At 33.6% G+C, this 57,671-nt stretch carries 46 protein-coding genes and 1 tRNA gene (2 of these 47 running past the window's edge); 30 read left to right on the forward strand and 17 right to left on the reverse strand.

All coding sequences use genetic code 11. The features are described from left to right. The 4 genes from HHX25_RS12855 to HHX25_RS12870 form a co-directional block, all read left to right on the forward strand. Nucleotides 1-1,258: the 3' portion of an NPCBM/NEW2 domain-containing protein gene (locus HHX25_RS12855; RefSeq protein WP_169674113.1), read on the forward strand. Its footprint begins 1,544 nt before the window's first position; 1,258 of the gene's 2,802 nt are visible here — the last part of the coding sequence; its start codon lies beyond the left edge, outside the window; it ends in the stop codon at nucleotides 1,256-1,258. Between the two features lie 45 nt (nucleotides 1,259-1,303). Beyond that, nucleotides 1,304-2,785, forward strand: a complete 1,482-nt coding sequence (locus HHX25_RS12860; RefSeq protein ID WP_169674116.1) for a glycoside hydrolase family 28 protein — start codon at nucleotides 1,304-1,306, stop codon at nucleotides 2,783-2,785. Between the two features lie 33 nt (nucleotides 2,786-2,818). Further along, on the forward strand, nucleotides 2,819-4,423 hold the full coding sequence (locus tag HHX25_RS12865) for a sulfatase-like hydrolase/transferase (protein WP_240964530.1): 1,605 nt from the start codon (nucleotides 2,819-2,821) through the stop codon (nucleotides 4,421-4,423). Nucleotides 4,424-4,647: 224 nt separating this feature from the next. Next, the gene (locus tag HHX25_RS12870; protein ID WP_169674119.1) at nucleotides 4,648-6,021 is read left to right on the forward strand and encodes a sulfatase; all 1,374 of its coding nucleotides are present in this window, start codon (nucleotides 4,648-4,650) and stop codon (nucleotides 6,019-6,021) included. A 22-nt stretch (nucleotides 6,022-6,043) separates the two neighbouring features. Here the strand turns inward: HHX25_RS12870 and HHX25_RS12875 are convergent, their stop codons facing one another. The 6 genes from HHX25_RS12875 to HHX25_RS12900 all read right to left on the reverse strand — a co-directional run bounded on the left by HHX25_RS12875 (nucleotide 6,044) and on the right by HHX25_RS12900 (nucleotide 13,339). Further along, entirely contained in the window at nucleotides 6,044-7,318 is a 1,275-nt protein-coding gene (locus HHX25_RS12875) for a TRAP transporter large permease (RefSeq protein WP_169674122.1), read from the reverse strand. Next, nucleotides 7,315-7,776, reverse strand: a complete 462-nt coding sequence (locus tag HHX25_RS12880; RefSeq protein ID WP_169674125.1) for a TRAP transporter small permease — start codon at nucleotides 7,774-7,776, stop codon at nucleotides 7,315-7,317. The genes HHX25_RS12875 and HHX25_RS12880 overlap by 4 nt, the downstream gene beginning before the upstream one ends. Nucleotides 7,777-7,814: 38 nt before the next feature. Beyond that, nucleotides 7,815-8,822 carry a TRAP transporter substrate-binding protein gene (locus HHX25_RS12885; RefSeq protein ID WP_169674128.1) on the reverse strand — a complete coding sequence of 336 codons (1,008 nt, stop codon included), beginning with the start codon at nucleotides 8,820-8,822 and terminating at the stop codon, nucleotides 7,815-7,817. Nucleotides 8,823-9,404: 582 nt separating this feature from the next. Beyond that, on the reverse strand, nucleotides 9,405-11,858 hold the full coding sequence (locus HHX25_RS12890) for a TonB-dependent receptor plug domain-containing protein (protein WP_169674131.1): 2,454 nt from the start codon (nucleotides 11,856-11,858) through the stop codon (nucleotides 9,405-9,407). A 3-nt stretch (nucleotides 11,859-11,861) separates the two neighbouring features. After that, nucleotides 11,862-12,773: a FecR family protein gene (locus tag HHX25_RS12895; RefSeq protein ID WP_169674133.1), complete on the reverse strand. Its 912-nt coding sequence runs from the start codon at nucleotides 12,771-12,773 to the stop codon at nucleotides 11,862-11,864. Nucleotides 12,774-12,820: 47 nt separating this feature from the next. Next, the gene (locus HHX25_RS12900; protein WP_169674136.1) at nucleotides 12,821-13,339 is read right to left on the reverse strand and encodes an RNA polymerase sigma factor; all 519 of its coding nucleotides are present in this window, start codon (nucleotides 13,337-13,339) and stop codon (nucleotides 12,821-12,823) included. A 100-nt stretch (nucleotides 13,340-13,439) separates the two neighbouring features. On the opposite strand from HHX25_RS12900, the gene HHX25_RS12905 reads away from it, so the two are divergent. From HHX25_RS12905 to HHX25_RS12930, 6 genes are all read left to right on the forward strand, one after another. Beyond that, nucleotides 13,440-13,865 (forward strand): thioredoxin family protein, encoded by a 426-nt coding sequence (locus tag HHX25_RS12905; protein WP_169674139.1) that lies wholly within the window; start codon nucleotides 13,440-13,442, stop codon nucleotides 13,863-13,865. Nucleotides 13,866-13,873: 8 nt separating this feature from the next. Further along, nucleotides 13,874-14,866 carry an FAD:protein FMN transferase gene (locus HHX25_RS12910; protein ID WP_169674751.1) on the forward strand — a complete coding sequence of 331 codons (993 nt, stop codon included), beginning with the start codon at nucleotides 13,874-13,876 and terminating at the stop codon, nucleotides 14,864-14,866. Continuing rightward, on the forward strand, nucleotides 14,867-15,076 hold the full coding sequence (locus tag HHX25_RS12915) for a DUF4266 domain-containing protein (protein WP_169674142.1): 210 nt from the start codon (nucleotides 14,867-14,869) through the stop codon (nucleotides 15,074-15,076). It abuts the gene before it with no gap. 142 nt (nucleotides 15,077-15,218) lie between these two features. Further along, nucleotides 15,219-16,697: a DUF3570 domain-containing protein gene (locus HHX25_RS12920; RefSeq protein WP_169674145.1), complete on the forward strand. Its 1,479-nt coding sequence runs from the start codon at nucleotides 15,219-15,221 to the stop codon at nucleotides 16,695-16,697. A 278-nt stretch (nucleotides 16,698-16,975) separates the two neighbouring features. Next, nucleotides 16,976-17,302, forward strand: a complete 327-nt coding sequence (locus HHX25_RS12925) for a helix-turn-helix transcriptional regulator (protein WP_169674148.1) — start codon at nucleotides 16,976-16,978, stop codon at nucleotides 17,300-17,302. A gap of 192 nt (nucleotides 17,303-17,494) precedes the next feature. Continuing rightward, the gene (locus tag HHX25_RS12930; protein ID WP_169674151.1) at nucleotides 17,495-20,533 is read left to right on the forward strand and encodes an HYR domain-containing protein; all 3,039 of its coding nucleotides are present in this window, start codon (nucleotides 17,495-17,497) and stop codon (nucleotides 20,531-20,533) included. Between the two features lie 107 nt (nucleotides 20,534-20,640). Here the strand turns inward: HHX25_RS12930 and HHX25_RS12935 are convergent. After that, a tRNA-Phe gene (locus HHX25_RS12935) sits at nucleotides 20,641-20,713 on the reverse strand. A 162-nt stretch (nucleotides 20,714-20,875) separates the two neighbouring features. On the opposite strand from HHX25_RS12935, the gene HHX25_RS12940 reads away from it, so the two are divergent. From HHX25_RS12940 to HHX25_RS12970, 7 genes are all read left to right on the forward strand, one after another. After that, on the forward strand, nucleotides 20,876-21,607 hold the full coding sequence (locus tag HHX25_RS12940; protein ID WP_169674154.1) for a type III pantothenate kinase: 732 nt from the start codon (nucleotides 20,876-20,878) through the stop codon (nucleotides 21,605-21,607). Beyond that, complete coding sequence (locus HHX25_RS12945) at nucleotides 21,604-22,917, forward strand: hypothetical protein (protein WP_169674157.1); 1,314 nt, start codon at nucleotides 21,604-21,606, stop codon at nucleotides 22,915-22,917. Before HHX25_RS12940 ends, HHX25_RS12945 begins: the two co-directional genes overlap by 4 nt. An 18-nt stretch (nucleotides 22,918-22,935) precedes the next feature. Next, complete coding sequence (locus HHX25_RS12950; protein ID WP_169674160.1) at nucleotides 22,936-24,318, forward strand: tetratricopeptide repeat protein; 1,383 nt, start codon at nucleotides 22,936-22,938, stop codon at nucleotides 24,316-24,318. Continuing rightward, nucleotides 24,318-24,872, forward strand: a complete 555-nt coding sequence (gene lptC, locus HHX25_RS12955; protein ID WP_169674163.1) for an LPS export ABC transporter periplasmic protein LptC — start codon at nucleotides 24,318-24,320, stop codon at nucleotides 24,870-24,872. Before HHX25_RS12950 ends, lptC begins: the two co-directional genes overlap by 1 nt. Before the next feature lie 65 nt (nucleotides 24,873-24,937). Beyond that, on the forward strand, nucleotides 24,938-25,132 hold the full coding sequence (locus HHX25_RS12960) for a hypothetical protein (RefSeq protein WP_169674166.1): 195 nt from the start codon (nucleotides 24,938-24,940) through the stop codon (nucleotides 25,130-25,132). Continuing rightward, nucleotides 25,133-26,422: a hemolysin family protein gene (locus HHX25_RS12965; RefSeq protein WP_169674168.1), complete on the forward strand. Its 1,290-nt coding sequence runs from the start codon at nucleotides 25,133-25,135 to the stop codon at nucleotides 26,420-26,422. Between the two features lie 222 nt (nucleotides 26,423-26,644). After that, a complete protein-coding gene (locus HHX25_RS12970) occupies nucleotides 26,645-28,768 on the forward strand; it encodes a peptidylprolyl isomerase (protein ID WP_169674170.1) in 2,124 nt (707 codons plus the stop codon). A 58-nt stretch (nucleotides 28,769-28,826) separates the two neighbouring features. On the opposite strand, the gene HHX25_RS12975 is transcribed toward HHX25_RS12970, so the two are convergent. After that, the gene (locus tag HHX25_RS12975) at nucleotides 28,827-30,107 is read right to left on the reverse strand and encodes a GYDIA family GHMP kinase (RefSeq protein ID WP_205958042.1); all 1,281 of its coding nucleotides are present in this window, start codon (nucleotides 30,105-30,107) and stop codon (nucleotides 28,827-28,829) included. Between the two features lie 30 nt (nucleotides 30,108-30,137). After that, complete coding sequence (locus HHX25_RS12985) at nucleotides 30,138-31,460, reverse strand: hydroxymethylglutaryl-CoA reductase, degradative (protein ID WP_169674173.1); 1,323 nt, start codon at nucleotides 31,458-31,460, stop codon at nucleotides 30,138-30,140. A 151-nt stretch (nucleotides 31,461-31,611) separates the two neighbouring features. Here HHX25_RS12985 and HHX25_RS12990 point away from each other — a divergent pair, with 151 nt between their 5' ends. From HHX25_RS12990 to HHX25_RS13010, 5 genes are all read left to right on the forward strand, one after another. Next, entirely contained in the window at nucleotides 31,612-33,843 is a 2,232-nt protein-coding gene (locus HHX25_RS12990) for a S9 family peptidase (protein WP_169674176.1), read from the forward strand. Between the two features lie 18 nt (nucleotides 33,844-33,861). Continuing rightward, nucleotides 33,862-35,415: a peptide MFS transporter gene (locus HHX25_RS12995; protein ID WP_169674179.1), complete on the forward strand. Its 1,554-nt coding sequence runs from the start codon at nucleotides 33,862-33,864 to the stop codon at nucleotides 35,413-35,415. 11 nt (nucleotides 35,416-35,426) lie between these two features. Then, nucleotides 35,427-37,169: a peptide MFS transporter gene (locus HHX25_RS13000; RefSeq protein WP_169674182.1), complete on the forward strand. Its 1,743-nt coding sequence runs from the start codon at nucleotides 35,427-35,429 to the stop codon at nucleotides 37,167-37,169. 89 nt (nucleotides 37,170-37,258) lie between these two features. Next, nucleotides 37,259-37,717, forward strand: a complete 459-nt coding sequence (locus HHX25_RS13005; protein WP_169674185.1) for a thioredoxin family protein — start codon at nucleotides 37,259-37,261, stop codon at nucleotides 37,715-37,717. Nucleotides 37,718-37,740: 23 nt separating this feature from the next. Further along, a complete protein-coding gene (locus tag HHX25_RS13010) occupies nucleotides 37,741-38,283 on the forward strand; it encodes a thioredoxin family protein (protein WP_169674188.1) in 543 nt (180 codons plus the stop codon). A 68-nt stretch (nucleotides 38,284-38,351) separates the two neighbouring features. On the opposite strand, the gene HHX25_RS13015 is transcribed toward HHX25_RS13010, so the two are convergent. The 5 genes from HHX25_RS13015 to surE form a co-directional block, all read right to left on the reverse strand. Then, nucleotides 38,352-40,304: a ComEC/Rec2 family competence protein gene (locus HHX25_RS13015; protein ID WP_240964531.1), complete on the reverse strand. Its 1,953-nt coding sequence runs from the start codon at nucleotides 40,302-40,304 to the stop codon at nucleotides 38,352-38,354. Between the two features lie 107 nt (nucleotides 40,305-40,411). Further along, nucleotides 40,412-40,957: a C40 family peptidase gene (locus HHX25_RS13020; RefSeq protein WP_169674194.1), complete on the reverse strand. Its 546-nt coding sequence runs from the start codon at nucleotides 40,955-40,957 to the stop codon at nucleotides 40,412-40,414. A gap of 336 nt (nucleotides 40,958-41,293) precedes the next feature. Continuing rightward, nucleotides 41,294-42,406: a lipid-A-disaccharide synthase gene (lpxB, locus tag HHX25_RS13025; protein WP_169674197.1), complete on the reverse strand. Its 1,113-nt coding sequence runs from the start codon at nucleotides 42,404-42,406 to the stop codon at nucleotides 41,294-41,296. Nucleotides 42,407-42,518: 112 nt separating this feature from the next. Continuing rightward, the gene (locus HHX25_RS13030) at nucleotides 42,519-42,803 is read right to left on the reverse strand and encodes a hypothetical protein (protein WP_169674200.1); all 285 of its coding nucleotides are present in this window, start codon (nucleotides 42,801-42,803) and stop codon (nucleotides 42,519-42,521) included. Then, on the reverse strand, nucleotides 42,796-43,572 hold the full coding sequence (gene surE / locus HHX25_RS13035; RefSeq protein ID WP_169674203.1) for a 5'/3'-nucleotidase SurE: 777 nt from the start codon (nucleotides 43,570-43,572) through the stop codon (nucleotides 42,796-42,798). The genes HHX25_RS13030 and surE overlap by 8 nt, the downstream gene beginning before the upstream one ends. A gap of 175 nt (nucleotides 43,573-43,747) precedes the next feature. Between surE and HHX25_RS13040 the strand changes: the two genes are divergently transcribed. Both HHX25_RS13040 and HHX25_RS13045 read left to right on the forward strand, forming a co-directional pair. Next, entirely contained in the window at nucleotides 43,748-45,886 is a 2,139-nt protein-coding gene (locus HHX25_RS13040) for a carboxy terminal-processing peptidase (RefSeq protein ID WP_169674206.1), read from the forward strand. Between the two features lie 9 nt (nucleotides 45,887-45,895). Then, a complete protein-coding gene (locus tag HHX25_RS13045) occupies nucleotides 45,896-46,990 on the forward strand; it encodes an ABC transporter permease (RefSeq protein WP_169674209.1) in 1,095 nt (364 codons plus the stop codon). 262 nt (nucleotides 46,991-47,252) lie between these two features. Here the strand turns inward: HHX25_RS13045 and HHX25_RS13050 are convergent, their stop codons facing one another. From HHX25_RS13050 to HHX25_RS13060, 3 genes are all read right to left on the reverse strand, one after another. Then, complete coding sequence (locus tag HHX25_RS13050) at nucleotides 47,253-49,721, reverse strand: T9SS type A sorting domain-containing protein (protein WP_169674212.1); 2,469 nt, start codon at nucleotides 49,719-49,721, stop codon at nucleotides 47,253-47,255. A 355-nt stretch (nucleotides 49,722-50,076) separates the two neighbouring features. Continuing rightward, nucleotides 50,077-50,688 carry a ribosome biogenesis GTP-binding protein YihA/YsxC gene (gene yihA / locus HHX25_RS13055; RefSeq protein ID WP_169674215.1) on the reverse strand — a complete coding sequence of 204 codons (612 nt, stop codon included), beginning with the start codon at nucleotides 50,686-50,688 and terminating at the stop codon, nucleotides 50,077-50,079. A 62-nt stretch (nucleotides 50,689-50,750) separates the two neighbouring features. Next, entirely contained in the window at nucleotides 50,751-51,515 is a 765-nt protein-coding gene (locus HHX25_RS13060; protein ID WP_169674218.1) for an alpha/beta fold hydrolase, read from the reverse strand. Between the two features lie 293 nt (nucleotides 51,516-51,808). Here HHX25_RS13060 and mraZ point away from each other — a divergent pair, with 293 nt between their 5' ends. From mraZ to mraY, 6 genes are all read left to right on the forward strand, one after another. Further along, the gene (gene mraZ / locus HHX25_RS13065) at nucleotides 51,809-52,279 is read left to right on the forward strand and encodes a division/cell wall cluster transcriptional repressor MraZ (RefSeq protein WP_169674221.1); all 471 of its coding nucleotides are present in this window, start codon (nucleotides 51,809-51,811) and stop codon (nucleotides 52,277-52,279) included. Beyond that, nucleotides 52,266-53,162: a 16S rRNA (cytosine(1402)-N(4))-methyltransferase RsmH gene (rsmH, locus tag HHX25_RS13070; RefSeq protein WP_169674224.1), complete on the forward strand. Its 897-nt coding sequence runs from the start codon at nucleotides 52,266-52,268 to the stop codon at nucleotides 53,160-53,162. The genes mraZ and rsmH overlap by 14 nt, the downstream gene beginning before the upstream one ends. Before the next feature lie 43 nt (nucleotides 53,163-53,205). After that, nucleotides 53,206-53,523, forward strand: a complete 318-nt coding sequence (locus tag HHX25_RS13075) for an FtsL-like putative cell division protein (protein ID WP_169674227.1) — start codon at nucleotides 53,206-53,208, stop codon at nucleotides 53,521-53,523. 63 nt (nucleotides 53,524-53,586) lie between these two features. Further along, complete coding sequence (locus tag HHX25_RS13080; RefSeq protein ID WP_169674755.1) at nucleotides 53,587-55,548, forward strand: penicillin-binding protein; 1,962 nt, start codon at nucleotides 53,587-53,589, stop codon at nucleotides 55,546-55,548. Then, nucleotides 55,545-57,008, forward strand: coding sequence for a UDP-N-acetylmuramoyl-L-alanyl-D-glutamate--2,6-diaminopimelate ligase (locus tag HHX25_RS13085; RefSeq protein ID WP_169674230.1), 1,464 nt, complete (start codon nucleotides 55,545-55,547; stop codon nucleotides 57,006-57,008). Before HHX25_RS13080 ends, HHX25_RS13085 begins: the two co-directional genes overlap by 4 nt. A 1-nt stretch (nucleotide 57,009) precedes the next feature. Next, nucleotides 57,010-57,671, forward strand: partial view of a phospho-N-acetylmuramoyl-pentapeptide-transferase gene (gene mraY, locus HHX25_RS13090; RefSeq protein WP_169674233.1) — the 5' portion only. It continues 580 nt past the right edge of the window; only the first 662 of its 1,242 coding nucleotides appear in the window; the start codon lies at nucleotides 57,010-57,012; the stop codon falls past the right edge of the window.

Here is a 57,671-nt window from a genome sequence, read left to right on the forward strand (position 1 = left end):
AGGCATTGCACACCCTATTATAGCTATAAGAAATGATGATGGTGGCTCTGGTACAACCTATAGAAGTAACATTTTTTATAAAACAGGTAAAGGTAGTATCGTAACTATGGGGCCTAGTTGTCATATAAAAGATAATATAGCTATTGACTGTGGTACCATTTGGAGAACAAACAAAAGACCAATTACACCTGAAGCTATTGAAAAAGAATACGAAGAAATTAGAGTGAATTTTGAGAGTGGCAAGTTCCCTAGAGGCAATAAAGAAGATAGAATTTATAATGCAGAACAAGCCATAGGAAAAGAGGCCTGGAATAAGGAACCGTTTAGAAGTGCCTTTCCCGATTTTGCAAAATACATGAAAGAAAATCCATTTGCGCAAAGTTATAGCTCTATTACAAATTCCTATAGTGACCAAGTAGATGAAAGCTATCCATATAATGTTTTTTACATCCATGGATCCTTTCAACTTACCGAAAGTGACGGAGGTATTCACCATAAAAAGAAAATGGAGGTTGCCTTTCCTAAGAGTTTTAAGTATAATGCACCGCGTAAAATATCTAAAACAGATTTTGTAGATTTTAAATCTCTTGATTTTACCTTAAAACCTGAATTTGAAACGTTTTCAGGTTTCAAAGCCTGTGACATGAGTAAAATAGGACTGTATAAAGATACATACAGAACCAATCCGCCAAACGCTAAGACATATAGAAGTGCCTTGTATGAAAAAAACAAGTTCCGCTTATCTGAAGCTACGGGGCTTAGCTATCCTAAAGATGCCTACAAGTTGTACCCAATTCAAAGCTGGATGGAAGAAGAACCAATCGAACAAACAATATATCCATATTTAAGTGGCATAGATGATATAGGCTGGGTTGCAGATAAGGGCCCTCGAAGAGATAGTAATTACAGAGGAGGTACTTTAACCATTGCAGGCAAAAAATATGATTACGGTATAACGTTGAAGCCTAATAAAGATAAAGGACAAAGTGAAATTGTTTTCGATTTATCAGATTTTCCAAAAATTAAAGGGCTAAAATCAACTATAGGTGCAGATGATAATTATGGAAAAGGAAGTTGTACGTTTATTATTATGGCTAAAAAAGGTAAGAAATGGAAAGAACTGTATAAAAGCGAAGAAATTTCTAAAGGCAAGGCAGGAAAAGATATAGAAGTAGCATTGAAGGGCTACAATTCTATAAAATTAATTGCAAAAGGGAAGGCTGTAGCAGTATGGGCAAATGCGATGTTTACAGAATAAAAACCGTATTGATTAATAGTATAATAAGTATAAAAGTATAAACAGATGAAAGTAATAAATATGCTCACAAAATTAAACACCATAATTATCTTATTGATAGCAAGTTTTTCATGTCAATCTCAGGTGTTAGAGATGTCTGTTTTAGACCACGGAGCAGTAAACGATGGTGAAACCCTAACTACAAAAGCCATACAAAATACAATTGATAAAGTAAGTGAGAAAGGTGGAGGGGTGGTAAAAGTGCCAAAAGGCGTTTATTTATGTGGTACCATTCTTTTAAAAGATAATGTAACACTTCATTTGGAAAAGGGCGCAGAAATTATAGGCAGTTACTATTTGAAAGATTATTATAATATAGACCCGTTTACAGATGCGGTTGGTCAAAAAAGAGGGAATTGCTTAGTAGGAGCGAAAGATGCCAAAAATATTGCCATCACAGGTAAAGGTGTTATAAATGGAAGGGGTGAGTATATGATTTTTGGAAAGGGTGAACGAAGTAAGAGACCCTTTCTGGTGAGAATTGTTGGCTGTACTAATGTTGAAATAAGAGATGTTGTGGTGCGCAATTCTGCTGCTTGGACCATACATTTATTTCAATCAAAAAAAGTAAACATTGATGGGATACGCCTTCTGTCGCAGTCAGAACAAAATGGAGACGGTATTGATATCGATTCTTCCCAAGATGTAGTCATTACGAATTGTGATATTAATGCGCACGATGATGCTATTTGCTTTAAAACGACCAGTCCAGTCCCAACTAAAAACTGTAAAGTCTCAAATTGTTTGTTATCCAGTAGCTGGGGAGCCATTAAATTTGGAACAGAGTCTATGGGGAATTTTGAAAATATAGAAGTATCCGATTGTTATATCTACGATACCAAAGGCGGTGGTGTAAAAATATTAAGTGCAGATGGTGCTAATATTAAAAACCTAAACATTCACGATTTAGAAATGAATGATGTAGAAATGCCAATTTTTATCCGTTTGGGGAGCAGGCTTCGTACATATCGAGACGCAGAAAAACAAGCTGTAGGCTCTATGAACGGTATCAAAATCAGTAACATTAAAATTCATGGAAAGAGATATAAGGAATGGCGCATGGCTCCTGCTTCTACAATTTTTATAACAGGCATACCAGAGGCAAAGATTAAAAATGTACGTATTGAGAACATTGATGCAAAAATGTATTTTGCAGGTACGGCAGATGTGGTTGATAAGGTTGTCCCTGAAAATGAAAGGAAATATCCAGAGTATTTAAAGTTTGGCGTGTTACCTGCATATGGTGCTTATATTCGTCATACCGAGAATATTCAAATCAAGAATTTCAAAATAAATACCGTAGAACAAGAACAGAGACATCTTATAAAAATAGATGGTGTTAAGGGATTCAAATTAGATGGTATATATACCGAAAAGGATGAAGGCGCAGTTACGCCAATAGCAATCGCTAATTCTTCAGATACCGTTATTAAAAATGTAAATATTAGTGGAAGTACCTCCGATAATCATATTCAGTATGATAAATAATTTACAGAATGGGTTAAACACTTTTAAATAATAATGAGCAAAATTAAAGAACGATTAGGAATGAAAAATTTCAAAGCCATAATCATAGGCTTGGTAACACTATGCTGTATAACCATTCCAAATAAAGGCATCGCACAGAAAAAGCGGAAAAAGAAGAATGTATTGGTAATTTATACGGATGACCATAGATATACAGGTGTGCATGTGTTAGGAAATCAGCAGATAAAAACGCCACACATAGACCGTTTAGCTAAAGAGGGTATTCGATTTAACAAAACATATTTAATGGGAGCTATCACTGGAGCCACGTGTGTTCCCAGTCGTGCCATGTTACTTACGGGTAGAAATATGTTTAGTTTAAAAGGAGAAGGAAGGCATATTCCCAAAGTCCATACAACCATGGGAGAGACTTTTCAAAAGGCAGGATACAATACGCATATCGTGGGCAAGTGGCATCAGGATATAGCGTCTTTAAGTAGGTCTTTTGATTCAGGATCTACGGTTATGAGTTTAGGTGTTTATCTTCAAGACCATTTTAGAATGCCTATGTGGGACTGGGACAAAACAGGAGAATTTCCTAAAGATAAAGCCTACCTTTTGGAGTATGATGACAAGGGAGAGGTAATAAAAAGAGATATTAATAAGCAGGATAAAAGAGGGCAAATAGGAAATGAAAAATTAGCACCACATTCTTCTGAAGTTTTTGCAAATAGTGCGAGTAAGTTTATAAGGCAGTATAGAAGTAAGAATCCATTTTTTATGTACTTAGCCTTTCATGCACCACACGATCCACGACAGGCACCACAAAAGTATAAAGATATGTATCCCGTTAAAGATGTTGAGCTGCCTCCTTCTTATATGCCTCAACATCCTTTTGATAATGGACACCTTTATATAAGAGATGAGCGTTTGGCAACTTTTCCTAGAACCAAAACGGTCGCACAAGAACAATTAGCATCCTATTATGCGATAATAACCCATTTAGATGATCAAATAGGTAAGGTTGTTCAAGCTTTGAAAGATAGTGGGCAATATGAAGATACAATAATAGTATTGGCAGGTGATAGTGGTTTGGCAGTAGGCAATCATGGATTAATGGGCAAACAAAATTTGTATGATGAAGATGGTATCCATATCCCTTTTATTATATCGGGAGGTATAAAAGAAAAAGGAAAAGAAGTGAATACCTATGCCTATATACATGATATTTTTCCAACAATTTGTGATTTGGCACAAATAAAAATGCCAGAATCGGTTTTAGGTAAAAGTTTAAAGCCAGTAATTATAGGGGAAGCGAAAGCCATTCGGGACTATACTTACCATGCTTATAGGCAACATCAACGTGCTTATAGAAAAGGAGATTTTAAATTAATTGAATTTGTAAAAGCTCCTGAATATAATTCAAAGAAAAAAACAGAACAGCTAACAGGTTCCAAAGTGACTTTACTCTTTAATATTACCGAAGACCCTTGGGAGACACAAAATCTGGCATTTTTCCCTAAATATAAGAAAGTTGTTGCAGCAATGAAAAGGGAGATGAGGGAAAAAGCCGTTCAACTAGGTGATAAAAAAGAAAATCTACAAGATTTATACATCCCTAGATTGAGTTTAAAATATGATTTCTGGGATTATTATTAGCATATAAGCATTAAGTAGAGGCACCTATTTAGAAATATTGGAATGATTATATCTTGTATAGTTGATATCTCATAATAATAAAAACTTTATTATAAGTTTTCATACCTCTCTTATTCTGTATAAACCTTTATATACAAACACATTTGAAAGATATATTAAAAAAGGTAACATTATGTAGCTTAATATCCATTTTTATTTTGACTCTTTTTAGTTGCGAGAAAGTTGTGAAGAATAATAAACCAAAACATGTTGTTTTTATCATGGTGGATGATTTACGTCCAGAATTAAACTGCTTTGGCAAAACACAAATAGTTTCTCCAAATATAGATGCATTGGCTAAGGATGGTGTTATTTTTAGTAATGCTTATTGCAATGTTCCTGTATGTGGCGCTTCGAGAGCAAGTATATTAACGGGGTTATATCCTACTAAAAAACGTTTTACCAATTATGGGTCAAGAGTAGATAAAGATGCTCCAAAAATAACCACCTTGCCCGAACATTTTAAAAATAATGGCTATCTAACTTTAGCTATTGGTAAGATTTTTCATCATCCAGATGATGCACTTCAGAGTTGGTCAAAAACACCTTACAGACCTGATTATCCTAATAGCATAAAACAGCAGGAATTATGGAGAGATTACCAATCGCTTGAAAATAGTTGGACAAAGAAAGAAAAATTACCATTAGGAGCTGCAGGGCCTGCATGGGAAGCTGCAGATGTTCCAGATTCTGTATATTATGATGGAAAAACGACCAAATTAGCATTAGAAGCATTAGAAAAGTTATCAAAATCTGAGCAACCCTTTTTTTTGGGAATAGGTTTTATTAGGCCGCATCTTCCTTTTAATTCTCCAAGGAAATATTGGGATCTCTATAATGAAGATGAGATCACTTTAGCTAAAAATCCGCATATGCCTTTTAATTCACCTAAATTTGCTTGGTTTAATTACAGAGAGCTAAGAGGGTATACAAATATTGCTAAAGACACTTTGCCTATTAAAGCTGAACAAGCAAAAAAACTTCGTCATGGATATTATGCAAGCGTTAGTTTTATTGATGCCCAAATAGGTCGGGTAATTAAAAAACTGAAAAAATTAAATCTATACGAAAACACAACAATAGTGGTATTGGGGGATCATGGTTGGAGTCTGGGAGAGCACTCTTTATGGTGTAAACACTCTTGTTTTAATAATGCTTTGCGTACCCCTCTTATTGTTAAAACGCCTAAGTCTCAAAAAGGAATAAAAACTGAATCCTTAATTAGTTTTGTGGATATATATCCAACACTTTGCGAGCTTAATAACATTGAAAAACCCTTACATATAGATGGTAAAAGTTTTGAGGAAACCCTAATAAATCCAAATATAGAAATAAACGATTATGTTTTTTCCAGATGGGGAAGGGGAGAAACCATTAAATCGCATAAATTTAGTTATACACAATATTTTGATAGGGAAGGAAACCTAAAATCGCATATGCTATATAATCATGAAATTGATCACGAGGAAAATATAAATATAGCTGATAGAACAGAGAATAGGGAACAATTAGAAGAATTATCTAAAGCATTAAATAGGCACCTTTTAAGCAGGGAATAAAGGTCAAATAAAAAGTTTTGTATTAGTCCAAAATCCACTCTGGTAATGTTAATGAGATACTTGGGAATAAAGTAACCAAAGCTAGTACTATAAAGCTAACGATTAAAAATGGGAATCCTGCCTTGCTCACCTTGGCAATGGATACTTTTCCGATACTTGAAGAAATAAACAAGCAAACCCCTACAGGAGGCGTGGTTAAACCAATAATGAGATTTAACACGGCAATCACAGCAAAATGAATAGGGTCTATATCTACAGAAATAGCTAGTTTAAGCAAAATAGGAAAGAGAATTAATAATGCGGCAATCGTTTCCATGAACGTTCCCACAAAAATGAGGAGAATGTTTATCATGAGCAATACCATATACTTGTTTGTGGAAATTCCCAGAATTTCAGAAGAGATTAATTGTGGAACCTGTTCAGTGATTAAAATCCATCCAAATAAATTGGCAAAACCAACCAATAGCATAAGAGATGCTGAGGTTTTCATGGAATCTAAAACTATAATTTGAACTTTTTTAAAGCTTAGTTTTTTATAAACAAAAGCACCAATTAACAACGCATAAATCACGGCAATGATGGAGGCCTCGGTCGGAGTAAAAACTCCTCCAATAATTCCAAAAAGAATAATGAAGGTCATTAACAAAGACCAAAACGTATCCTTAAAGCTATATAATACTTGTCTTAAACTACTTTTTGGATGCTTGGGATATTTCTTTTTCTTCGATATAAAGTAAGCAGTTGCCATTAAGCCTCCTCCTAATAATAGACCAGGAAGTGCGCCAGCAAGAAATAGTCTTCCAACCGATAATCCACTTAGCGTTGCTGCAATAATCATAGGAATACTAGGTGGGATTATTGGCCCCATAGTAGATGATGCAGCGGTTACTGCACACGAGAAATCGGCATCATAACCTTCCTTTTTCATGGCAGGAATCATAATGGAACCCATACTGGCTGTATCTGAGACAGCAGTTCCTGAAATACCTGCAAATAACATAGATGCTCCTATATTTACCAGAGATAATCCCCCTGTAATATGCCCCATTAAATGGTTGCAAAAATTAACGATCTTTTCTGTAAGTCCACCATAATTCATTAGGTTTCCCGCCATGATAAACCCAGGAATACTCAACAATACAAAGACATCGATTCCTGAATAAAGTTTCATAGGAATAACCACTATGGGAATACCATTTAAAACAATATAAACCAAGCATGATAGCCCTAATGAAAATGCAATAGGGAAACGTAGTACTAAACACACTACAAAAACAATAAATAAGACTAATATCATGATTGTGGTTTTTTAAGTTGTTTTAATAGTTTAAGGCCTATAAAATAGCACATGGCAATTCCTAAAATAAGCATGCTGGAAAATACAATGCCCATTTTAATACCCATGCTTGGTGAGTGTTCGGTGAAGCCCATAACGACAAATTCAAAAGCACCAATGGTAAGTATTAAAAAAAGTAAAAAGACAGTGATTAAAATTAATAGTTGAACTCTTTTTTGCCAGCGTTTTTTTAGCATATTAAAAAATACATCTAAATGAATGTAGTAATTTGATTTTAAAGCTAAAGCCGATGCAAAAGCTACCGAAAAGATAAAGAACAAACGGGATACTTCTTCGGTCCATGATGGAGCTTGCTCTAAAAAAAAACGAGCAAATATTTGTAATAATACCGACCCAATTAACAGAAAAACACTCCAAATAGTGCCAATTTTCAAAAACTTTTCAATGTATTTTTTCACACGTTTAAATTTTAAGTAATTTATGAATGTTCGTTTCCTTAATCTAAGTCTTTTAATTCGCGATAAACAGCTTGCATATCTTTAGATAAGCTATTATAAATGGCTTTTTCGCTTTTTTTAATAAAGGCTTCTTTATCTACATTAATAAATTCCATGCCTTTAGATTTTAATTCAGCTTTAATTTTTGATTCGTTTTCTAAAAATAATTTATGCTCATAATCTTGCATGTCTTTTGCTGCTTCCAGCAAAATAACTTTTAAATCCTCAGGTAATTTTTGAAATTGTTTTTCACCAATTACCGGGTATCCAAAACCTAAAACATGTCCCGTTAAGTTAACATATTTTTGAACCTCATAAAACCCAGCATTTTTAATAAAAGCAAAAGGATTTTCTTGTGCTTCAATAGTACCCTGTTGCAATGAAGTAAATACTTCAGAAAATGCCATAGGTGTTGGTTTGGCACCTAAAGATTCCCAAGTAGTAACAAACGAAGGGACATTAGGGACTCTCACGATTAAACCTTGTAAATCATCTGGGTGCTTAATTGGTTTATTTGAGGTAAGATGCCTTGCACCTCTTTGAAAATAACCTAAAGGTCTCAACCCAGTGATGTTTATCATTTGGTCTTCCATGCGTTTTCCAACAGGCCCTTTTATAAAATTCTGAACCTCAGTTGTGTCTTTAAAAAAGAAAGGGAGTTCACAAAAGACGGCAGTTTCAAACCAATTGTTAAGTAGAGAACTTGTTACGGTCATGTCGATGACTTCGGCTTGAATAAGCCTTATGGCTTCAATTTCTTTGGCTAATTGCTCGGAAGGGTATACCTGAAGCTTCATTCTGCCATTTGAACGTTCTTCTAAAATTTTACTGAAATAATCAAAACCTTTAAAAACCGTGTGGTCCTCATTGACCAAAAGACTGGCACGAAATAAATAAGTGTCTTGGTTTTTCTTTTTGCAATTGGTGAGTATTAAGAAACATAAAATGAAAACAAAAAGGCGTATAACATATAGTTTTCTAATTTTTCTCTTTTCGTTTATACTCATATCTCTACAAATTAATTAATGAGCTGTAGCTGCGTTTTAGCTTTTAAAAAGAAGACAAGTAATCAAGCTTCTCATTGTTTCTTTGCTCTTTAGCGGCATTGAAGATATAACATTTTTTCTATTCTTAAAATATCTAAATATTTTACTACGATTAAAATTGTGATTAATTAATATTTTTGAAGAAATACCTTAAGAGAAATATTAGAAATAAACGAAACCCTTGTAATATTATTTTTTTAATGATGGTTTAAGAGTTAAAACTAATTAAAAGAAAGCTTATGGTTTTTAGTTGTAGGACCTCTAATAGCTTATAATTTTATACTTCTATATAGCTGTAAGTATTTGTATACGTATTTTGTATATGTAGCTGTGTGCTTCTTTATGTTCTTAGGTGTTAAAGAGCATATTTAAGACTTGAGTGTTATGAATTGTAAAATAATTTATAAAAAATATCATACGCCATTTCATTATAAGCGAATATTAAGTTTACATATAAATCTGAGTCTATATTAGTGATTTGATAACCAAGAAAAGTAATTTTTATTTGCTCTAATAATTTAATTTCAGGCAATAGCTTTTTAGTTAAAAAAACAACTTAAAAGATATATTAGGAGTAAACCCTAATGAAAAACGTTGAATGACTTGCTCCAATATTACTTCTAATTCTTCTGGTGTGGTTCCTGTAGTTCCAGGAATTGCAATACCACCATCATTTAAAGGTTTGCGCTCCGCTTTATAAATTAAATCTAAAGGTTTTACTCTATTGTAAATATTTAAAAAAGACATCCCAACTTGCCCTTTTAAGGCTTTTGCTTTAGTATTGATATTAAAATCGTGTATTATGGAAGCATCTAAACGGTGAAAATCAGGTAATCTCCTACTATTTACTGAACCAAAATTAACAACTCCAGCTGGTTCTCCATCGGCATCAATTTTTACTTCGTAGCTATTAACTGGTGTAACAGGTTTACCAGATCTGTATTGCCAGCCTAATGAAAACTGCCATTTTTTTAGTTGCAACGTATTAGAAACTCTAAAGTGGTGCGTAATATCGTTGTTGCCTGGAAAACTTTCGGGTGTATCTTTTAGGTTAGGGAATTTAAATGAAATATCATTGAAAGTATAACCTGCCCATACTTTGTAGTTGTTGAACTTGTATTTTAATAATATGTCTAGTCCCTTAATGGTACTTTTTCCTTTTTCTAAATTTTCTAAAGGATTGCTAAAACCATTGGTAAAGGTTGTTAAACCATCAAGTTCTTTGTAATACGCATCAACATCAATATTTAATTTATTATGATGATATAATAGCCCCCCTGATACCTGATTACTACTTAAAAGTGGGAACTGTTCATTATCAGATAAACGCCATAATTGATTTTCTAATCGTAGTTCGGTATGATTAAATTCAACCAACTGAGAAATGGGTTGATTTCTTCTTTCTATGGCAGTTTTAAATCTTAATTGATTATTTATCTGATATTCAAAATTAACACGAGGTTCTATTAAAAATTCGTCAAGAGCATTGTAATGCACCAACCTAAGCCCTCCACTTATCAAACTTTTGTTTTTAAAGTTAAATGTGTATTCTCCAAATAAAGCATTTTTCAAGTTATTATTATCTTGATTTGAGCTTTCTAATTCTGCATCAAAAGGACTTTCTTTACTAATTAGTATATCTAAATCTGTATAGGATAATTGATAGCCAATTTTAAGTTCTTGAGATTCTTTTATTTTTCTTGTAGATAAAAAATTTAAGCCAACATCTATAATATCATTTTTACGAATATTAATTTCTGATAAATCCCCAATACCATCTCCAGTTTCATCTTTAATCTCATTATTTTGATAAAACGAATTATACTCAGAGTAATAAGCCGTTAGTTTTTCATGTTGTCTTTCATTAGAAGCATGTTTCCAGTTAAAACTTACCCCTTTATTTTGAGTTATTAGCGAATCTAAAATCAACTCATTTCCTCCTGTAAAATTAAAGTCCAAGCGATTTCTAGTGTACAAACCACTTACCGATAGGGTATTTTTATTGTTTGGCTTATAAATTAATTTTGAATTAAAATCTGCAAAAGAAAAATCGTTATCACTTGTTTCAGGACTAAAATCATCATCTGTTTCTAATACCAAAGTATTTCCATTTATATCTTTTGCAACACCAAAATTGGTAAAGATTTTATCTTCGTAGCTATTATAAGTTGGTGTTTTAACAAGATCTGAATAAGATCTTCTGGCAAAAGCATACATGGCTACTTTTTTAGAAAAAGGGGCTTTTACGTATACGTTGGTAGAAATTCCATCAATTTCAACGCCGCCTTCAGTTTTCTCTGGAATATTATCCCCACTGGTAATATCTATAATTCCCGAAATTCTATCTCCATAAACAGGACTTGTGCCAGACTTAAAAATGGTGGCTTTTTGTGTTGAAAATGGATTAAACAATGAAAACGTACCATAAAAATAGCCTGTATTATATAACTTAATATTATCATATAAAATTAAGTTTTGATCTGGAGAACCGCCTCTAATTTGAATACCTGTAGCAGACTCATCTAAACTTGTAATACCTGGTATTAGTTGGATACTTTGCGCAATATCTGTTGACACTAAACCTGGAAGGATTCCCAATCTTTTTGTATTAACCTCTATTGAGCCATCTTTATTTCTATCAATACCAGTAGTTATATATCCAGTAATTACAACTTCATCTAAAGACTGATTTTTAACAAAACCTTTATCTGGTGTAATTATAATTTGATTTTCAGATACTTTCTGAAATTTTAACCCTGTTTGTTCTTCCAGAAACGTTAAAAGTTCCTCTAATAAAACATTAGTGAGCTGCAATGTTATCTTTTTGTCTTCTGTAATAGCGTTTGCAAAAGAAAAAGTGACATTATAATTTGTTTCAATATCTTTTATAACAGAAATTAATGGTGTCTCGGCGTAGTTAAAATTTAGTTTTTGTTGCGCATTAGCTACACTTACAGTAAATAAAGACCATAATAAGAAACTATAAAAGTATTTCATGTTTTATTCAGATAGAATAATAAGATTATTTTTTGATCCTTTTTGATAAGTTATGCCCATAGGAGACAATGTTGTTTGTAGGGCATTCTTTAAATTATCATGTCTAAAACTACCTGAAAATATACGACTTGTATCTATATTATTTAACTGAAATGTAATAGGGTATATTTGCTGTAATTCTTCTAAAACATCCATTAATGGTTGGTTCTTAAATTTAGAAATACCTTGTTTCCAATCTGGTGTTTCTTCATTAAAATCAATTTTCTTCACCTTATTCTCTTCTATTAATACTTTCATTCCCTTAGTTAAAATAGAAGGTTCAGAGCTGAAATTATTATTTATAAAACTTACCTTCCCTTCATAACACTTAAGCTCAAAATAAGACCTATCTTTAATATTAAATTCGGTGCCTAAAACTTCCACTTTTCCTTTTGATGTACTTACAACAAAATCATCCCCTTTTTTAACCACAAAATAGGCTTCTCCAGTAAAGTCTACCTCTCTATTATTTTCCCAAAAGAAACGTTTATGAGATAATTTAGAATTAGCATTTAAATCTATTATAGACCCATCTGCTAAAGTAACGCTCATTGTTTCGCCGATACCAGTGGTATATGTTTTTGAAGAATTTAAAAAGACACCTAAGCCAATTAAAACAGCTGCCGCCGCGGCAACAGAGTACCACAGACGAAAAACTTTAGTTTTATTCCTCTTAGTATTAATTTTCTGTTTAACCTTTTCTAAAGCAGTATCAGTATTTATATCAGGACCTTTCAATAATTGAGATTCTCTATTAATAATACTTAATTGCTTGTAGGTATCTGTTTTTTCAAAGCCAATACGCTCTTCTTTGGTAAGCGTTCCCGCTATCCATCTTGCTAAAAAAGTATCGTCTGCATCGTAATTTTCAATCATAAACCTTTTGTCTTATTAACTAGACACTTAAAACTGTAAATACCCTATTATATTTTAATATCTTTTCCTAAAACCTCTCGTAGCTCTTTTAATGCTTTACTCATCCTACGTTCTATGGCTTTTACCGTAAGTCCTGTTATTTCTGCTATTTCTCTATATGTTTTTTGTTCAACTCTACTTAATAAAAAGACTTCTCGTTCTTTTACGGACAATTCATTGATAGCATCTTTTAGCTTTGTTCTGAATTCATTTACTTCAATTAAAAAATCAGGACTTTCGTAATCTGTATTAGCAATAACATCCTGTTGATGCCTTAAAACTACTTTTTGATGTTTTATCTCGTTTAAGAATGAATTGTTGCAGGCTCTATAGATATAAGATTTAGCTTTAGAAAATGAAATAGTAGCACATAATTGCCAAAGTTTTACAAATATATTTTGAACAATATCTTCGGCCTGTTGCAAATCACCACACTTGTAATAGATGTATTTGGTAACCTGTTCATAATACTTATGAAACAATTCATTGTAATTTTTTTCTTCACAAACAGAAGGTTCTTGGGGCATTTCTTAGGCTATTAATGGTGCAAAAGTATAAAAACTTTAAAAAAATAGGGTGTTTTGTTTTTAAGGTGTCTTAAATACACATAATATATACACTCTCTAAATGAAAAAAATAATTTTTATAGTTATCCTTCTTTTTACAAGCTTAAGTTTTTCTCAAGAGTGGGAAACTAATCTTAACAAAGCAAAATCTTTAGCCAAAGAAAAAAATCAAAATATCGTTTTGGTATTTTCTGGATCCGATTGGTGTGCACCATGTATTAAATTAGAAAGAGAAGTGTTTGATACCAATACTTTTAAAGCTTATTCAAAAGACAATTTTGTGATGCTAAAGGCAGATTTTCCTAGAAGAAAAAAGAATGCCCTACCAAAAACACAAGAAACTCATAATAAACAATTAGCAGAACGATATAATTCTAAAGGGTATTTCCCTCTAGTTGTAGTTTTAAATGAAAAAGGCAATGTCTTAAAAGAATTAGGATATGTAAAAACGACTCCTCAAGGTTTTATTGATTTAATAAATAACTAATCTGTATGATGCTAAGAAAGTTCATATTATACGTATTCTTTTTGAGTGTACAAGGGATTCACTCTCAAGAAACATGTAAGCGTACATTGCTGCTAATGGGGAGTCGGTTTGACATTACTGTAGTTGCCGCCAATCAAGAAAAAGCGAATAACTACATTGATATTGCTATAACAGAAATTACAAGAATTGAAAAGCTAATTTCTTCATGGGATCCCAATTCTCAAACCTCACTAATTAACAAAAATGCTGGTATACGAGCTATGAAGGTTGATTTAGAATTATTTCAACTTATAGAAAGAGCCATTCACATTTCTAAACTTACCGATGGCGCTTTTGATATTAGTTACGCCTCTATGGATCGTATTTGGAAATTTGATGGTAGTATGACCAAAATACCTTCTAAAACAGATATAAAGAATTCTGTTTCAAAGGTTGGATATCAAAACATCATTTTAGATAAAGACAAACAAACCATTTTTTTAAAATACAAAGGCATGAAAATTGGCTTTGGTGGCATTGGTAAAGGCTATGCTGCAGATAAAGCTAAAAGTGTTCTTAAGACTAAAGGTGTTGTTGCTGGAATTATTAATGCTTCTGGAGATTTAAACGCTTGGGGTAAACAAACCAATGGAGATTATTGGAGTGTTGCCATTAAAAACCCATTAAATAAAAATAAGGTTTTTGCTTTATTACCCATTTATGAAAACGCGGTGGTTACCTCTGGAAATTACGAAAAAAGAGTAACACTTAACGGTAAGACATTCTCTCATATTATAGACCCCAGAACGGGCTACCCTAGTAGCGGATTAGTGAGTGCAAGTGTCTTTGCTTCTAGTGCAGAATTAGCTGACGCTTTAGCGACATCCATTTTTGTAATGGGGAAAGATGTGGGTTTAGATTTTATAAATCAATTAAAGGCTATAGACTGCATTTTAGTTGATGATGAAGGTAAAGTATACTATTCCAACAATGTTAAAACAGAAGAAAATAAAACACAATAGATGAAAAAGTTAATAATTGTATTGATGACAATAGCAAGTTTAAGCGCCTGTGTAGCTGTTAAAGAATATGAAAAAGTAAATATTAATGATCCCGATATGAAACTATCGTCAATGACTATTGATCGGTTTGAAACCAATTTTCAAGTATATCGAGAAGCGGCCTCTGGAGCTAACGGTGGAAAAACCGGTGGCGGTTGCGGCTGTAATTAAGTGAAACCCATTTTTTGTGAACATAGAGAGACAAAAAATGATGGTTGAACTTATCCTGAGCACAGTCGAAGGATCTTTTAAAAACAATGTCCCTAAATACAAACCCGCTTTACAGTGAGTTTTTAAACAATAATGCATTTACATGAAATTTACCTTATCCCTAATATTATTCTTGTTTTATACTTCTTTTGTTTTTTCTCAAACTAAACAAAAAGATTCAATTAGCTCATATAAGAAAAGAGTTTTAGAAACTACAGAAATAGATTTCCTAATGAGTTATTATCAACAAGAGGGAAATCATGCTTCTGTAGCTGGCGGCATAGGAAATGAGGATCTTACCGATATTACGCCAACATTTGTAGTTGCCATCCCTTTAAATGCTGATGATGTATTAACTATAGATGCTGGTATTTCAACTTATACCTCGGCATCCTCCAGTAATCTTGACCCTTTTGATGCTAGCGGTGCTTCTAATGGTAATGGATATGATGACGATGATGATAAAACTGTCGTTAAGAAACAATCATCAGCTTCAAATGTTACAGGAAGTCCATGGGTAGCTTCTTCAGGGGCTTCAAGTCAAGATACTTGGGGAGGTATAAATGCTAGTTATAGTCATAGCTCTAATGATAGAAATACAATTTGGTCGGCAAATGCTGCCTTTGCTACAGAATATGACTATGCTTCTTTTGGTTTTGGAGCAGGGTTCACCAAACTGTTCAATGAAAAAAATACAGAAATAAGCTTAAAAGCTCAGGTATATTTAGACACCTGGAACCCCAAGTACCCTACAGAATTGGATTCTTATTTGGAAGCTGGACAAAACTTAAATAATGGTTTCTTCAATGGTATTGATATCTTAGACCAAAGCGGTAATGCTATTGATAAAAACTCAGCTACTGCTTGGTCGCCATTCAATACCACACTCATACAAGATAGATCAAGAAATTCTTTTACGTTATCACTTAGTTTTTCTCAAATTTTAAGCAAAAATGCTCAATTCTCAATATTTTTAGATTTAGTACAACAGAAAGGCTGGTTAGCCAACCCCATGCAACGTGTATATTTCCAAGATCGTGCCAATTATTACATTGGTAACGCAACTAGTATTCCAAACTATGCCTCTCCTACAAATAGAGATGTATTTCACTTAGCTGATGATATTGAGCGTTTACCCAATTCAAGGTTTAAAATTCCAATTGGAGCCAGATTCAATTACTATATTAATGAAACTGTTTCACTAAGAGCATACTATCGTTATTACTTTGATGATTGGGGCATTAATTCGCATACAGCAAGTATAGAGTTACCTGTGAAATTAGCTCAGGGTAAATTTGCTATATACCCAACGTATCGTTATTATAACCAAACTGCAGCAGATTATTTTGCGACCTATGAATCGCATTTATCAACTTCAGAATTTTATACATCAGATTACGATTTATCTGAATTTAATAGCAATCAATATGGCTTAGGACTGAGGTATACAGATATATTCACAAAGTTTAAAATTTTCAATTGTGGCCTTAAGTCATTTGATATCAAGTATAGCATCTACAATAGAAGTGATGGGCTAAAAGCAGGCATTCTATCTACAGGCTTTAAATTTATTTTAGATTAAAATAGGGTAAATGTTATCTGAGGTGTATTAATTATATAAACCAAAATCTAACATGCTTAGCTTACACATGAATATAAAACTTATTTACAGAAAAACGACCAAGAATATCTATAGGTTTTACAGCTTAATTATCCCCTTAGTTGTTCTACTATCTTTAGTACAAATTATACTAATTACATTTTATATATATAAATAGTTTCAAATTTCTAAATACTTATGCACACATAAAATAAAACGGAATTCAAACCAAAACCCTAACCTTATATCGTTAACGCCCTATGGAAACAATAACCAACACCATTAATGGCCAGATAGAGTCTCTCATAAATTCCAAAATTTTAACCCAACAGGATTGGAGAAACTTTAAAAACCAATTTACAAAGTTATACCCCAAGTTTTTCATTACACTAAAAATAAAAGGTCTACATCTTACAAACTCAGAAGAACGTTTATTAGCACTAGAGTTTCTAAACCTAAATACTTTTGAAATTGCTGATAAACTAGGAATTTCTAATAGAAGTGTCATAGTAAGCCGCCATAGATTAAGAAAAAAAACAGGCGCTCCTAAAGGTCTGCCAATATTAGAATTTTTAGATAAAAAATAGTCTAAAAGACTTCCAAATTGAACATTTAAAACTCAGATTGTATACTTTTTTGTATACCTGAATTTTATAAAAAAATCGATTAAACGTTATTTTTTTGTGACGAAATGCATTTTTGCTATTTAAAATATAATTTATAGGCTACTCCACAGCCTAGTTACCATTAACAAATAAAAACTCTTAAAACCCAAAATTATGAAACAAATCTACGTTAAAAGAACATATGCAATTTTGAAATCAATGTTTCTTCTTGCTATTATGTTATTAGTCCTTCAATTTAAAACATACGCGCAATGTGGCCCTGGTGAAGATACTGAACCTCCGGTTTTTGCAACTAATTCTGGAGATGGAACTTTGTCTAATCCTTTTGTTAACTTATTACCTAGTACAGTAGGTAGTGTACCTAGTGGCAGGTATTATTTTAAATTTAATGGTAGTACATTTCAAGGAGAACTAGATAATGATACCGATGGAGGCGGCTGGTTAATGATTTTAAATTACGTCCATATTGCTGGAAATAACTCAAATTTACAAGCTCGAAATACAGATTTACCATTGCTAGGATCATCAACTTTGGGTGATAATGAAGCAGGAACATCTAATTGGGGACATTTTGGAAATCAATTGGCTACCGATATTGATTTTGCAGAAATGCGTTTTTATTCAACAACGTCTGGTCATAATAGAATTATTGATTTTAAAACAGATTATATAAATGCTTTAAACTATGTAAAAAGTGGAACAGGATCTTTTGCTGGTTTAAATAATAATGCTACAACTTTGGCAGGACATACAGCTAATATTCCTGTAACAGCCAGTTTAAACGGTTTCTTTGCAGATCAAGGTGATTTTGCATTAACCAACTTCCCTTTTTATGTTGGAGGTCTTAATCATTGGGGAATTCGTGGACTAGGTAATCGTTGGGAAGTTGATGATTTTTCAACAAATTCTTACAATACCATCCACCGTGTTTGGGTTCGTGGAGATTTATCTCCAGTTACTTCTACAGAAATTACCGCTACACTAGATGATAATGGAAATGTTACTATTGCCCCTTCTGATTTTGGAATTATGGCAACCGATAATTGTTCTAATGTAACATTAAGTTTAAGTCAAACAGATTTTGATTGTAGTCATGTTGGAAGTAATACGATTCAATTAACAGCAACAGATGCTTCAAACAACCCTATAAGTATGAATGTTGCAGTTATAGTTGCCGAAAATCCACCAGTGATCACTGTAAACCCTCCTGTACCAGCTACATTTGAGTTAGATGCGGTTAACGGTACATTTACTTTGGCATTAGCAGACCTACAAGCTACAGCAACCGATGATTGTGGGCTACAGAGCTTAACACTTAGCCAAACAGATTTTGATTGTAGCCATATTGGTCTAAACACTGTAACATTAACAGCTACAGATGCTAATGGACATACAAGTACCACCAATGTAGATATTACAATTGCAGATAATACACTGCCAACAGTGCAATGTGTCGCTCCTTTTACAATACTATTAGATACAACTGGTAATGCAAGTATAACAGTTACAGATATTAGTGATGGCTTTTCAGATAATTGTACATCACCTATGGCATCTATAGATATATCTAATTTTGACTGTAGTAACATTGGAGACAATACAGTTACTTTAAGTGTTACAGATACAGCTGGTAATGTTTCTACTTGTTCAACCGTGGTTACTGTAGATGTTGACGCTACAACTTGCCCATCAGATATCATTATAAATAACGCCCCTGGTCAATGTGGCGCTGTGGTTAGCTATCCTGGTTGTAATAACTTAATAGAAGGTTTGCCTAGTGGCAGTTTATTCCCTATAGGTACAACGTTAAATGTTTTTGAATTAACAGACAATAGTGGTGCTACTGTACGATGCAGCTTTTCCGTAACAGTAAATGATAATGAATCACCAATGTTTTCTACAAAAAACACCACTGTAAACTTAGACTCAAATGGTTCTGCTACTATTCAGCCAGAAGATTTAATTACTAAAGCCTTTACTTATGGTATAGATACATCAGGAACATTTGATCCTGTTGATATTTCTGCCACAGGAATAGAGGTTACTTTAAGTGATGATGAAGTAAGTAGCGCGTTACCTATTGGATTCAACTTCACTTTCTATGGTAATGATTATACAGAATTTTATATATCATCTAATGGATTTATAACATTTTCAGATGAAGGAGAAGATGGTTGCTGTAATGGAGAATCGCTTCCTAATTCTGGTGCGCCAAGCAATTTAATAGCTTTTGACTGGACTGATATTAACATTGAAGATGGTGGTACAGTACGTTATGAAACAAGAGGAACAGCACCAAATAGAGTAGTTATTATAGATTTTGATAATGTAGCATATTATGACACATCGCCAGATGCAACAACAAGTCAGGTAAAACTTTTTGAAAGCACTAATATTATTGAAATTCATGGAACAAGTACAAAAGATGCAGGCAATGATAAAACACAAGGTGTAGAGAATATAGATGGTACAGCTGCGGTAGTTGTTCCTGGGCGTAATGAATCTGTATGGTCAACAACCAATGATTATGTGGCTTTTATTCCTCAAGACATTGTAGAAAACTGTTCTGTAGATACTATAACAGCTACCCAAACAACTTTTAATTGTAGTGATTTAGGGGATGTACCAGTTACTATTACTGTAACAGACATTAATGGCAATGCCACACAGCAACCTTTAACAATAACAGTTGCCGACGTTACAGCTCCAGGAATAAACTGTCCAACAAGTCCATTAATTGTTGGCGTAGATGGTAGCGGTTTCTTTACTTTGCCAGATTATGCTTCTGCAACAGACAGTTGCGACTCGAATCCTTTGGTAAGCCAAAATATAACCTCAGGAACCCAATATGTAAATGGAGATAGCATAGACTTAACAATAACGGCTACTGATGCTTCAGGAAATACAGATACTTGTATGTTCACTATTACTGTAGACGCTTCTTTAAGTCTTAATGATGTTAACCTGGATGCATTAAGAATATATCCAAATCCAGCAACTGATACAGTTACTATAGCTAATAATGGAGCTAAGCTTGATAAATTAGAAGTGCTTAATTTAAATGGACAATTATTAATTTCAGAAACGAATAATTTAAAACAAATCGATATCAGTCAGCTTAATACAGGAGTATATTTTGTTAAGTTGCATACAGAATATGGAAGTAAAGTAATGAAACTAATTAAGGAGTGAACCCCCTGAATAGAATATTACGATTTGGTTTTATAAATAGGTTAGTTTATAGCTAAATTGTAATAAAAACAAAAAATCCCGTAAACTAATGTTTCGGGATTTTTTTGTGGTACCTCCAGGAATCGAACCAGGGACACAAGGATTTTCAGTCCTTTGCTCTACCAACTGAGCTAAGGTACCTCGCTAAAGCGGATGCAAATATATATTCATTTTTATAATTACCCAAAGAAAATTATAAAAAATCGCATCCAATAATTTTAGATGTCTGATTAGACATAATATAAAGTTAAATAAAAATATTTATTATACCTCATTTTGTAAATTTACACTTTTAAAAGATTTATGAATTTAATAATAGACGTTGGTAATTCTTATGTGAAACTTGCTGTTTTTAAATTGGGGGCGCTAAAGTATAAAGAAACTATAACCTTAGATTCTGTAATGAAAAGCATAAATCTTTTAAAAGGCAAATACCCTTCAATAAAAAAAGCAATTATTTCTTCGGTAGGAAAGCTAAACAATGAAGATGTTAAAAGGATTAGTGAAGATTTTTACGTTATGATCTTGGATTCTAATGTGAAATTACCGTTTAAAAACTTTTATACTACACCAAATACCTTAGGGGTAGATAGAATAGCATTAGTCTGTGCTTCTGTTGAACAGTTTTCAAATAATAATGTACTCATAATAGATGCAGGAACTTGCATTACTTACGATTTTATAACTATGGCTAATGAATATATGGGAGGCGCCATTTCTCCAGGCCTACGAATGCGTTATAAATCATTAAATAATTTAACGGCAAATTTACCGTTATTAGAGTCAGAAATACCAAAAAGTATCATTGGAGATTCAACAAAAGCATCTATTCACTCGGGGGTTGTACACGGTATTTTAAAAGAAATAGATGGTGTTATTGAAGAATATAATCGAAAATACTCAGATTTAACAGTAATTTTAACAGGAGGTGACGCTAATTTTTTGTCAAAACAATTAAAAAGTAGCATATTTGCCAATTCTAATTTTCTTTTAGAGGGATTGAACTATATTTTACAATTTAACTCAAACGAATGATAAAAAAACTTGTATTAGTTTTTATTGCAGCTTTTGCAATTCACAGTTACGGTCAAGAAGGAACGGCTTCTCCTTATTCTTTTTATGGCATTGGAAGTCTTAAATTTAAAGGTACCGTAGAAAATAGGAGTATGGGAGGATTAAGTATTTATAGCGATAGTATCCACATTAATTTGCGAAATCCAGCCTCTTATGCTGGGAAAAATATGGCAACTTTTAATAATGAAAGTAGACCCATAAAATTTACAGTAGGAGGAAGTCACTCCAGTATCAATTTAAAAAGTGATTCTGAAACAGATAAAACATCCTCGTCTACTTTTGATTACTTAGCTTTAGCTGTGCCAGTAGGTAGGTTTGGTCTTGGCTTTGGTTTAATGCCGTACACATCGGTTGGATACAAATTGGAGTCTTTAAACAATGCTGGAAATATAGAGAATAGATTTAGAGGGCAAGGAGGCCTTAACAAAGCGTTTCTTGGTCTAGGATATCAAATTATGGATGGATTAAGTGTCGGTATTGATGCTCAATATAATTTTGGAAACATTCAGAATAGTACCGTTGAATTTTTGTACGATAGCGATGGGGTACCACTCCAATTACAGTCACGTGAAAATAACAGATCGGATTTAAGTGGTATAAACTTTAATTTTGGACTGTCATACAAAAAGATGATAACAGATAATTTAGAACTTTCTTCGGGCATAACGTATACGCCTGAGAGTAATTTAGTGTCTAAAAACCTGAGGTCGTTTTCTACAATAAGAACATCATCAACAACAGAGCAAGAAATTGTCATTAATACTATAGAAACCGATTTAGAGGCGCTTGGTTTGTTGGAAACCGATTTAATTTTACCATCAAGGTTTTCTATAGGGGCTGGAGTAGGGAAACCAAGGAAATGGTTTGTTGGAGCCGAATATGTTTCTCAAAAAACAAGTAACTTTTCTAACGAATTATATACAAGTACTAGTACTCTTACAACATTTGAGGATGCTTCAACTTTTTCTTTAGGAGGATTTTATATTCCACAATATAATTCTTATACTAGCTTTTTTAAACGAGCTGTTTATCGGGCAGGATTACGTTACGAAAAAACGGGGTTAAATATAAATAACGAATCGATTAATGAGTTTGGCATGTCTTTTGGAGTAGGGTTACCAGTAGGGAATCTTTTATCTAATGTAAATTTAGGTTTTGAAGTTGGTAAACGAGGAACAACTAACAGTGATTTGATTCAAGAGAATTTTTTTAATTTTCGAATAAGTTTATCTTTAAACGATAGATGGTTTCAAAAAAGAAAGTATGACTAATAGCATAAAATTATAATTATGAAAACAAAAATTACATTATTAACTTTATTATTTATTGGCTTAAATATAAGTTTTGCACAACAAGATGAGGAGTGTATGACTAAGCTTTCTATTTTCCATGAGTATGTGAAAGCTAAAAATTATGATGCAGCTTATGAACCATGGATGGCAGTAAGAAATAAGTGTCCAAAATTTAATAATGCAATCTATATTGATGGTGAGAAAATTTTAAATCATAAAATAAAGAAAGCAACTGTTGCTACAGATAAAGTAAATTATATCAATGACTTATTAAAGCTTTGGGAGCAGAGAGCCATGTATTTTGCAAGCAAAACCAAAAAAGGAGAATATGCAGCAAAAGCATGCCAATTGATGTATGATAACAGAAAAGTATTAAATAAAACAAAGGAAGAACTTTATGAGTGTTATGATGCTGCTTATAAACTAGATAAGGCTACTTTTACAAACCCAAAAAGCTTATACACTTATTTTTCTTTAATGGTAGATTTATACGATGCTAAAAAGAAACCAGCAAAAGATTTATTTAACAAGTATGATGATGTTGTAGAGAAAGTTGAAGAAGAGGTTAAGAACTACTCAGAAAAATTGAATAAGCTTATCGAGAAAGAAGATGCAGGCACTGCATTAACTAAAAAAGAAGGTAAATTTAAAAAGTTCTATGAGAGTTATTTAAAAGCTTATGATCAAATTTCTGGAAGTATTGACCAGAAACTAGGGGATAGAGCGAATTGCGAAAATTTAATTCCTTTATATAAGAAAGATTTTGAAGCTCATAAAAATGATGCAGTTTGGTTACAAAGAGCAGCTGGGAAAATGTCTGAGAAAGATTGTACGGATGACCCATTATTCTTCGACTTAGTCAATGCATACCATAAGTTAAGTCCATCAGCAAATTCTGCTTATTATTTAGGAATATTAAAAGACAAACAAAAGAAATCTAACGAGGCTATTAAGTTCTATGAGCAAGCAATTAGCTTAGAAACAGATAAATTTAAAAAAGCAAAACTTTATAATAGAATTGCTTTAAAGCTGAAAGCAAAACACAGATATGGTAAGGCTAGAAATTATTTCAGACAAGCATTAAAGTTAAACCCATCGAATGGGCGTCCTTACCTATCTATAGCTGCAATGTATGCTGCTAGTGCAAATAACTGTGGCGATTCTAATTTTAACAAAAGAGCTGTATATTGGTTGGCTGCAAAAGAGGCAAGAAAAGCTGCTCGTGTAGACCCTACGCAAAAGAAAAACTCAGCTAAATCGGTAGCCAATTATGAGGCCAAAGCACCACAAAAATCTGAAATATTTAGCTCAGGAAGATCTGGTGAGGTTATAAAAATTGGTTGTTGGATTGGAGCTTCAGTTACAGTGCCAAAGATTTAATGAACAAAAAAAACAAATACAATATATTCATAGTCACAGTAATAATTACTGTGACTATGTTTTTTTCATGCAGTGACAACTTTAAACAGGTTCAAAAAATTGGCGTTTCAGAAAATGAACCTATTGGAATTGCAGAGCACATAAATTTAAAATATACAGACTCAGGCCGTGTTACGGCTAATCTTTTAAGCGCTAAAATGCTCGATTATTCGAATAGGGATTTCCCCTTTAACGAGTTTACAGGAGGTATCACACTGTATGTGTATGATGAAGAAAATAGAAAAAGTACTATAGTTTCAGATTATGCTATTGTATATAATAACACAGACCTTATAGACTTACAAGGCAATGTGATTATTACAACACACGATGGTAATGTGTTAAAGACAGAACAGTTGTATTACGACCAAAAAAAGGAATGGCTGTTTACAAATGTCCCAGTTACATTTACCACCAAACAAGATGTTATTAAGGGTAATGGTTTCGACTCTAATCAGAAATTTACAAATGCTGAAGTACTTGAGGTAACAGGCATTATTTCACTTGACGAATAACCAATTCTTTCCAGATTTCTTTCCCGATTTTACTATCTTTGTTTTAATTAACGATTCATATATCTATGAAATATTCTAAGATTTTTCAATATGCCTATTTGGTTTTTGCAGCCCTATTTTTATATGATGCCATAGCAAAGTATTTAAACGCAAGCGAAATTGCTTATCCATCCATATTACTGGCTGCCTTAGCTATTTTTATGTTTTTCTTTAGGAGAAAGTTTAGCAAAAAGTTTGAAAATAAAGAGAATTCAAACTAAATGAGTATTTATGCCATTATAATAATTACATCATTAATACTTTCTGCCTTTTTCTCAGGTATGGAGATTGCATATGTGTCTTCAAATAAAATTCATATTGAAATTGAAAAAAAGCAGGAAGGTATCTTTGCCAAAGTTTTAAGAAAACTAACTGCTAAACCTTCAAAGTTTATAGCAACCATGCTAATAGGCAATAATATAGCATTGGTTGTTTACGGTTTTTTTATGGGAGACATGTTAGTGAAATGGTTTCAAACCATACTGCCAACATCGTATAGCTTTTTAAATTACATGCTTACCGAGTTAAGCTTATTCTCCCAAACTGTAATATCTACATTTATTATCTTAATAACTGCAGAATTTTTGCCCAAGGTATTTTTCCAAATCTATTCAAATACATTAATTAAAATCTTGGCAATTCCAGCCTATGCATTTTATGTCTTATTTACTTTTATTTCCGATTTTGTTATTTGGATATCCGATTTTGTGCTTAAACGCTTTTTTAAAACAAAAGGCGATCAGATACAATTAGCATTTACAAAAGTAGAACTTGGCAATTATATAAGCGAACAAATGGAATCTGTTGAAGCGCATGAAGAGGTTGATACAGAAATCCAGATTTTTCAGAATGCCCTTGAGTTTTCTGAAGTAAAAGCAAGAGAAGTTATGGTGCCCCGTACAGAAATTATAGCTGTGGAAATTAACGACTCTATTAAATCACTTAATACATTGTTTACAGAAAGTGGATGTACTAAAGTATTGGTCTATAAAGAAACTATGGACGATATTTTGGGGTATGTGCACTCTTTCGAATTATTTAAAAAACCAAAGAGCATTAAATCTATGATGCTACCTGTTGAGTTTGTGCCAGAAACCGTGCTGATAAAAGATGTATTGGGTGTGCTTACAAAAAAGCGTAGGAGTATGGCGGTTGTTTTAGACGAATATGGAGGAACCTCGGGTATTATGACCGTTGAAGATATTGTTGAAGAACTGTTTGGAGAAATTGAAGATGAACACGATACCGTAGATTTAATTGAAGAAGTTGTCAATGAGTCCACATATAAGTTTTCGGCACGTTTAGAGGTTGACTATATTAATGAAACATATAAAATAAACTTACCTGAGAGTGAGAATTATGAAACGCTAGGAGGGCTCATAGTCAATCATACCGAGGAGATTCCTGCCCAAAATGATATTGTTAAAATTGACACGTTTCAGTTTACAATTTTAGAAGTATCAAATACTAAAATTGATATGGTAGAACTTAAACATTTGGAGGAGGATTGATTTGATTAGAACTGCTCAAAGCTTTTAATAGGAGTTCCATATATATGGCATTCCTCTTAAAGCAGGAATCTTGAAACTTAATACAATTAATGCACCTTTCTACTTTTATTATTAAATAGAAAATGGTATTTTCGCGCACGATATTTTGTCAATTATTGTTAAATTGACAACCAACTTAACAAGTTAGATCCTTGAAACGGATTTTAAAAATTTAAATTACAAATGGCAGTTTTAAATAAGATTAGACAACGTTCACTATTTTTAATATTAATAATAGCAATGGCGTTATTTTCTTTTGTATTAGCAGATTTATTTAAAAACAGTGATGCACTTACTTCAAAATCACAAAATATAGTTGCTACTATAAACGGAAAAGATATTACGCGTGAAGACTTTATGCTAAAAGTGGAGGCGGCGCAAAGGCAGGCTGGTCCTAATGCGACTAATACACAGGTAATGAATAGTGTATGGGAGCAAGAGGTTAGACAAGCGGTCATGCAAACACAATACGATGAATTGGGAATTTCTGTCGAAAAAGACCAAATGCGTGATTTGCTTAAAACATCATTGGCAACAAGTCCAGAGTTTTTGAACGAAGCGGGGCTTTTTGATGAGAATAAATTAAACGAATACATTGCTAATTTAAAAGAAACTTCAAAGGAAGGATATGCTGGTTGGGTTAACTACGAAAAATCTGTTGCAGCAAGAGGTTTGCAGCAAAATTATTTCAACTTGGTTAAAGCAGGTTTAACAGGAACTTTAGCAGAAGGTGAATTAGAGCATAAATTAGAAGGCAATAAAGTAGATATTAAATTTGTTCAAGTATCTTATGCATCGATTCAAGATAGTATAGTTACGGTTTCTAAATCTGAAATATCAGACTATATCAATAAAAACAAGAAAGAATACGAAGTAGAGGCATCTAGAGATATTAAATTTGTACAGTTTAATGAAGTCGCATCTGTTGAAGATGAAAATGCGATTAAAGCAGACCTTAATGTTTTCTTGAATGGGAGGTTTGTTGATGAGACTGGGAGAAAAGATACCATTGTTGCTTTTTCAAAAGTTAAGGATAATGAAGATTATATTAATGTAAATTCAGATATTAAATTCGACAATCGTTTTGTGTTTAAATCAGGTTTGCCAACGGTAGTTGCTGATACGCTTTATAAGCTTGACGAAGGTGGTGTTTATGGTCCATATAAAGATAATGGCTATTTTAAGCTTTCTAAGGTAGTTGCTGTTAAACAAATTCCAGATTCAGTAAAAGTAAGACACATTTTAATTCCTTTTACAGGGTCTCGAAGTGCAACTCCAGAGGTGACACAAACTGAAGCCGAAGCAAAAGTGACTGCAGATAGTTTGTTAGCGGTTATTAAGTCTGACCGTTCTAAATTTCCAGAATTGGTAAAAGAGTTTTCTACAGATAAAGGAAGCTTAGAAAAAGAAGGTCGTTACGATTGGCATCCATACAATACGATGGTACCAGAGTTTAATGATTTTGAATTTGAAGGAAAAACAGGAGATTTAGGTGTTGTTAAAACAGTCTTTGGATTCCATGTCATTGAGATTGAAGGGCAGACAGATAAAGTAAAAGCAGTGCAAGTAGGTACTATAGCTAGAAAGATTGAACCATCTGAAGCGACTACAGCAAAAGTATTTAGAGATGCTTCTAACTTTGAAATTAAAGCAGGAGAAGGCGATTTTGAGGCTTTAGCAAAAGAAGGAAGTTATGCAGTACGTCCAGTCAATGGGATTAAAGTTTTAGATGAAAATATACCTGGTATTGGAAATCAAAGACCAATTGTACGTTGGGCTTTTGAAGAAGATGCAGAAGTTGGAGCTGTTAAACGCTTTAATATTCCTAATGGTTATGTGATTGCACAGTTAGTAGCGCAGCACAAAGCAGGTTTAATGTCTGTAGAAGATGCTACTGCAAAAGTATTGCCTCTAATTAGAAAAGAGAAGAAAGCTAAAATGATAAGAGACAGAGTGTCTGCTAAAACACTTGAGGATTTAGCAGCTGCCGAAAATACAACGGTAAGATCTGCATCTGCAATAAATATGAAGAGTCCAACGATTTCTGGGGCGGGAAGAGAACCTATAGTTGTGGGAGCTGCTTTTGGATTAAAAGAAGGAGAAACTTCAAAATTAATTGATGGTGAAAATGGTGTTTACATGATTCAAGTTACTAAGGCAACACCAGCAGTAAAACTTGATAATTATCAAGCCGCAGCGAATAGAGTAGAGCAGCAAAAAATAAATATTGTGAACTCTAAACTATATAACGCTTTAAAAGAAGCTGCAGAGATTGAAGATAATAGAGCTAAAACTCAGGTTCAGTAAGCAGAACTAAAAGAAATAAAATTTAAAAAGGTCTCGTTTTTACGGGGCCTTTTTCGTTTTATAATAACACCATATCGGTATAACGGATGACAGTTTTATACCCCTTTTGATTGAAATAAGGCATTGGGTTTTCTTTAGAAGCCACCAAGATAAAATCGCCTCCCCAAGCGCCTAGGCTTTTAATGCTACCCTTAAAATCATTAAATAAAAGTGTTTTAATGGTTCGCTGTTTAGTTAGTTTAGAAATAATATCTTCATGTTGTGTTATTAGCGACTCAAAGTCTTCTAAAGAATTAGAAGCTATTATTTGAGAAGAGATCGTATTGATGTCCTTAATATAGGAGTGTAAATTACCTTTATTGGCATTGTAATGTTTAATCCCGTCTCGACTATTCTGTTTTTTATTTAAGTAAACAAAATATAAATGACCTTTAAATGAAGGGTTGAAATCTATAGGTTTAACTAATGGCTGGCTGTTTTCTAATTGATACGTAATGGGCGTGTTGTGTTGCGCACAGGCAATATCATAACCACTACCTCCAAAGGTCATTTTTAGTAATTTATAAGCATCAACAGAAGCCCATTGAGCTATATTATTTATTAATGTGGAAGAAGTGCCCAATCCCCAATGTCTGGGGAAATCTAATTTGGTGTTTATTTTATAACCTCTGTCTTCATTTAGAAAATCTGAATTAAGCTGTTTTGCGGCATTCAAGATTTGAATAAGCCTTTCCGAAACAGTATTGTCATTTTTAACAGCAAGAGAAATTCCATTATTAGTGATGTTAAAAATTGTTTCAAACCAAATGGCTCCATTTTCATCTAAGCTTTTCCAAGAAATAACAGGCTTGTCAATTGGCTCTATATCTAAAGATTGCCCATATTTTGTAGGAACAGCTAATGATAGGGCACCATCAAGAACAGCATATTCTCCTGTGAGTAAAAGTTTTCCGTTACTGTAACTTCGACTACGCTCAGTTACCAATTGGCTTTGTTTGTTTTTAGTATCGTTTTCGATGGCTGAGCGTAGTCGAAGCCACTCTTTATAATGGCTGTCATTCATACACTCTGCATATTTTTTTAATTCATTAAAATTTCCTTTTATTAAAGCTAGTTTTTTCTTTCTGCTCCAACCTTGAATTTGCTTTTCTTTATAGAAAGCATCATCTATTCTTAGAAATTCTTGAACATATACTAGCTTTACTGGAAGTCTTTTTTTTGTATGATTTGCACCGCTACCATTTTGGTGTTCATCTAATCTTTTATCCAAATTTATTGTGCTACCTGTATAAAAAGTACCATCAGAACATTCTAATATATATACAAAACCCTTGGGCATAATATTTATCTTGTTATAACTGTAATTATGTTAACCTTTCACTCTTAACTTATTAATAGCCTCAACAACGGCACTATGTGTTACCGTATTTGTTTTAAAATGCTCAGTAATTACCTGTTTTTCCTCGTTACTGGCTTCAAACTGATTAAGGATATTCATTAAATGCATTTTCATATGCCCCTGTTGAATACCTGTAGTTGTAAGCGAGCGAAGTGCTGCAAAATTTTGAGCTAAGCCTGCTACCGCCACAATTTGCATAAGTTCTTTAGCAGATGGTTTGTGTAATAATTCTAAAGCTAATTTAACTAAAGGGTGTAAGCCTGTAAGTCCCCCAACAGTACCTAAAGCCAAAGGAATTTCTATCCAAAAGGAAAACAGGCCGTTTTCAACTTTGGCATGCGTTAAACTGCTGTATTTTCCATGTCTTGATGCATATGCGTGTACACCAGCTTCAACGGCTCTAAAATCGTTCCCTGTTGCTAAAACAACGGCATCAATACCATTCATAATACCTTTGTTATGCGTCACGGCACGATAAGGTTCTACTTCAGCAATATTGACAGCTTGAATAAACTTATCGGCAAAAGCTTCCCCAGAAACCGAGTCATTTTCACTTAAATCTTCTACTTTGCAACTCACCTCTGCTCGTACTAAACAATCAGGGACATAATTGGATAATATACTCATCACGATGTCTATCTGCTTTTCTTCGGTAGAAAAAGCACCAAACATTAAAGCTTCACTCTTAAAAGTTTTAGCAAACTGCTCTAAACAAGAATTTATAAAATTAGCTCCCATGGCATCTAGCGTTTCAAAAGAAGCATGGAGCTGATAATAATTGCCTATGTCGTTTGTTTTATTACGTAGCTCAATGTCTATAATGCCCCCACCGCGCTTTTCCATGTTTGCGGTAATCACTTTAGAATCCTGAATGAGTTTCGGCTTTACGTCTCTAAAAAATCGTTTTAATTTTTCAAAATCACCTTTATAAATAAAGTGAACCTGGCCAATTTTAGTCGTAGAAATGATGCGCGTTTTAAATCCGCCACGCTCTAACCAAAATTTTGCTGCTTTACTGGCAGCAGCAACTACCGAACTTTCTTCAATAGCCATAGGGATGGTGTACAACTTATCGTTGATTAAAAAATTAGGTGCAACACCAAGTGGTAAATAATAGTTGGTTATCGTATTTTCAATAAATTCGTCGTGAAGCTGTTGTAGTTTTTCGTCGGTATTCCAATATTGTTTTAAAACACGTTTGGCATCTTCTGTATTAGAGAAATAAGTTTCAACAATCCAATCAATTTTTTTAGATTTAGATAGCTTAGAAAAACCAGCAATAGATTTACTCATAAAATGTTAATTTACAATACAAAGATACTACTCTTGGTATGAATATTGAACGCTTGAATTCAAGTGAGGTCATTTAAGTGTTAATAATGACGGTTTTTTGCAGAATTTTTAGTAAACTTGACATCCTTTTATGAAATAAACACTTTTTTTAATGAAATACCTAAAATTGTCTTTTTGCATTTGTTTTTTTACAACAATTTTTATAGCAGCTCAGACAAAAGAAATTACTCTAAAATCCATTTGGAATGGTTCTTTTAGAACAGAAAGAATGGATGTGTTGCATTCTATGGCTAACGGACAACAATATTCTGTTTTAAACTTCGACAGGTACTCACGAACAACAACTATTGATATTTATGATTATAAAACTTTGACAAAAGTTAAAACCTTAGTGAATTCGAAATCACTGGAGGGCATACAATACTTTACCGATTATGCCTTTAGTGAGGATGAAAATAAAGTGATTTTGGCAACCAATGAATCCTCAATTTTTCGCCGTTCTACTTTAGGAAACTATTATGTTTACAATGTTAATGATGCATCTTTAACTTTAATTGACGAAGATAAAATTCAAGAACCAACTTTTTCGCCGGATGGAAATAAAATCGCTTTTGCTAAGCGTAATAATTTATACGTAAAAGATCTGTTGCTGGATACGACGACTCAAATAACTTTCGATGGGGAAAAGAATACTATAATCAATGGAATAACAGATTGGGTTTACGAAGAAGAATTTGCATTTGTTCGTGCTTTCGAGTGGAATACTACAAGCGATAAACTAGCATTTATACGATTTGATGAAACGAAGGTGCCAGAATTCTCAATGGATGTTTATGGTGAAGGCCTTTATCAGACACAACAAGTATTTAAGTACCCAAAAGCAGGAGAAGCTAACTCCTTAGTCTCATTGCACATCCATAATTTGAGTACTAAAGCAACAAAAGAGGTTAAAGTAGATAAAACGTATAATGATTTTTATATTCCGCGTATTGAATGGACCAACGATTCGGATATTTTGAGTGCACATTATATGAACAGGCACCAAAACGAATTGGATTTATGGATGATAAATGCTAAGAATAATACAGCAAATTTAGTATTAGCCGAAAAAGATGCTGCTTATATTGATGTTACAGATAACCTAACCTTTTTAAAGGATAACAGTTTTATCTGGACGAGTGAGAAAGATGGATTTAATCATATATATCATTATGATAAAAATGGAAAACTTATAAATCAGATAACCAAAGGAAATTGGGAGATTACCGACTATTATGGATATGATGAAAAAACGAATAGAATTTTTTATCAATCCGTTGAAAATGGTTCCATAAATAGAGACGTATACTCGATTAAACTAAATGGACGTAATAAAACAAGATTAACAAAAAGTAAGGGTACCAACAAAGCTGCTTTCAGTGCCGATTTCTCCTATTTCATCAATACTTTTTCAAGTGCTTCTACACCGCCAGAATATACTTTAAATAGTGCAGCTTCAGGAAATTTAATAAAAAGTATAAAAGATAATGATGTCTTGTCGCAAAAGCTTTTAGACTATAAAACATCAAAGAAGGAATTCAGTACCATTCAAATAAATGGAAATGATCTTAATATGTGGATGATAAAACCAGCCAATTTTGATGCCTCAAAGCAATATCCGTTATTTATGACCCAATATTCTGGACCAGGCTCGCAATCTGTTTCAAATAAATGGCATAGTGCGAACGATTATTGGTATCAGCATTTGGCACAACAAGGCTATATAGTTGCATGTGTCGATGGGCGGGGGACTGGCTTAAAAGGTGCTGCGTTTAAAAAAGTGACTCAAAACGAATTGGGAAAGTATGAAGTAGAGGATCAAATCGCAGCAGCAAAACAATTGGGTGAACGCCCGTATATTGATGCATCCAGAATAGGTATTTGGGGATGGAGTTATGGTGGGTTTATGAGTAGTAATTGCTTGTTTAAAGGAAATGATGTATTTAAAATGGCTATTGCAGTGGCTCCAGTTAGTAGTTGGCGTTTTTACGATACCATTTATACAGAACGCTATATGACAACACCTCAGGAAAATGCTGGTGGTTATGATGATAATTCACCTATAAATCATGTCGATAAATTAAAAGGAGATTTTTTACTGGTACATGGGTCTGGTGATGATAATGTACATTTACAAAACACCATGCGCCTGGCAGAAGCATTGATTCAGGCAGATAAGCAATTCGATTGGGCAGTATACCCAGATAAGAATCATGGAATTTATGGAGGAAATACCAGATTGCATCTGTATAAAAAAATGACAAATTTTATCAATGATAAGCTTGGTGATAAAATAAAAAAGCAAAAAGAAGAGGAAATAGAAAAAATAAAAATTAAAGGATAAATTAACTAATTGTAAATTATGGCGGCTACTGTAATAAAACCACATCAAAAAGAGCTATTTGGACAACCAATAGGCTTGTATATTTTATTTTTAACTGAAATGTGGGAACGTTTTTCCTATTATGGAATGCGAGCCTTATTGGTATTATATATGACCACCCAAACGATTGGAGATGATAGAGGTGCAGGTTTAGGTTGGACAGATAAAGAAGCTCTGGCTTTATATGGTTGGTATACGATGTTGGTTTACGTTATGTCAATTCCAGGAGGTATGATAGCAGATAAATTGATTGGTCAAAAAAAAGCAGTACTAATCGGAGCTATTATTTTATGCTTAGGACATGGTGTTTTAGTACTTACAGATATTTGGGCTTTCTATACAGGGTTAGGGTTAGTTATTTTGGGAGTAGGTTTGTTAAAACCAAATATTTCAACTATGGTTGGAGGATTATACAAAGAAGGTGATATAAGAAGAGATAAGGGATTTAGCATTTTTTATATTGGAATTAATCTAGGTTCCTTATTAGCTACTATGACTGTTGGTTTAGTGGTTGCACAATGGGGATGGCATGCAGGTTTTGGACTTGCTGGTATTGTTATGGTTTTAGGGTTGATAAATTATTTAATTGGACAAAAGTATCTAACAGAAGTAGGAAATTTTATTTCAACTAAAAATGATGAAAATGAAGTCTCTTATGGAAAACTATATTCTAAGTTATTCAGTTCACCAAAACAGTTATTGTTTGCAGGAATTCTTTTAGCTGCTTCTATTGTTGGATGGTACACAATGGATTGGGGATATGGTTTGTTGTTTTTATTCTTAACTGCAATAGCATCATTATTAATGATGATCTATAAGGAGTTAGATACTCAAATTTTTAAAGATCGTTTTATGGTACTACTGTTATCATTTATAATGGTAATCATATTTTGGGGAGCTTTCGAACAAGCAGGCGGATTAATGAATTTGTATACAGATACTAAGACAGATAGGATGTTGTTTGGTTGGGAAGTACCTACAGTAATGTTTCAAAGTTTGAATGCAGGTTTTATAATATTATTTGCGACATTGATAGCTAGTATATGGGCAAAACGTAAATTAAAAGGTAAAGAGGCTTCATCATTATTTAAAATGGCATTGGGTATTATAATTATGGGTTTTGGTTTTTTGTTTATGGTATTTGCGGCTATGGAATTTGATAAGTCAGGAACCTCTAGCATGATATGGTTAGTATTGGCCTATCTTTTTCACACAATTGGAGAACTTTGTATTTCTCCAGTTGCGCTCTCGTTTATCACAAAATTAGCCCCCGTAAAATACGCTTCTTTGATGATGGGAGTCTATTTTGCTGCTACTGGTTTAGGTAATAAAGTAGCGGGAATTGTTGGTGAGTCGGCTTCAGAGTTTGGAGAACTTACTATATTTTCAGGAATAGTGATTTTTACAGTGATTATAGGGCTTCTTTTTATTATGATTTTAAAACCTTTAAAAAGGCTAACGCACGGTGTTGAAGAAAGTGAAAGGATTTTAAAAAATGAAGAAGCAGAAGGTTTTGAATTAGCAGATAATTAAAATATAAGATTATGAATGAAAACTCAACCGACCAATTTTTTAAGAGTACTGTATTAGGGCATCCGTCTGGGCTATTTGTATTGTTTTTTACCGAGATGTGGGAGCGTTTTTCCTATTATGGTATGCGAGCATTACTAGTACTTTTTTTAACAGCTTCATTATTAGATGAAGGTTGGGGGTGGCCCCGTGAACATGCCATGGCTTTGTTTGGCTCTTATGTAGGTTTAGTGTATCTCTCTACTATGATGGGTGGATATTTTGCTGATAAAGTTATAGGGTTCCGTTGGGCAGTTGTTGTTGGAGCCTTGTTAATGACTCTAGGACATGCATCTATGGCAGTTGAAACACAATGGTCTATATATTTAGGACTTGGACTCTTGGTTATTGGTAATGGTTTTTTTAAGCCAAATATGACCTCTATTGTTTCAGAAATGTATAAAGACAGACCCGAAAAAAAGGATGGCGCTTATACTATTTTTTACATGGGAGTTAATGCAGGAGCATTTTTAGGCATTTTACTATGTGGGTATTTGGGCGAAAAAGTGGGTTGGAGTCTTGGCTTTGGACTGGCTGGGATTTTTATGTTTTTTGGGTTAATTCAGTTTTGGTTAGCACAAAATATTTTTGGTAATATAGGATTGAAGCCTAAAAAAGATGATGCAAATTCAATAGAAGCTTTAGATAATGATAAGCGCGTTCCTTTTACTACTTGGCAACTTGGATTAATATTATTAATGGTTACTTTAGGCTTATTATGGATCATTAATGCGCCTGCAACTACAATTTCTAAGGGTAAATTTAATATCTTTTCTTTTCTGGGAGAAAATGGCAATAATACAGCCATTTTAATAGCTTTGGTACTGTTTATTATATTGTTGGTTTATAGATTTACGCAGTATTCTAAAATTACAAGAGATAAATTGATAGCTGTTACCTTTTTTGCGCTCTTATCTGTGTTCTTTTGGGCTATTTTTGAACAGTCACCAGGAACACTTACAATATTTGCTAAAGATTATACAGATAGAACATTAGATGGTACTTCTGCAAATATTTTTAGAATTGTAAATGCAGCGATGACTCTTATTCCACTTGGAATTATTACTTGGGTTTTATATTTGCTGTTTAAGCAAACTTTTGGAAAATATAAATGGTCAAACATAACTTTAAGTTTAAGTTTTTTAATAGTTTGGTCAATAGCTATCTGGATGCTTTTAGATCAATTAAAAGATGATAATTTAGAAGTGCCAGCTTCATGGTTTAGTGTTTTAAATTCCTTGTTTATTATAACTTTAGCTCCGTTGTTCTCTAAATGGTGGGAAAGTCAATACAATCCTTCAGCCAATATGAAGTATGGAATAGGTATGTTGTTATTAGGTTTAGGTATGGCTTGTGTGGCCTTTGGAGCTATGGGGATAGAACCTGGAGCAAAAACAGCTTCAGTGAGTATGATATGGTTAATTCTGGTTTACTTATTTCATACTATGGGAGAACTATGTATATCGCCAGTAGGGTTGTCTTATGTGAGTAAGTTAGTGCCAGCTCGAATGATAGCCTTCATGTTTGGAGTATGGTATTTGGCTATTGCCATTGGAATGAAGGGGGCTGGAGTATTTGGAGAGAACGTTGATAAGATAGCTAACGAAAACGGAATTAGTTACTTTTTCTGGATTTTAACAATCGTTTCTTTAGTTGCAGCTTTCTTTTCTATTGTAATGACTCCCATCATAAAAAAGCTCATGCACGGTGTCCGTTAATCGAAAAACTACATGAAATAATATTCAAAATGCTCCAGATTTGGGGCATTTTTTGTAAGTTCGGTATAGGTTTTGCAACAAACATGAATATGAAGAAAACAATTTATATACTTTTAATAAGCATTTTTACAACTGTATTTGCCAGTGCTCAGGAGTTAACTTGGCATACCGATATGGGAAAAGCATCAGAATTTGCTATAAAAGAAAAAAAGCCCCTGCTCATGTTTTTTACGGGATCAGATTGGTGCGGTTGGTGCATACGTTTACAAAAAGAAGTATTCCAAACGAATGAATTTAAAAAATGGGCTAATGAAAATGTCGTTCTTGTAGAATTGGATTTTCCGAAAAGAGTGCCACAAGATGATAATATCAAAGCTCAGAACCGTCAACTACAAAGTATGTTTAAAGTAAGAGGATATCCTACAATTTGGTTTGTTAATCCAGAAATGAATTCCGAAAAACAAATAAATTTAACCAGTCTGGGAAAAACAGGCTATGTGTCGGGAGGACCAGCTAAATGGATAGATCAGGCAACATCAATGTTGTAGAAAAAGCAATAAAATTTGAACAGATGAAAAAGGGATTACTATTATTGGCTGTTTTTACAACAGTTTTAACAAATGCTCAAAAAATTAATTGGGTGACTTTTGAAGAAGCAGTAGCGCTTCAAAAAGAAACACCTAAAAAAATTATGATAGATGTTTACACGAATTGGTGCGGGCCATGTAAGCTTCTAGACAAAAGGACATTTCATAATAAAGACGTCGTTGAATATGTGAACGAAAACTATTATGCTGTAAAATTTAATGCTGAAGGTGATGAGAAAATCAATTATAAAGGAAAAACATTTTCAAACCCTAATTATAATCCTGCAAAAGTGAATACACGTAATTCTGCACATGAGTTGTCTCGTTATTTTCAAATACAGGCGTATCCAACCATTGTTTTTTTAGATGAAAAAGGCGATGTGATAGCCCCAATAAAAGGCTTTCAAACACCACCGCAATTAGAACTGTATTTAAAAATGTTTTATAAAGACGATCATAAAGCCATAGATACTCAAGAAAAGTTTAATGTTTACTATAAAGCTTTTAAACCTGAATTTAAGAGTTGAAGAATGAAATTTAAAAGTTTCATTTAAAATTGTTATTCCAGAGAGGTCTGGAATCTTTATCAAAAAAACTAATATCGAATAATAAAAGCGCCTTTTTTGCCTGTTTGATGAAAGGGGGTTCCTCTTTTTTTACAAATAGTTTCCCAGTATCTTATATAAGATTTGTAGTTACTTCCGTCTGCAATAATGTATTTAGGATTTATTGAATCAATTAACCTATCCAGGTTTATTTTTGGGGATTGCCTTAGCAATATATAATCAGGTTCAAATAATTTTATATTGTAAACCCCCAAGCTATCAATAACCAAAAGCTTTTTCTTATTAAGAAGATAAAGGTGCTGTAATGAATCTGTTTCAATAATATCAATATGGTTACCGATAGCATAGTTTTTAATAATGTTATTTGTTTTAGATAGACTATCAAAATCTTGAGCCACCCCCATTTTATTATACAGGGTATTTGCAATAAGGCTATGTCTGTTTTTATGAAAAACAATAAACTCATTTGTAGGTTTATTGTAATTCGTGTAAATAGCAGCACCTTGAAAGATTGCCACAGCAATGAGCAAATATTTTAGACGATAGTAATGCCATTTTTTAAGAAGCTTTATTAAGCAAATAATAACAAGATATGAGGCTAAAACATATAAAAAGCTAAAAGCAATATCTTTAAATAAAAATGATTCTTGTCTTGAAACCCAATTAATAAAACGATTCATGAAGCCAATAATATAACCGTAAGTGTCTGCTATAAACTGAGGAAGTATATTTAAAACAGCTAATAGCATAACAAGTATCCCGAAACCTAAAATAAACCCCAAAAAGGGAACGATTACCAGATTAGATATAAAAAACAAACTTGGAAATTGATGAAAATAATAAAGGCTTATAGGTATGATTCCTAATTGAGCAGAAAGTGTAACTGTAAATGTATGCCAATAAAAATCGACGATTTTGTATTTTGGTTTCCATCGTTTGTATATAAGCGGGTCTACAATAACAATAGAAAAAACAGCCAAATAGCTTAACTGAAAACCAATATCGAACAAAAGCAGGGGTTTAAAAAGCAATATTATAAACATAGATATTGCCAGCGTGTTATATATATTAGTCGGTCTTTTTAGATTTATGGCTACAGCTACAATGCTAAACATGGTAACAGCTCTGGTCACAGATGCCGATAACCCAGCAATAAGTGCAAAACACCATAAAAAAACAACCAATAATACCGTTTTTACTAGCTTTCCATATTTAAAGCTTTCCATGGGTTTGAGGGCCAAGCTTAAAATGATTAAAAGAATACCCACATGTAAACCAGACACGGCTAGAATATGTACCGCCCCAGCGTTTATATAGCTTTTATATACAGAATCGCTGATGTCTTGCCGTTGTCCCAATAATAAAGCATTGATTATCGCAAGTTCATCAGAATTAAAATGATATAGTTTTAATTTTGAGTTGATATATTCTCGAATGTTGTTAGCAAGACCTGAGAGAGAATGTGTATTCGAATTTACTTTAAAAAGAGATCGATTAGAAGCAAATAACTGATGATAAATATATTTTTTCTCTAAGTAAGCTTTATAATCGAACTGATGTGGGTTTGACGGAAGGGCTAAATTGCTAAAAACTGTTTTGCTTACAATGATATCGTCAACTTTTAAAAAGGTTGTTACTGAATCTTTTTTAATATTTAAAAGCGACTTTCCCTTTACGTTGCGTCCATCAATATCTAATAGATCTATGATGTATTTGTCATGAAATTTTCCAGGCTTTAAAACGTCTCTAATTTTAAATGTAATCCTTTTTAAGGAATCATTTTTTATTGAAACTTGATTCGTATAATGATTAGAAAAATTTTTTTCATTATGAAGGTTAACCGTTAGTAAACCAATACTAATCATTGCTAAAAAGGAAGAAACACCAAACCAACTGGTTTTTATAAATTGGTTTTTGGCAACAAAATATAATACTAATAAAATTGCAAAAAAGGAGACCATTATACATAAAGATGCATTCAATGGAATGTTAAACAAATAACCAAGAAATATACCTAAGACGAGGCAAACCGTTAATTTGATTATTGTAAAGTTAAGCAATTGCATAAATTTGCAATATACGAAATAACTTACAATATTCTACGCGCTTGAATGAATGCTGATTTCCAATATTTTTCAGAAAGTTTAGAAACAATAACGCCTCTACTGCTCGTGGCATGAATAAAGGCAATGTCTCCAGATTTAGATTTTATAACCAAACCAACATGATTGATGTTATTGCGCCTGCTTTTACCCGTTTTAAAGAAAAGCAAATCACCTTCTTGAGCTTTTTTTAATGAAATTTCATGTCCCTTTTTTGCTATATCTCTAGATATTCTTGGTAAAAAAATATCATGCGCTCTAAAAGATTCAAAAACTAATCCAGAGCAATCCATTCCAGATTTTGTTGTACCTCCCCATTTATAGCGAACACCTTTAAATTGTTTAGCATAATTAACAATGTTGTCGGCTTTAGATGTTTTTTTGGGGGTAGCAGTTGTTTTCGTTTTATGAGTATCGGTTTTTTTTCTGCTAATTACTGTTGTAGGAGCTTGTTTTTTGCTTTTAGTTCTCTTCGAAGATTTACAGCTGGCTAAACTTATAAATATTAAAAGAATTATGATTGCTCTATGCATAAATTAAAATAAAGTAGGTTTGGGTTACTAAGTGTAAATTTATGATAAAATAAGATACAAATACTTTTTATTTTAGAGAAGAGATTTTATCAAATTTGGCTTTGCTATCTTTTTTAGTTGATTTTCAATGAATAAAAAATCGATTCGTCTTATCGAAAAATAATCTTAACGTACTATTTTTTGTAGAATTTTTATAATTAGATACTTTACCTTTAATATATGGTTGAGGGGGGCAGAATAATTCCAATGTACAGAAAACTTTATTTTATTAGTACCTCAGTTCTTTAGTTAGTTAAAACAGAAGTCTTAGTTCTTGGTTCTAACAGCGGAGTGGTCTTAAGTCTTAAGCCCTTCATAAATAAGCTTGGCCGTTTTTTCACTAGCACCCTTACCTCCTAAAGCCTGTTCGAGTTCATAATATTCTAAAAATAATTTATGACGTATATCAGGATTTAAAATTTTGTCCAGTTCTTGCTGAAGCCTCTTTTTATTAAAATCATTTTGAATAAGTTCTGTAACAACTTCTTTGTCCATTACTAAATTCACTAAAGAAATAAATTTTAAAGTGATAATTCTTTTAGCAATTTGGTAGGATAGGGCACTGCCTTTATAACAAACCACTTGAGGTACTTTAAACAAAGCAGTTTCTAAAGTCGCTGTTCCAGATGTGACTAAAGCAGATGTTGATACACTTAATAAATCATACGTTTTGTTGGAAATAAATTTAACATCGTGAGATTTTATAAACGTTTCATAAAAACTGTAATCTTGGCTAGGGGCACCTGCAATAACAAATTGAAAATTGGGATAGTTCTCAACCAGGCTTAGCATCACCGATAGCATTTTAGTTATTTCTTGTTTTCTGCTTCCTGGTAATAAGGCAATAATTGGTTCGTTGGATAGGTTGTGTGTTTCTCTAAATTTAAATTCATCAACCTGTTTACGGTTAGCAATGGCATCGATTAACGGATGTCCTACAAAAGTAACGTCATAATCATGTTTTTTGTAAAATGGTTTTACAAAAGGAAGTATAACATACATGGCATCAATATCACGTTTTATGGCTTTTACTCTACGAGCTCTTGATGCCCAAACTTGAGGTGAAATATAATAATTGGTTTTAAAGTCGTTTTCTTTTGCCCATTTGGCTATACGTAAATTAAAGCCAGAATTGTCAATAAAAATAACAACATCGGGGTTAAAAGCTTTAATATCGCTTTTACAAAATGAAATGAGTTTGAAAATTTTAGCGAGGTTCATAATAATTTCGGTAAACCCCATAAAAGCTCTTTCTTTATAGTGCTTTACTAAAGTACCTCCTGTAGCTTGCATAAGATCACCGCCCCAAAACCTAATATCGGCATTAACATCTTCTTTTAGTAATGCTTTCATAAGGTTAGAACCATGTAGGTCGCCAGATGCTTCTCCTGCTAAAATGTAATATTTCATTTTTCTATTGTTAGGTCGAGCGCAGTCGAGCCCTTATACTTAAAATTTGATTTTACCTCTTGTAAATTGCATTTTTTGTCTTCAAATAAAAAAAACAAGAAGAGCTCAATAGTTAAAAAAGTTTAAAAACGAATGTGAAAACAGCAATAAAAACCGTAATCAATAAAACGCCCCTTGCTCTGTAATCTTGCTTTTTTCTTATAAAAATAAAAAAAGCTATTAGATTTAAAATGGCACCTAAGCTTATTAATTTTCCTAAAAAACCTTCATTGGCTGCAGCTTTAATAACTTTTATAAAATCATCTCCTTGTCCCAGAAAAGTTGCTGAAAAAAACAAGCCAATAGCGTTAGCTATTAAACCAACAAATATGCCTATAAAAATATCTTTTTTAATCATTTAAATTCCAGGTATTTAAATCTTTAATATATTGATGTGCGGTTAGGTCAAATTGGATAGGCACCACAGAGATATAGCCTTGTTCTAGAGCCCATTCGTCGGTATCTTTGCCTCCATCTAAATTAACAAATTTTCCAGAAAGCCAATAATAATCCTTTCCTTGCGGATTTTTGCGCTTGTCAAATTCTTCAACCCAATTCGCTTTAGCTTGTCTGCAAATTCTAATACCTTTTATATCCTCTTTCAAAATATTAGGAATATTGACATTCAGTACAATACCATTTGGTAATCTATTATTTAAAACCTGTTTGGCAATTGTTTGTACATAGCTTTTTGACGCCTCAAAATTAGCATTCCAGGTATAATCAAGTAATGAAAAGCCAACAGCTGGAATGCCTTCAATACCTGCTTCGATTGCAGCACTCATTGTACCGGAATAAATGACGTTTATGGATGAATTTGAACCGTGATTAATGCCAGAAACACAAAGGTCTGGTTTTCGATCTAATAATTCTCTAATGGCAAGCTTTACACAGTCGGCAGGTGTTCCAGAGCAACTATACTCAATTTGCGGGCCGTCGTCTAAATAAACACGTTCAGCGTAAAGTGTAGAGTCTAAAGTAATGGCATGTCCCATGCCACTTTGCGGACTGTCTGGCGCAACAACTACAACGTCACCAATGCGATTCATTATAGAAATTAATGTTCTAATGCCAGGAGCATTAATACCGTCGTCGTTTGTTACTAATATGAGTGGTTTTTCTGTCATTAAGCTCTTCTATGGCATCGCTAAAATACACAATTTCGTCAGTAAACGGTTAATTTCTTTAGTTTAACAAAAAATTAGTTGCAATTGATTATATTGGCATGGTTTTTTCCTTATTTTAGTGAAAAAATATGTTTTGCTTTTTTAAGTAATTAAATATTAATACATGAGAAAAATTATGAAAAGGAATTATAAAGTTTTATCACTTTTATTGCTGTTAGCGTTTGGGTCATGCAGTTTTACAACAAAGAAGTTTAGTAATCCAGATAAAGATAAATTACTGGTACAAATTATAACATTTGTTTTAGAGCAAGGTCATTTTGATCCTATTGCTATGAATGACGAATTTTCTTCCGAATTATTTTCAGATTATATTGAAGTTTTAGACCCTGTGAAACGCTATTTTTACGAGTCTGATTATAGAGATTTTGAAAAGTATAAGTACTTTCTTGATAATCAGCTTAAAGCGACAGAAATCACATTTTTTAATGTCGTACATGAGCGTATGTTAAAGCGTATAGAGGAAGCAAAAAAGATTTATAAGGAAGTTTTGTCAGAACCTTTTGACTACACAATTGATGAGGTGTTCGATACAAATAATGATAATAGAGAGTTTGTAAGAAGCAGAAAAGAAATGAAAGAACGCTGGAGAAAGCAACTTAAATTTTCTACACTTTCTAATTATGATGATATCATAGAGCAAGAAAAAGACGCCAAGGAAAAAGATCCGTCTTATGTCATGAAAACGGAAGCTCAAATTGAGAAAGAAGCCCGTGAAGCGACGCTTAGTTCAATTGATATCTATTTTAATGATAATATTGATGACTTACAACGTGAAGATTGGTTTGCCATTTATGTTAATACGATTGTAGAGGAGTTCGATCCTCATACTTATTATTTGGCACCGAGAGGAAAAGAAGATTTTGACCAACGTATGTCTGGGAAATTAGAAGGTATTGGAGCTAGGTTGCAAAAAAGAATGGACTACATAAAAATTGTAGAACTTATTTCGGGAGGACCAGCTTGGAGAAGTGGAAAACTTGAAGTCGAAGATGTTATTTTAAAGGTAAAGCAAGAAGATGAAGAATTTCCTGTGAATATAGTCGGGATGCGTATAAACGATGCCATAAAATATATTAAAGGCCCTAAAGGGACTAAAGTGACATTAACCATAAAGAAAGTTGATGGTACAATTAAAGATATAGTAATTACTAGAGATGTTGTAGAACTTGTGGAAACCTTTGCTAAATCTTCGATAGTAAATAAAGGGGATAAAAAGTTTGGAGTGATTAATCTACCTGCTTTTTATGTGGATTTTAAAGATTATAAAAATGTAAATGCAGCTAAAGATGTAAAAAAGGAGATTGAACGATTAAAATCTGAAGGCATGGAAGGGCTGGTTTTAGATCTGCGTAACAATGGTGGTGGTTCTTTGCCAGCAGTTGTGGATATGGCTGGGTTGTTTATAAAAGAAGGTCCCATAGTTCAAGTGCGCTCTACTGGTGAAGCTAAAGAAGTTTTAAAAGATATGGATAAATCCATAGCATGGGATGGTCCTTTGGTTATTTTGGTTAATGAAATATCGGCATCGGCTTCCGAAATTATGGCAGCTGCTATGCAAGATTATAAACGTGCCATAATTATAGGTAGTAAGCAAACTTACGGAAAAGGAACAGTTCAAAATGTTATTAATTTAAATAACATGTTAAGAAACAATATGAGCGGTGATTTAGGGGCTTTAGCTTTAACAACCCAAAAGTATTATAGAATTAATGGCGGATCAGTACAGTTAGAAGGCGTTAAAAGTGACGTAAAAGTACCAGGGCGCTTCAGTTTTATTGATGTTGGAGAGAAGGATAAAGACAACCCATTACCGTGGGATGAAATTGATGCTGCAGAATATACGCCTTGGGAATATTATTTTGATTATAATGAAACCGTAAGAAAGAGTAAAGAACGTATGGTAAACAATGAGCAGTTAAAGCTTATTGAAGAAAATGCTAAATGGGTAAAAAGTAAAATTGACGAAACAGTATTTTCATTAAACTATAAAACATATAAGGCAAAATTGGACTTAAATGAAGAAGAGTCTAAAAAATTTGATGCGATCTCTAAATATCAAACAAATTTAACGTTTCAATCTCATGGTTATGAAAAATCACTTTTTGAAAATGATACTACAGACTTAAGAGAAAAGCGTGAACGTTGGCACAAGATTTTAAGTCAAGATGTTTATATAGAAGAAGCACTTAATGTATTGGAAGATTTAAAAATATCATACCCTATTAAAAAAGTAGCATCTACGGTAAGAAAATAAAGTTTATTTATGAGTCATAAATCAAACTCATTAAAACGGTTAGCGCTCCAAAAATTTAAAAAGAACTTTTGGGGCGTTTTTAGTTTTGGTTTTATTGTATTAGTTGGTTTAGTGGCGATCTTTGCTTATGTTTTTGCGCCGGATAATTCACAGTATGCTAACCAAATGCATTTGTCAATTCATTCTAAGCAGCCTGGTTTTAAGGTGGATATGTTGACGATTCCTTCACAGTTAAAAAACCATCAAAGTTGGTTGAATAAGGTTTTCTTTGGGAAGAAAAATACAGATACAGAAATACCTATTTCAAAATATTCGGTGGAGAAAGCCATGCTTATGTATAAGGAGTATGCATCTGATGGATTGGAAGGGGTTGAAAAAACAATACCGTTAAGTACTTTTCCAAACAATCAGGTAAATGATTATATAAAAGAAAGGTATTTTCTTTTCGGGACAGATAAATACGGAAGAGATTTATTAAGTAGAGTTTTGGTAGGAGCTAGGATATCATTCTTTATAGGATTTGTAGCTGTCTTTATTTCATTGTTCATCGGTATTTTTATGGGCAGTATTTCAGGATATTTTGGAGGTAAGATAGACGCTGTTGTTATGTGGATTATTAATGTGACATGGTCTATTCCAACGTTATTGCTTGTTATTGCTATTACCCTAGCATTGGGGAAAGGTTTTTGGCAGGTGTTTATAGCAGTGGGGCTTACCATGTGGGTAGAGGTAGCTAGGGTGGTACGCGGACAAATAATAAGTACTAAAGAAATGCAGTACGTGACTGCGGCAAGGGCTTTGGGGTTTAATGATATTAGAATTATAACCAGACATATTTTACCTAATATTATGGCGCCAGTGATAGTTATTTCGGCTGCTAATTTTGCAGGTGCTATTTTAATAGAAAGTGGCCTGAGCTTTTTAGGTATTGGAGCGCAACCACCCATGGCAAGTTGGGGGGCAATGATTAAAGATCATTATAATTATATTATATTAGGGAAACCTTATTTGGCCATTATACCTGGGCTTTGTATTATGAGTTTGGTTATGGCGTTCATGCTTACAGGCAATGCATTGCGTGATGCTTTAGATGTGAAGAGCTAATTTTAATAGTTGCGCTTCATTGATTTTATTGTAGAATACTTCTTTTTTTAACAGACGAATGCATATATAAGGAATTTATTCAGTTGGTACTATAACAGAAGAAAGAGGGGGCTAATAAGTGAGTACAATGTCACATTGAGCCTGTCGAAATGTTTTTATATAACTGATATTCAATATCGGTTTCGACAAGCTCAACCTGACAAATCAAATTATAAAGACTTTTTAGATGTCCTCTTTTTTTGTCTTGGAATATACCATGTGTTTATTGGACAATCAATTTCAATACGACCGATTCTTGTAAGTTAGAGCCATGAATTCTAAAAAGATATAAACCCTTGGATTTAAATGGATTGGCATCAAAATACATTTTATCCGATTTAATTTTGCGAGTTGTTATTATTGTACCCTTAATATCATAAACACTTACCGAGCTGTTATCATTAACATCGGTTAAATCTAAATTTAGCTTTCCATTTTTTAATGGATTGGGGTACATTAAAATTTTGCTTTTTCTTGTGTGAGAAGTGTTCTTGGCAACGAACCTACTGGTTAGGGAGTTGTTTACATTAAATGTAGTGTTTTTTGAATCTAACTTGTCATTGTAAGAGCCTCCCACAGGGCGAATCATGACTTCTAGCCTATAATTATTTCCTGTAGCCCAGTTTGTTGGTTGGTTAACCGATAGGGTAACGGTGCCAGATCCATTTGAAACAGTCTGTTTTGCATTTTTCAACCAAGTTCCTGTAGGGCTATTTACAATAGCGACTAGTTCATTTTGACCTATCGATGTGTAATTGATAGTTACATTGACGTTTTCTCCTTGTGTTACATTCGCAGGGGCGCTAACTATAGTTACACTGTTAGTATTGGTATTTATTACATTGAAATTAGTAGTTTTTAAATCAAGCTGGTCATTATAAGAGCCGCCTACGGGACGAATCATGATCTCGAGTTTGTAGTTGTTACCAGCAGTCCAATTGGTAGCTTGCCCAACATTAAGAGTAACAGAGCCAGATCCATCAGAAACAGATTGCTTAGCATTGCTTAACCAGGTTCCTGTGGGGCTGTTTACAATGGCGACAACTTCATTTTGACCTGCTGAGGTGTAATTAACAGTAACACTAAGATCCTCGTCTGGAGCTATACTAGCAGGGGAATTGGTTATAGTTACACTATTAGATATGGTGTTAACAACATTAAAGTTTGTGGTTTTAGAATCAAGCTGGTCATTATAAGTACCGCCTACAGGACGAATCATGACCTCAAGTTTGTAGTTGTTACCAGTAGTCCAATTGGTAGCTTGTCCAACATTAAGAGTAACAGAGCCTGTTCCTCCAGAAACAGTTTGCTTAGCATTGCTTAACCAGGTTCCTGTGGGACTATTTACAATGGCGACAACTTCATTTTGACCTGCTGATGTGTAATTAACAGTAACACTAAGATCCTCGCCTGGAGCTACACTAGTAGGAGAATTGGTTATTGAGATGGAATTGTTGTTTGGAAGTGTATTAGGATCATATAAATTGTAGTATACGTCATTTAAGATGCTCAGATCATCTGTTTTAGGATTGTTTTTATATGCATTCGAATTTGTGTACCAAACGGTATTATTTCTGAATGTAGTTGATGGTCTGTCAATTTTTCTATTCGGGTGAAAAGAAAACCCTTGACGGTAGCTATTTGCATCATCAGCATAGAAAACATGATTGTTAATCCAGGCGTTATTTTGAGTGGGCGGTTCATTAGGTCTTGCGTTTTCACTTCCGTTTTCTTGGAAACCACCATCTCCGTTACGAATATGTATTCCAATATTGCTGTCGGTGATACAATTTTTTGCGGCGATTTCGGTCCAATATTGCCAGCGACTCCCTGCATCGAACGCGACATTTTTTATGCACTTAATCCCGTTTACATAGGCATCCATATCAACACCGTCGACATCGCATTTAACCATCAGGTTGTTTTTTATTAAAGTGTTGTTGGATGCTTTCAAATGAATGGCTCTTCTGGCACAGTCGTAAATATAGTTAGCCTCGAGCCTTGAGTTTTGTCCATAAGTATTATTTATAAAAAGCACATTTCGACAAGTAATAAAATTGATGCCCTCTATAACTAAGTTCGATACCCATTTAGAATAAATCCCTGCGACTCTTTTATTGCCGTTTATTTTGCTTCTTTTGGTACCGAAGATTTTTACATTAGTTTTGTTGTTCCCATTCGATCCTTTAATTTCAAATACACCCCGAAGAACATCACTTACCGAATATTCATCAGGAATGGTTCCAGGCAATACGGGCCCCGTGTAGTTAATTGTACCGTCTACCCATACTGTAGTGTTCGATCCAACCTTTATTAATTTGTTTCCCGCATTCAAATTAATAGTACCTCTGAAAATAAATGTACCTCCATTTCCAGCAATAGCATTTCGTTGACTTTCTAGGTTAGAAGCGTTTACAACGGTGCCAGAGCCTGAATATGTTGCAGGCCTGTTGGCTAAGGCTGTTGCGGTTTCTTTCATAGCATCGGTTTGTGCTATATTGCTAGCAAAATTGCCTTGGGTTAGCCTGGTGTTTACTACCGAACTTGGCAAACCTGCATCAAAAAGTTTATTACGAATATCGGTGACGTTACCTGTGCCTGCTGGAGCAGTACCTTGGTATACCTGGCCTGTATTGTTGGCATTAACAAGGGTGTACTGGGCGGACACAGTTTGGGAGCTTATTATTATCATTGATAATAATAGAAAATTCAAACCAAGAGTGCTTGGCTTTTTTGCTAATTTGTAAATAGTTTTTACCATAAAAATTATTGTTAAGTTAAAATTGGGATAAGATTTTTATTTAAAACAAAAAAATGTTTTTTCCTACAATTAAAAATAATATAAACTTACATGTTGTTTGTGGTACATTTTTAATAAATCGTACCACAAATGGGTTTTATATTGCAATTTTGTTAAAGAAAGAAGCGGTTTGTCGATTAAAAGAAGAATAAGTTTTTTGAATGAAAAATTTTTCGATGAAATGCTGGTGCTGTTCGTAAAGAAAATTACAAGTCTATTTGGTGTAATTGATTCCGAGCGTTATAGACTATGGAGAAGTTAATTGAATATTTTCATTAAGACTATTGATATACTCTAGTAAATTCTCTTTTCCTATGCTTTTAGATGAAGAGGTGATAAAGCAATTAGGAGTTTCTTCCCAAGTCTCTAGAAGTACATTTTTATAAATTTCCACGTGATTTTCAATAGCCTTTGGTTTTAACTTGTCTGCTTTCGTGAAAATAATAGAAAATGGGATGCCATTTTCGCCCAACCACTGCATAAACTCCAAATCGATAGGTTGTGGCTTGTGTCTAATATCCACCAAAACAAATGCAGTAACGAGCTGTTCTCGAAATGCAAAGTATTGTGTAATAAATTTTTGAAATACTTTTTTAGCACTTTTAGAAACACGAGCATAACCATAACCAGGTAAGTCTACCAAGTGCCAATTTTTGTTGATTAAAAAATGATTTATTAGCTGTGTTTTTCCAGGTCTGCCAGATGTTTTTGCTAGGCTTTTTCGGCTAGTCAGCATATTTATAAGTGATGATTTGCCAACATTACTTCTGCCAATAAAAGCATATTCAGGCAACATACTTTTGGGGCATTGGGCAACATCGGAATTACTCACTACGAACTCGGCAGATTTAATCTTCATTTTATTATTATTCCCTCGAAGCCAGGAATCTTTATTAATCGAATATTATTTTTATGTAAACCTTAAAGCGCTCGTTTATTCAGCCATCCTTGAAGGATTTTGTTAAATTCATCAGGGTGTTCCATCATGGCGGCATGTCCACATTTGTCTATCCAAAACAGATCCGAATCTGGCAAAAGTTCGTTAAACTCTTCAGCAACATCTGGTGGTGTCACTGTATCATTTTTACCCCAAATAATACAAGTTGGTATTTTCATATTAGGTAAATCTTTGGCCATATTGTGTCTTATTGCACTCTTGGCAATGGCCAGTGTTTTTATAAGCTTATTACGATCGTTTACGGTCTCGTAAACTTCATCGACAATCTCTTTAGTGGCAACTTCAGGATCATAAAAAACATCTTGTGCTTTCTTTTTTATAACTTCATAATCGCTGCGTTTGGTGTAGCCACCGCCCATGGCACTTTCATAAAGCCCTGAACTGCCTGTTATAACAAGCGCTTTTACTTTTTCGGGATAGAGTTTGGTGTGGTATAAACCGATGTGTCCTCCTAGGGAATTTCCTAGTAAAATAACTTCGTCGAAACCTTTAAATTCAATAAAATCATGTAAGTATTTAGCGAAACTCTTCACATTGGTTTTAAGCAATGACATGCTGTATACTGGTAATTCCGGAATGATAATTTTATAGCCATTGGTGCTGAAAAAATCAGAGACAGCATTAAAATTGCTAAGCCCACCCATAAGGCCATGTAATATCACTATAGGTGTACCTTCTCCAGCTTCAAAGTAACTATATTCTTTTTCCTTTTTTAAACGATACATCATTATTAGTTGGTCATTGCATTAAGAACAAATATAGTTAATTCATTCATATTTTAACCATTTAAATTGTTTGGCAAAAATAAAACTTTCTTACAGGAATGTTGATAAAAAATATGTTATTAAATTTTTGTTTCCAACATGTTGATAGTAAGCTATAAGCATGTTTTTTAGCGATTGAAATCGTGTTTAAGCTCCATTTAATCGAAAAATTATCAACAAAGTGGTATAAAGTGGTAAAATGTGGTATATTTTTCAATATATTTGAAACTTAAACGTTAGAATTTCAATAAACCGTTTTGGACTTAATAACAGGAACATACGATTGCAAAGTAGATGCAAAGGGTAGGTTAATGATGCCAGCTTCCTTAAAAAAACAGCTGTCTTCTATTTTATCCGATGGTTTTGTGTTGCGTCGTTCTGTGTTTCAAAAGTGTTTGGAGTTGTATCCAATGGGTGAGTGGCAAATTTTAATGCAGAAGATGAATAAGCTTAATAAGTTTAAAAAGAAGAACAATGATTTTATTCGCAGGTTCACGGCGGGAGCAAAGATCGTAGATGTCGATGTTAATGGGCGTTTGCTAATACCAAAGGACTTGACGGTATTTGCCGATATTTCGAAAAATATAGTGGTAGCCTCGGCTATAAATATTATCGAAATATGGGATAAGGATTTATATGAACAGGCCATTGATGATGCGTCTGTTGATTTTGCAGATTTAGCTGAAGAGGTAATGGGACAAGACGATGAAGACCATGGAATATCATAACCCTGTATTGTTAAAAGAGACTGTTGATGGTCTGGACGTCAAAGCTGATGGGGTCTATGTGGATGTAACGTTTGGTGGCGGAGGCCATAGTAAGGAAATATTAAGAAGGCTTGGTGAGCGCGGGAGGTTGTTTGCTTTTGATCAAGATGAGGATGCTCTTGAAAATGCTCTTGACGACCCTAGGTTTACATTGATTCATGAAAACTTTAGGTACTTGAAGCGCTTTTTGCGATTTCATGGTGTTAAACAAGTTGATGGGGTTTTGGCGGATTTCGGCGTGTCATCTCATCAATTTGATGTTGCTGAGCGTGGATTTTCTACGCGCTTTGAAGCAGATCTGGATATGCGAATGAATCAGCAAAATGAACTGTCTGCTTTTCATGTTGTGAATGAATATGAAGAAGAGCAATTGAAGCAGGTGTTTTTGCAATATGGTGAATTGCGTGCGGCACCTGCTATGGCAAGATTGGTAGTAGAGCATAGGAAAATAGAGCCTATCATAACAAGCGAGCAGTTAAAAGGTGTGCTGAGGAAGTTTTTGCCACCACGACATGAAAACAAAGTATTGGCACAGATTTATCAGGCCATTCGGATAGAGGTGAATCAGGAAATCGAGGTGTTAAAAGAGTTTTTGGAGCAGACACCAGACATTTTGTTTAAAGGCGGTCGATTGAGTTTTATATCCTATCATTCTCTTGAAGATAGGTTGGTGAAGCGTTTTATTAGAAATGGGATGTTTGAAGGGGAGCCAGAGCGCGATATGTTTGGGAATTTTGAAGTGCCATTGAAAAAAGTAAATGGCTTGATTGTGCCTTCTAAAGAGGAAATTGATGCAAATAGTAGGGCTAGAAGTGCTAAGTTGCGAATAGCTGAAAAGCTTTAAAAGTCTAATAAGAATAATTAAGATATCTCAAAGAGAGAGAAGAATGAAAAAAAGCATCTATAACATATTAAAAGGGACTTTTTTAGTTAGTGATGACTCTTTTAAAAATTGGAGGTTTATCATTTTTGTTTCTGTTTTGGCGATTATAATGATAGCAAGTTCGCATAGTGCGGATAAAAAAGTATACGAAATTGCCCGATTGAAAAATGAAGTTAAAGAAATGCGCTCAGCATTTGTGGATGGGCGTTCTCGGCTCATGAGACTTAAAATGGAGTCGGCGGTTATTGGTAAAATGAAAGGAAAAGGTTTATCGCCCTCGGTGATACCTCCTAAGAAAATAAAGGTTAAATCTCAAAAATAAAGTAAGCCCTTGGCAGTAAACGAAAAAGGCATATTAAACCGATTGTATTTTATAGCAGGATGTATGTTCGTCTTCGGGCTTGCTGTGATGTTTAAATTGTTGAGCATTCAATTTTTGCAAGGAGATAAATATCGGGCTTTGGTTGATAAGAGGGATATTCAGGATATCACTATACCTGCTAATAGGGGTAATGTGTATGCTGATGATGGAAGTTTGCTGGCAACCTCAATTCCTAAATATAATATTGCTATAGATGCGGTAACGTCTCAGCAAAAAACCTTTGAAGAATTTATAAAACCATTATGTGATTCACTTTCCGGGTATTTGGGCAGGTCTTCAAGCTATTATGAAAAAGAAATAAGAAAAGCGCGATCAAATAAGAATCAATATTATTTATTGGTTAAAAATATTAATTACACAGATTATGTTCGGTTTAGAAATTTTCCACTATTAAAACGCGGGGCTATTTCAGGTGGATTGATTGTAGAGCAAACAACAAAGCGAGAGTTTCCTATGGGGAGCATCGCAAGGCGAACTATTGGTTATGAGCGTTTTGATGATCAAGGAAATGTAACCAGGCCTGGAATTGATGGTGCTTTTGGGGTGAAATATTTAAGAGGAACAGATGGTAAGCGCTTAAAGCAGAAAATTGGAAAGAATAAATGGAAACCACTTACAGACTTTAATCAAATAGAGCCAAAAGATGGCTATGATGTGTATACGACGATTGATGTTAATATTCAGGACATCGCGCACCATGCCCTTTTAGAGCAGTTGGATAAGTATAAGGCGGATCATGGTTGTGTGGTTGTTATGGAAACTAAAACAGGAGAGGTGAAGGCGATCTCTAATTTAGGTAGAAACAGTAAAGGCTTGTATTATGAACGATTAAATTATGCGGTTGGGGAAAGTCATGAATCAGGTTCTACTTTTAAGTTAATGGCTATAACTGCTGCTTTAGAAGATAAAGTTGTGGATACCAGTGATGTGGTAGATACAGAAAAAGGGGTGCTTACTTTTTATGGCAAAAAAGTGCGTGATTCCAGGTATGGTGGTTATGGGAAAATATCTGTTTCAGAGGCTTTTGAAGTCTCGTCAAATACAGGAATAGTCAAGGCAATAGATCGGGCTTATAAGAAGAAGCCGAGTATGTTTGTTGATAGATTGTATGATATGAGCTTAAATCAAAAATTGGATATTCCAATTATTGGAGAACCAAGTCCTATAATTCCAGATCCTAGAATAAAAAATGGACGCTGGAGCGGTATTGCATTGCAATGGATGGCTTACGGTTATGGGGTATCGTTCACGCCATTACAAACATTAACATTTTATAATGCTATAGCAAATGGGGGTGAAATGGTAAAACCTCAATTTTTAAAAGAAGTTAAAGAGTTTGATAAAGTAATAGTGCCTTATAAAAAAGAAGTGATTAATGAGCAAATATGTTCTAAGGAAACTATTGCTAAAGTCCGTCAATTATTAAAAAATGTTGTAGAGAAAAAACATGGAACTGGAAATAAGTTGTATTCTAAAAATTTCTCTATGGCAGGGAAAACAGGTACTTGTCAAAAAGATTATAGAGATAAGAAAAAGTTGAATTATATATCGTCGTTTGCAGGTTATTTCCCAGCAGATAATCCTAAATATTCATGCATTGTGGTTATTCACGAACCAGATAGGGAAGTAGGGTATTATGGAGCCGATGTATCTGGTCCTGTTTTTAAAAAAATAGCTCAAAAAATATTTATAGAAACACCGTTAACCAATCAGATTAATTCGCTTGAAGTAAAAAATCCATCGGCAGAAAAAGAATATGTTGCTTATTATCAAACGGCAAGAACTTATAAAACAATAATGCCTAGTGTTATTGGTTTGCCAGCAATGGATGCGCTGGCACTTTTGGAGAACATGGATGTGGATGTAAAAGTAAAACTTGAAGGAAGAGGTGTTGTAAAAGCACAATCTGTAAGTAAAAATGAGAAATTAAAAAATAATCAAACGATAGTTTTAAAAGCTTCATGATTGCACTAAAAGACATATTATATAAGGTAACAATCAATGCTGTGGTTGGTAGTACGGGTATTGATATTAGGGCTATCGATTTTGATTCTCGAAAAATTAACAAAGGTGATTTGTTTGTCGCCATTCGCGGAAATGTTGTAGATGGACATCACTTTATTGATACGGCTATAAAAAATGGTGCTATAGGAATTATATGTGAAGTATTACCAGAAAACTTGGTAGATGGAGTGACTTATGTAGAGGTGGGGAACTCCAGTAAAGCTTTAGCTATAATGGGATCCAATTATTATGGTACGCCATCCGAAAACTTGAAACTAGTAGGTGTTACGGGAACTAATGGGAAAACAACCATAGCAAGTTTGTTGTATCAATTATTTAAAAAAGCAGGTTACAAAGTTGGGTTGTTGTCGACAGTTAAAATAATGGTTGATGATACAGAGTATAAGGCAACACATACTACGCCAGATTCATTAACTATCAATAAGTATTTAAGGGAGATGAATATTGAAGGGGTTGAATTTTGCTTTATGGAGGTGAGTTCTCATGGGATTCATCAATATAGAACAGAAGGACTGCTGTTTGAAGGGGGCATATTCACTAATTTATCTCATGACCATTTAGATTATCATAAAACATTTGCGGAATATAGAGATGTTAAGAAGATGTTTTTTGACGGGCTTTCAGAAAAAGCCTTCGCGTTGGTAAATGTAGACGATAAAAACGGACTTGTTATGTTGCAAAATACCAAGGCTCGAAAATTTACTTATGCTTTAAAGGGTTATGCCGATTATAAAGCTCAAATTCTGGAAAACCAATTTAGTGGACTTTTGCTTAAAATAAATGATAGCGAAGTATGGGCACGACTTATAGGGGGGGTTAATGCTTATAATATTTTGGCTATTTATGCCACTGCAGAATTGTTGGGGCTTGAAAGGGTTGAAATATTGCGCTTAATAAGTGAATTGGATAATGTAAGTGGGAGGTTTCAGTATTTGATTTCTGATGAGAAAATTACAGCGATAATAGATTATGCGCATACGCCCGATGCATTGAAAAATGTATTGGAAACCATTAATAGTATTCGAACTAAAAATGAAGAACTCATAACAGTTGTTGGCTGTGGAGGAGATAGAGATAAAACCAAACGACCCAAAATGGGACATATAGCCTCGGCTTTAAGTACGAAGGTTATTTTTACAAGTGATAATCCGCGAAGTGAGGTTCCAGAAGATATTCTTAATGATATTGAAAAAGGTGTCGCCCCTCAGAATTACAAAAAAACATTAACCATAGTTGATAGAAAGCAGGCAATAAAAACAGCTTGTCAGTTAGCACAACCCAACGATATTATTTTAATAGCAGGGAAGGGGCACGAAACATATCAAGAAATTAAAGGTGAACGCTTTGATTTTGATGATTATAAAATGGTACAAGAATTTTTAAAGCAAATACAAAAATAGCATGTTGTATTACCTATTTGATTATTTAGAAAAACAGTTTCAATTCCCTGGAGCTACACTTTTTGGTTTTTTAACCTTTAGGGCGGCTTTGGCAATGATTCTGTCGCTGCTTATTTCAACCATATATGGAAAACGAATTATACGTTTTTTGCAAAAACAACAAGTAGGTGAAACCATAAGGGACTTAGGGCTGGAGGGGCAACAGGAGAAAGCAGGAACCCCAACCATGGGAGGTATTATTATTATTCTGGCAACGTTAATTCCTGTGTTATTGCTATCTAAACTAGAAAATATTTACATCATTTTACTAATTGTAACAACGCTCTGGATGGGTGTTATTGGATTTATCGATGATTATATTAAAAAGTTTAAAAATGATAAAGAAGGACTTAAGGGGCGATTTAAGATTCTCGGACAAGTGGGGCTTGGTATTATAGTTGGTGCGACTTTCTTCTTTCATTCAGATGTTACTATAAAGGAAAAACTTCCCATTGAAGTGCAGCGGGAAATGTTGGCTGAAGATGCGGATATAGCGCCATCAAAACTTTTTAAGGAAGAAGCAAAGTCGACCAAAACGACCATTCCCTTTGTGAAAGGAAATGAGTTTGATTATGCTAAGCTTGTTACGTGGATAAGTCCAGATTTAGATAAGTATGCTTGGAT

Source organism: Flavivirga algicola (genome assembly GCF_012910715.1).
Taxonomy (GTDB): domain Bacteria; phylum Bacteroidota; class Bacteroidia; order Flavobacteriales; family Flavobacteriaceae; genus Flavivirga; species Flavivirga algicola.

What these genes read in the sequence shown, in the direction of transcription:
- HHX25_RS12860 (WP_169674116.1), top strand. Translation starts at nt 1,304, where the DNA reads ATGAAAGTAATAAATATGCTCACAAAATTAAACACCATAATTATCTTA.
- HHX25_RS12865 (WP_240964530.1), top strand. Translation starts at nt 2,819, where the DNA reads ATGAGCAAAATTAAAGAACGATTAGGAATGAAAAATTTCAAAGCCATA.
- HHX25_RS12875 (WP_169674122.1), bottom strand. Translation starts at nt 7,318, where the DNA reads ATGATATTAGTCTTATTTATTGTTTTTGTAGTGTGTTTAGTACTACGT.
- HHX25_RS12885 (WP_169674128.1), bottom strand. Translation starts at nt 8,822, where the DNA reads ATGAGTATAAACGAAAAGAGAAAAATTAGAAAACTATATGTTATACGC.
- HHX25_RS12890 (WP_169674131.1), bottom strand. Translation starts at nt 11,858, where the DNA reads ATGAAATACTTTTATAGTTTCTTATTATGGTCTTTATTTACTGTAAGT.
- HHX25_RS12895 (WP_169674133.1), bottom strand. Translation starts at nt 12,773, where the DNA reads ATGATTGAAAATTACGATGCAGACGATACTTTTTTAGCAAGATGGATA.
- HHX25_RS12900 (WP_169674136.1), bottom strand. Translation starts at nt 13,339, where the DNA reads ATGCCCCAAGAACCTTCTGTTTGTGAAGAAAAAAATTACAATGAATTG.
- HHX25_RS12905 (WP_169674139.1), top strand. Translation starts at nt 13,440, where the DNA reads ATGAAAAAAATAATTTTTATAGTTATCCTTCTTTTTACAAGCTTAAGT.
- HHX25_RS12910 (WP_169674751.1), top strand. Translation starts at nt 13,874, where the DNA reads ATGCTAAGAAAGTTCATATTATACGTATTCTTTTTGAGTGTACAAGGG.
- HHX25_RS12915 (WP_169674142.1), top strand. Translation starts at nt 14,867, where the DNA reads ATGAAAAAGTTAATAATTGTATTGATGACAATAGCAAGTTTAAGCGCC.
- HHX25_RS12920 (WP_169674145.1), top strand. Translation starts at nt 15,219, where the DNA reads ATGAAATTTACCTTATCCCTAATATTATTCTTGTTTTATACTTCTTTT.
- HHX25_RS12925 (WP_169674148.1), top strand. Translation starts at nt 16,976, where the DNA reads ATGGAAACAATAACCAACACCATTAATGGCCAGATAGAGTCTCTCATA.
- HHX25_RS12930 (WP_169674151.1), top strand. Translation starts at nt 17,495, where the DNA reads ATGAAACAAATCTACGTTAAAAGAACATATGCAATTTTGAAATCAATG.
- HHX25_RS12940 (WP_169674154.1), top strand. Translation starts at nt 20,876, where the DNA reads ATGAATTTAATAATAGACGTTGGTAATTCTTATGTGAAACTTGCTGTT.
- HHX25_RS12945 (WP_169674157.1), top strand. Translation starts at nt 21,604, where the DNA reads ATGATAAAAAAACTTGTATTAGTTTTTATTGCAGCTTTTGCAATTCAC.
- HHX25_RS12950 (WP_169674160.1), top strand. Translation starts at nt 22,936, where the DNA reads ATGAAAACAAAAATTACATTATTAACTTTATTATTTATTGGCTTAAAT.
- lptC (WP_169674163.1), top strand. Translation starts at nt 24,318, where the DNA reads ATGAACAAAAAAAACAAATACAATATATTCATAGTCACAGTAATAATT.
- HHX25_RS12960 (WP_169674166.1), top strand. Translation starts at nt 24,938, where the DNA reads ATGAAATATTCTAAGATTTTTCAATATGCCTATTTGGTTTTTGCAGCC.
- HHX25_RS12965 (WP_169674168.1), top strand. Translation starts at nt 25,133, where the DNA reads ATGAGTATTTATGCCATTATAATAATTACATCATTAATACTTTCTGCC.
- HHX25_RS12970 (WP_169674170.1), top strand. Translation starts at nt 26,645, where the DNA reads ATGGCAGTTTTAAATAAGATTAGACAACGTTCACTATTTTTAATATTA.
- HHX25_RS12975 (WP_205958042.1), bottom strand. Translation starts at nt 30,107, where the DNA reads ATGCCCAAGGGTTTTGTATATATATTAGAATGTTCTGATGGTACTTTT.
- HHX25_RS12985 (WP_169674173.1), bottom strand. Translation starts at nt 31,460, where the DNA reads ATGAGTAAATCTATTGCTGGTTTTTCTAAGCTATCTAAATCTAAAAAA.
- HHX25_RS12990 (WP_169674176.1), top strand. Translation starts at nt 31,612, where the DNA reads ATGAAATACCTAAAATTGTCTTTTTGCATTTGTTTTTTTACAACAATT.
- HHX25_RS12995 (WP_169674179.1), top strand. Translation starts at nt 33,862, where the DNA reads ATGGCGGCTACTGTAATAAAACCACATCAAAAAGAGCTATTTGGACAA.
- HHX25_RS13000 (WP_169674182.1), top strand. Translation starts at nt 35,427, where the DNA reads ATGAATGAAAACTCAACCGACCAATTTTTTAAGAGTACTGTATTAGGG.
- HHX25_RS13005 (WP_169674185.1), top strand. Translation starts at nt 37,259, where the DNA reads ATGAAGAAAACAATTTATATACTTTTAATAAGCATTTTTACAACTGTA.
- HHX25_RS13010 (WP_169674188.1), top strand. Translation starts at nt 37,741, where the DNA reads ATGAAAAAGGGATTACTATTATTGGCTGTTTTTACAACAGTTTTAACA.
- HHX25_RS13020 (WP_169674194.1), bottom strand. Translation starts at nt 40,957, where the DNA reads ATGCATAGAGCAATCATAATTCTTTTAATATTTATAAGTTTAGCCAGC.
- lpxB (WP_169674197.1), bottom strand. Translation starts at nt 42,406, where the DNA reads ATGAAATATTACATTTTAGCAGGAGAAGCATCTGGCGACCTACATGGT.
- HHX25_RS13030 (WP_169674200.1), bottom strand. Translation starts at nt 42,803, where the DNA reads ATGATTAAAAAAGATATTTTTATAGGCATATTTGTTGGTTTAATAGCT.
- surE (WP_169674203.1), bottom strand. Translation starts at nt 43,572, where the DNA reads ATGACAGAAAAACCACTCATATTAGTAACAAACGACGACGGTATTAAT.
- HHX25_RS13040 (WP_169674206.1), top strand. Translation starts at nt 43,748, where the DNA reads ATGAAAAGGAATTATAAAGTTTTATCACTTTTATTGCTGTTAGCGTTT.
- HHX25_RS13045 (WP_169674209.1), top strand. Translation starts at nt 45,896, where the DNA reads ATGAGTCATAAATCAAACTCATTAAAACGGTTAGCGCTCCAAAAATTT.
- HHX25_RS13050 (WP_169674212.1), bottom strand. Translation starts at nt 49,721, where the DNA reads ATGATAATAATAAGCTCCCAAACTGTGTCCGCCCAGTACACCCTTGTT.
- yihA (WP_169674215.1), bottom strand. Translation starts at nt 50,688, where the DNA reads ATGAAGATTAAATCTGCCGAGTTCGTAGTGAGTAATTCCGATGTTGCC.
- HHX25_RS13060 (WP_169674218.1), bottom strand. Translation starts at nt 51,515, where the DNA reads ATGATGTATCGTTTAAAAAAGGAAAAAGAATATAGTTACTTTGAAGCT.
- rsmH (WP_169674224.1), top strand. Translation starts at nt 52,266, where the DNA reads ATGGAATATCATAACCCTGTATTGTTAAAAGAGACTGTTGATGGTCTG.
- HHX25_RS13075 (WP_169674227.1), top strand. Translation starts at nt 53,206, where the DNA reads ATGAAAAAAAGCATCTATAACATATTAAAAGGGACTTTTTTAGTTAGT.
- HHX25_RS13080 (WP_169674755.1), top strand. Translation starts at nt 53,587, where the DNA reads ATGTTCGTCTTCGGGCTTGCTGTGATGTTTAAATTGTTGAGCATTCAA.
- HHX25_RS13085 (WP_169674230.1), top strand. Translation starts at nt 55,545, where the DNA reads ATGATTGCACTAAAAGACATATTATATAAGGTAACAATCAATGCTGTG.